At 50.9% G+C, this 57671-nt stretch carries 46 protein-coding genes and 5 pseudogenes (1 of these 51 running past the window's edge); 35 read left to right on the top strand and 16 right to left on the bottom strand.

Annotation, left to right across the window (positions count from 1 at the left end; genetic code table 11):
* Positions 1 to 313 carry the 3' portion of a histidine phosphatase family protein gene (locus AC07NP_RS12165; protein WP_494660628.1) on the top strand. 293 nt of this gene lie to the left of the window's left edge, so only the last 313 of its 606 coding nucleotides appear in the window; the start codon falls outside the window, past its left edge; the stop codon is at positions 311 to 313.
* A gap of 72 nt (positions 314 to 385) precedes the next feature.
* Here the strand turns inward: AC07NP_RS12165 and nudI are convergent, their stop codons facing one another.
* Positions 386 to 811, bottom strand: a complete 426-nt coding sequence (gene nudI, locus AC07NP_RS12160; RefSeq protein ID WP_192614381.1) for a nucleoside triphosphatase NudI — start codon at positions 809 to 811, stop codon at positions 386 to 388.
* Positions 812 to 1084: 273 nt separating this feature from the next.
* On the opposite strand from nudI, the gene AC07NP_RS12155 reads away from it, so the two are divergent.
* Positions 1085 to 1627 (top strand): YfaZ family outer membrane protein, encoded by a 543-nt coding sequence (locus AC07NP_RS12155; protein WP_192612876.1) that lies wholly within the window; start codon positions 1085 to 1087, stop codon positions 1625 to 1627.
* A gap of 128 nt (positions 1628 to 1755) precedes the next feature.
* Positions 1756 to 2952: a nicotinamide mononucleotide deamidase-related protein YfaY gene (locus tag AC07NP_RS12150; RefSeq protein WP_494660627.1), complete on the top strand. Its 1197-nt coding sequence runs from the start codon at positions 1756 to 1758 to the stop codon at positions 2950 to 2952.
* Positions 2953 to 2995: 43 nt separating this feature from the next.
* On the opposite strand, the gene glpC is transcribed toward AC07NP_RS12150, so the two are convergent.
* The 3 genes from glpC to glpA are packed head-to-tail and all read right to left on the bottom strand — an operon-like array spanning position 2996 to position 7060.
* Complete coding sequence (glpC, locus tag AC07NP_RS12145) at positions 2996 to 4186, bottom strand: anaerobic glycerol-3-phosphate dehydrogenase subunit GlpC (protein ID WP_192612870.1); 1191 nt, start codon at positions 4184 to 4186, stop codon at positions 2996 to 2998.
* Positions 4183 to 5442 (bottom strand): glycerol-3-phosphate dehydrogenase subunit GlpB, encoded by a 1260-nt coding sequence (gene glpB / locus AC07NP_RS12140; protein ID WP_494660626.1) that lies wholly within the window; start codon positions 5440 to 5442, stop codon positions 4183 to 4185. The genes glpC and glpB overlap by 4 nt, the downstream gene beginning before the upstream one ends.
* A complete protein-coding gene (gene glpA / locus AC07NP_RS12135) occupies positions 5432 to 7060 on the bottom strand; it encodes an anaerobic glycerol-3-phosphate dehydrogenase subunit A (protein ID WP_494660625.1) in 1629 nt (542 codons plus the stop codon). Before glpA ends, glpB begins: the two co-directional genes overlap by 11 nt.
* A gap of 270 nt (positions 7061 to 7330) precedes the next feature.
* On the opposite strand from glpA, the gene glpT reads away from it, so the two are divergent.
* The 3 genes from glpT to inaA all read left to right on the top strand — a co-directional run bounded on the left by glpT (position 7331) and on the right by inaA (position 10706).
* On the top strand, positions 7331 to 8689 hold the full coding sequence (gene glpT / locus AC07NP_RS12130) for a glycerol-3-phosphate transporter (protein WP_494660624.1): 1359 nt from the start codon (positions 7331 to 7333) through the stop codon (positions 8687 to 8689).
* A 4-nt stretch (positions 8690 to 8693) separates the two neighbouring features.
* Positions 8694 to 9770, top strand: a complete 1077-nt coding sequence (gene glpQ, locus AC07NP_RS12125) for a glycerophosphodiester phosphodiesterase (RefSeq protein ID WP_494660623.1) — start codon at positions 8694 to 8696, stop codon at positions 9768 to 9770.
* Positions 9771 to 10055: 285 nt separating this feature from the next.
* Positions 10056 to 10706 (top strand): lipopolysaccharide kinase InaA, encoded by a 651-nt coding sequence (gene inaA / locus AC07NP_RS12120; protein WP_494660622.1) that lies wholly within the window; start codon positions 10056 to 10058, stop codon positions 10704 to 10706.
* 6 nt (positions 10707 to 10712) lie between these two features.
* On the opposite strand, the gene yfaE is transcribed toward inaA, so the two are convergent.
* The 4 genes from yfaE to ubiG all read right to left on the bottom strand — a co-directional run bounded on the left by yfaE (position 10713) and on the right by ubiG (position 15567).
* The gene (gene yfaE, locus AC07NP_RS12115; RefSeq protein ID WP_162379175.1) at positions 10713 to 10967 is read right to left on the bottom strand and encodes a class I ribonucleotide reductase maintenance protein YfaE; all 255 of its coding nucleotides are present in this window, start codon (positions 10965 to 10967) and stop codon (positions 10713 to 10715) included.
* Positions 10967 to 12097 (bottom strand): class Ia ribonucleoside-diphosphate reductase subunit beta, encoded by a 1131-nt coding sequence (gene nrdB / locus AC07NP_RS12110; protein WP_203360599.1) that lies wholly within the window; start codon positions 12095 to 12097, stop codon positions 10967 to 10969. Before nrdB ends, yfaE begins: the two co-directional genes overlap by 1 nt.
* A 121-nt stretch (positions 12098 to 12218) precedes the next feature.
* Complete coding sequence (gene nrdA / locus AC07NP_RS12105) at positions 12219 to 14504, bottom strand: class 1a ribonucleoside-diphosphate reductase subunit alpha (protein WP_203360600.1); 2286 nt, start codon at positions 14502 to 14504, stop codon at positions 12219 to 12221.
* Between the two features lie 334 nt (positions 14505 to 14838).
* Positions 14839 to 15567: a bifunctional 2-polyprenyl-6-hydroxyphenol methylase/3-demethylubiquinol 3-O-methyltransferase UbiG gene (gene ubiG / locus AC07NP_RS12100; protein ID WP_203360601.1), complete on the bottom strand. Its 729-nt coding sequence runs from the start codon at positions 15565 to 15567 to the stop codon at positions 14839 to 14841.
* 158 nt (positions 15568 to 15725) lie between these two features.
* Here ubiG and gyrA point away from each other — a divergent pair, with 158 nt between their 5' ends.
* Complete coding sequence (gyrA, locus tag AC07NP_RS12095; RefSeq protein WP_203360602.1) at positions 15726 to 18383, top strand: DNA topoisomerase (ATP-hydrolyzing) subunit A; 2658 nt, start codon at positions 15726 to 15728, stop codon at positions 18381 to 18383.
* Between the two features lie 43 nt (positions 18384 to 18426).
* Here gyrA and AC07NP_RS12090 read toward each other — a convergent pair whose 3' ends face one another.
* The 6 genes from AC07NP_RS12090 to atoS form a co-directional block, all read right to left on the bottom strand.
* A complete protein-coding gene (locus tag AC07NP_RS12090; protein WP_494660621.1) occupies positions 18427 to 19611 on the bottom strand; it encodes an acetyl-CoA C-acetyltransferase in 1185 nt (394 codons plus the stop codon).
* A gap of 29 nt (positions 19612 to 19640) precedes the next feature.
* Positions 19641 to 20963: a TIGR00366 family protein gene (locus tag AC07NP_RS12085; RefSeq protein WP_203360604.1), complete on the bottom strand. Its 1323-nt coding sequence runs from the start codon at positions 20961 to 20963 to the stop codon at positions 19641 to 19643.
* Positions 20960 to 21610, bottom strand: coding sequence for a 3-oxoacid CoA-transferase subunit B (locus tag AC07NP_RS12080; protein WP_192612858.1), 651 nt, complete (start codon positions 21608 to 21610; stop codon positions 20960 to 20962). Before AC07NP_RS12080 ends, AC07NP_RS12085 begins: the two co-directional genes overlap by 4 nt.
* Positions 21611 to 21612: 2 nt before the next feature.
* Entirely contained in the window at positions 21613 to 22272 is a 660-nt protein-coding gene (gene atoD, locus AC07NP_RS12075; RefSeq protein WP_494660620.1) for an acetate CoA-transferase subunit alpha, read from the bottom strand.
* Between the two features lie 197 nt (positions 22273 to 22469).
* Positions 22470 to 23855 carry an acetoacetate metabolism transcriptional regulator AtoC gene (gene atoC / locus AC07NP_RS12070; protein WP_494660619.1) on the bottom strand — a complete coding sequence of 462 codons (1386 nt, stop codon included), beginning with the start codon at positions 23853 to 23855 and terminating at the stop codon, positions 22470 to 22472.
* Entirely contained in the window at positions 23852 to 25690 is a 1839-nt protein-coding gene (atoS, locus tag AC07NP_RS12065; protein WP_494660618.1) for a two-component system sensor histidine kinase AtoS, read from the bottom strand. Before atoS ends, atoC begins: the two co-directional genes overlap by 4 nt.
* Positions 25691 to 25858: 168 nt before the next feature.
* Here atoS and rcsC point away from each other — a divergent pair, with 168 nt between their 5' ends.
* Positions 25859 to 28705, top strand: a complete 2847-nt coding sequence (gene rcsC / locus AC07NP_RS12060; RefSeq protein WP_494660617.1) for a two-component system sensor histidine kinase RcsC — start codon at positions 25859 to 25861, stop codon at positions 28703 to 28705.
* Positions 28706 to 28810: 105 nt separating this feature from the next.
* Here the strand turns inward: rcsC and rcsB are convergent, their stop codons facing one another.
* Both rcsB and rcsD read right to left on the bottom strand, forming a co-directional pair.
* On the bottom strand, positions 28811 to 29461 hold the full coding sequence (gene rcsB, locus AC07NP_RS12055; RefSeq protein ID WP_203360610.1) for a response regulator transcription factor RcsB: 651 nt from the start codon (positions 29459 to 29461) through the stop codon (positions 28811 to 28813).
* A gap of 16 nt (positions 29462 to 29477) precedes the next feature.
* The gene (gene rcsD, locus AC07NP_RS12050; protein WP_494660616.1) at positions 29478 to 32147 is read right to left on the bottom strand and encodes a phosphotransferase RcsD; all 2670 of its coding nucleotides are present in this window, start codon (positions 32145 to 32147) and stop codon (positions 29478 to 29480) included.
* Between the two features lie 743 nt (positions 32148 to 32890).
* Here rcsD and AC07NP_RS12045 point away from each other — a divergent pair.
* From AC07NP_RS12045 to AC07NP_RS11915, 27 genes and pseudogenes are all read left to right on the top strand, one after another.
* Positions 32891 to 33985: a porin OmpC gene (locus AC07NP_RS12045; protein ID WP_494660615.1), complete on the top strand. Its 1095-nt coding sequence runs from the start codon at positions 32891 to 32893 to the stop codon at positions 33983 to 33985.
* Positions 33986 to 34100: 115 nt separating this feature from the next.
* Complete coding sequence (gene apbE, locus AC07NP_RS12040; protein ID WP_494660614.1) at positions 34101 to 35153, top strand: FAD:protein FMN transferase ApbE; 1053 nt, start codon at positions 34101 to 34103, stop codon at positions 35151 to 35153.
* A gap of 73 nt (positions 35154 to 35226) precedes the next feature.
* Complete coding sequence (gene ada, locus AC07NP_RS12035) at positions 35227 to 36291, top strand: bifunctional DNA-binding transcriptional regulator/O6-methylguanine-DNA methyltransferase Ada (protein WP_494660667.1); 1065 nt, start codon at positions 35227 to 35229, stop codon at positions 36289 to 36291.
* Entirely contained in the window at positions 36291 to 36947 is a 657-nt protein-coding gene (gene alkB / locus AC07NP_RS12030) for a DNA oxidative demethylase AlkB (protein WP_494660666.1), read from the top strand. The genes ada and alkB overlap by 1 nt, the downstream gene beginning before the upstream one ends.
* A 69-nt stretch (positions 36948 to 37016) precedes the next feature.
* Positions 37017 to 38660, top strand: a complete 1644-nt coding sequence (locus AC07NP_RS12025) for a multidrug ABC transporter permease/ATP-binding protein (RefSeq protein WP_494660613.1) — start codon at positions 37017 to 37019, stop codon at positions 38658 to 38660.
* A 180-nt stretch (positions 38661 to 38840) separates the two neighbouring features.
* Positions 38841 to 40277 carry a magnesium transporter gene (mgtE, locus tag AC07NP_RS12020; protein WP_203360615.1) on the top strand — a complete coding sequence of 479 codons (1437 nt, stop codon included), beginning with the start codon at positions 38841 to 38843 and terminating at the stop codon, positions 40275 to 40277.
* Positions 40278 to 40431: 154 nt separating this feature from the next.
* A complete protein-coding gene (gene mqo / locus AC07NP_RS12015) occupies positions 40432 to 42087 on the top strand; it encodes a malate dehydrogenase (quinone) (protein ID WP_494660665.1) in 1656 nt (551 codons plus the stop codon).
* An 832-nt stretch (positions 42088 to 42919) separates the two neighbouring features.
* The gene (locus AC07NP_RS12010) at positions 42920 to 46912 is read left to right on the top strand and encodes an RHS repeat-associated core domain-containing protein (RefSeq protein ID WP_494660612.1); all 3993 of its coding nucleotides are present in this window, start codon (positions 42920 to 42922) and stop codon (positions 46910 to 46912) included.
* 17 nt (positions 46913 to 46929) lie between these two features.
* The gene (locus AC07NP_RS12005) at positions 46930 to 47316 is read left to right on the top strand and encodes a DUF6258 family protein (protein ID WP_494660611.1); all 387 of its coding nucleotides are present in this window, start codon (positions 46930 to 46932) and stop codon (positions 47314 to 47316) included.
* Between the two features lie 141 nt (positions 47317 to 47457).
* Positions 47458 to 48576: an RHS repeat-associated core domain-containing protein gene (locus tag AC07NP_RS12000; protein ID WP_494660610.1), complete on the top strand. Its 1119-nt coding sequence runs from the start codon at positions 47458 to 47460 to the stop codon at positions 48574 to 48576.
* A 97-nt stretch (positions 48577 to 48673) separates the two neighbouring features.
* Positions 48674 to 49117 (top strand): YbbD-related protein, encoded by a 444-nt coding sequence (locus AC07NP_RS11995; RefSeq protein WP_494660609.1) that lies wholly within the window; start codon positions 48674 to 48676, stop codon positions 49115 to 49117.
* Between the two features lie 293 nt (positions 49118 to 49410).
* On the top strand, positions 49411 to 49794 hold the full coding sequence (locus AC07NP_RS11990) for a DUF6258 family protein (RefSeq protein ID WP_494660608.1): 384 nt from the start codon (positions 49411 to 49413) through the stop codon (positions 49792 to 49794).
* Between the two features lie 5 nt (positions 49795 to 49799).
* Positions 49800 to 50759: an RHS repeat-associated core domain-containing protein gene (locus tag AC07NP_RS11985; protein WP_494660607.1), complete on the top strand. Its 960-nt coding sequence runs from the start codon at positions 49800 to 49802 to the stop codon at positions 50757 to 50759.
* Positions 50756 to 51208 carry a hypothetical protein gene (locus tag AC07NP_RS11980; RefSeq protein ID WP_494660606.1) on the top strand — a complete coding sequence of 151 codons (453 nt, stop codon included), beginning with the start codon at positions 50756 to 50758 and terminating at the stop codon, positions 51206 to 51208. Before AC07NP_RS11985 ends, AC07NP_RS11980 begins: the two co-directional genes overlap by 4 nt.
* Before the next feature lie 22 nt (positions 51209 to 51230).
* Positions 51231 to 51626: pseudogene (locus tag AC07NP_RS11975) on the top strand (RHS repeat-associated core domain-containing protein); the annotation flags it as partial.
* A 247-nt stretch (positions 51627 to 51873) separates the two neighbouring features.
* Complete coding sequence (locus AC07NP_RS11970; protein WP_494660605.1) at positions 51874 to 52047, top strand: hypothetical protein; 174 nt, start codon at positions 51874 to 51876, stop codon at positions 52045 to 52047.
* Positions 52044 to 52517, top strand: a complete 474-nt coding sequence (locus tag AC07NP_RS11965; RefSeq protein ID WP_494660604.1) for a hypothetical protein — start codon at positions 52044 to 52046, stop codon at positions 52515 to 52517. The genes AC07NP_RS11970 and AC07NP_RS11965 overlap by 4 nt, the downstream gene beginning before the upstream one ends.
* 111 nt (positions 52518 to 52628) lie before the next feature.
* Positions 52629 to 52943, top strand: a pseudogene (locus tag AC07NP_RS11960) (RHS repeat-associated core domain-containing protein); the annotation flags it as partial.
* A gap of 401 nt (positions 52944 to 53344) precedes the next feature.
* A complete protein-coding gene (locus tag AC07NP_RS11955; protein WP_494660603.1) occupies positions 53345 to 53815 on the top strand; it encodes a hypothetical protein in 471 nt (156 codons plus the stop codon).
* 34 nt (positions 53816 to 53849) lie between these two features.
* Positions 53850 to 54358 (top strand): annotated as a pseudogene (locus tag AC07NP_RS11950) (RHS repeat-associated core domain-containing protein); the annotation flags it as partial.
* 394 nt (positions 54359 to 54752) lie between these two features.
* On the top strand, positions 54753 to 55145 hold the full coding sequence (locus AC07NP_RS11945) for a hypothetical protein (RefSeq protein ID WP_494660602.1): 393 nt from the start codon (positions 54753 to 54755) through the stop codon (positions 55143 to 55145).
* A gap of 116 nt (positions 55146 to 55261) precedes the next feature.
* Positions 55262 to 55366 (top strand): annotated as a pseudogene (locus AC07NP_RS11940) (RHS repeat-associated core domain-containing protein); the annotation flags it as partial.
* A 3-nt stretch (positions 55367 to 55369) separates the two neighbouring features.
* Positions 55370 to 55834, top strand: a complete 465-nt coding sequence (locus AC07NP_RS11935; protein WP_494660664.1) for a DUF8616 domain-containing protein — start codon at positions 55370 to 55372, stop codon at positions 55832 to 55834.
* Between the two features lie 2 nt (positions 55835 to 55836).
* Complete coding sequence (locus AC07NP_RS11930; RefSeq protein ID WP_494660601.1) at positions 55837 to 56406, top strand: SEL1-like repeat protein; 570 nt, start codon at positions 55837 to 55839, stop codon at positions 56404 to 56406.
* 108 nt (positions 56407 to 56514) lie between these two features.
* Positions 56515 to 56706: a DUF4329 domain-containing protein gene (locus tag AC07NP_RS11925; protein ID WP_494660600.1), complete on the top strand. Its 192-nt coding sequence runs from the start codon at positions 56515 to 56517 to the stop codon at positions 56704 to 56706.
* Between the two features lie 183 nt (positions 56707 to 56889).
* The gene (locus tag AC07NP_RS11920; RefSeq protein WP_494660599.1) at positions 56890 to 57198 is read left to right on the top strand and encodes a hypothetical protein; all 309 of its coding nucleotides are present in this window, start codon (positions 56890 to 56892) and stop codon (positions 57196 to 57198) included.
* A 45-nt stretch (positions 57199 to 57243) separates the two neighbouring features.
* Positions 57244 to 57671, top strand: a pseudogene (locus AC07NP_RS11915) (RHS repeat-associated core domain-containing protein); the annotation flags it as partial.

Here is a 57671-nt window from a genome sequence, read left to right as displayed (position 1 = left end):
TATTGCAGATTACGATCTCTATTCCAGCGATGCCGTACGTACAATCCAGTCTGCGACCTGGTTTTCCGCTGACAAGAAGGTCACTGTCGATAAAAATATGCAAAAATGTGGGCACAGTATTTATGGTTCAATTGAAGCATTACAGGAGAAGTCAAAAAATAAAAATGTGGTGATATTTACGCACAATCATTGTTTATCTTATATTGCGAAGGATAAACGCGGCGTCAAATTTGAACCTGACTATCTGGATGCGCTGGTGATGCATTCTGAGAATGGAAAGTTAATCCTGGATGGTGAACTCGTTTCCAGATAAGTAGACTGTATGAGGTTATTATGACAGCGTGGGGAATGTCGCCATAATAACCTTTAAATATGTCTGGTCTAATTACAACAGACCTTTTAACGATAACGTCTTACGGGTGGCGACATTGAGGTCGTAGCCTGCAAGGTCTTCCGGTTTTACCCACGCCCAGTCCTGGAACTCTTCATTAATCTGCACATCACGATTCGCTGAAATGCAGTCAAAAATAAGATAAATCATATAGATTTCTTCCTGACGACCATCCGCATACGTCTTGGTTCGAATATCATCGCTGAACGTCCACGGGGTAATATCGGTCAGGATTAGCTTCTCGCCAAGTTCTTCCCTGACTTCCCGGCGCAGCGCTTCTTCGATCCGTTCGCCTGGTTCAACGCCGCCGCCGGATAGCGCCCACTGACCGGGAAATACACCACGGTCGTCGGCCATTTTGCATAATAGATAACAGCCATCATTCTGAATTAACGGGCAAACAATAGTCCTTTGACGCATCGATATATTCCTTGCAGGAGAGGGAGAAGGGCAGATAAAGAATACGGGACCCGGTGCACCTGTGGAAGAAGTTATTTAGCCATAAAGCGAGCCTCAACACGATTATTGTTTCTGGCAATTTAAAGTTTGTAACCATTTAGAAACGTTATGAGTAGTATTTGGTTACAATATGCCATCGGATCGCTTTTTTAGATCATTGATTCCTGAAGCACTGGCAGTACAATCCTGCGGTTTTGGGTTCTTCAATTTATTTGCTTGCTGGAAAGGGAAAAAATGAAAAAAAGCGTGTTATTCGGTCTTGCTGGGATACTGTTTGTTTCTGCGTCGGCGAATGCAATCAGTATTAGCGGCCAGGCTGGCGAAGAGTACACTAACCTCGCTGTTGGTATCGGTACTGAATCTTCCGGACTGGCGTTGAGCGGTAACTGGATGCATAGCGACGACGACGGCGATACGGCGGGCCTTGGCCTTGGTGTGAACATCCCGTTGGGCCCGTTTATGGCAACAGTTGGTGGGAAAGGTCTTTGGACCAACCCGCAAGATAACGATGAAGGCTATGCTGCTGCGGTAGGCGGTGGTTTACAGTGGAAGATCGGCCAAAACTTTAACCTGTTTGGCGAGTATTACTACTCTCCGGACTCGCTCTCCAGCGGAATTGAGAGCTATGAAGAGGCAAATGCAGGGGCGCGTTTAAACATTCTGCGTCCGCTGAGCATCGAGGCTGGATACCGTTATTTGACCCTCACAGGTAAAGACGGCGCTCCTGATAACACGATTGCTGATGGCCCGTATGTAGGTGTGAGTGCCAGCTTCTGATCCTGATGGCGCGACGCCCGTCGCGCCTGCTTTATCCTGTTCACCCGTTCCCTCCTCTTTGTTTCTTACCCCCTCTCTGTACGCTTTGCGTTATATACTCCTCATACTTCAAGTTGCAGGAGAACACGATGTTAAACGTGGAGATGTTATCCACCGGGGATGAAGTGTTGCACGGACAAATCGTGGACACCAATGCCGCCTGGCTGGCTGATTTTTTCTTTAACCAGGGAGTGCCGTTATCACGCCGAAATACGGTGGGTGACAACCTTGACGATCTGGTGGCGGTATTACGTGAACGTAGCGAACATGCCGATGTGCTGATCGTCAACGGCGGTCTGGGGCCTACCAGCGATGACCTGAGTGCGCTGGCCGCGGCGACGGCAAAAGGTGAAGGGCTTGTGCTTCATGAGGCATGGCTTGCCGAAATGGAGCGATTCTTCCGCGATCGCGGGCGAGTCATGGCTCCCGCCAACCGCAAGCAAGCTGAACTGCCTGCCAGCGCCGAGTTTATCAATAACCCGGTGGGGACGGCGTGCGGATTCGCCCTGAAGCTCAATCGTTGTCTGATGTTTTTTACGCCGGGCGTCCCGTCTGAATTTAAAGTGATGGTCGAACATGAAATTCTGCCGCGTTTGCGTGAGCGTTTTTCACTGTCTGAACCTCCGCTTTGTCTGCGTTTGACTACGTTCGGGCGCTCGGAAAGCGACCTTGCACAGAGTCTTGATGCGTTGGCGCTGCCGCCAGGGGTCACGATGGGGTATCGATCATCGATGCCGATCATTGAGCTGAAACTCACCGGGCCAGACACGCAGCGAGAAGCGATGCAGGCGATATGGCCGCAGGTCAAACATGTCGCCGGGCAAAGCATGATTTTTGAAGGCACCGAAGGATTACCTGCGCAAATTGCCCATTGCTTACAAGAGAGTCAACTGAGTCTGACCCTGAGTGAGCAATATACCGGCGGCCTGTTAGCGCTTCAGCTATCACGAGCGGGCGCGCCGTTGCTTGCCAGCGAAGTGGTGCCCTCTCAGGAAGAAACGCTGGATCAGACCGCACACTGGACAACGGAGCGACGCAGCAAGCATTACGCCGGGCTGGCATTAGCCGTTTCAGGGCTCGAAAACGAACACCTCAATTTTGCGCTGGCGACACCGGAAGGCACGTTTGCTTTACGTGTACATCTCAGCGCCAATCGGCACAGTTTGCAGGTGCGTCAGGAGGTCTGCGCCATGATGGCGTTGAACATGTTACGTCGCTGGTTAAACGGGATGGACATCGCCAGTGAACATGGCTGGATTGAGGTGGTTGAATCGCTGACGGTTTAGCTCTGTAATACCCGATGGCGTAGCACCATCGGGTAAAACGCCGTTAACCCAGCGCTTGTGCCAACAGCGTGATCGGATGTTCGCAGCGTTTGCTGGTGGACATCTCGATTTGCCATTTACAGGTTTCGCAGTCGGTGACCACGATATCTGCGCCGCTCTCTTCAATCTGCTGAAACAGCGGGGCGCCGATAGACTGCGATGTCGGGTAGTTTTCCTTTTTAAAACCGTATGTACCGGCAATCCCGCAACACTGGGAATCCAGCACGGTTAACTCCAGACCCGGAATTTTGCGCAGCAACTCCAGCGTGTAGAGCGTCCAGCCCATTTTTTCCATATGGCACGGCGTGTGGTAGACCACTTTGAGCGGTAGTGTTTTCAGCGGCAGGGTTTTCCCTTCATCCAGTTTGCGCCACAGCCAGCGGGTCGCCAGCTCAATGTGCTCACGCAAGCCCGCGTTATCCACGTCCAGCACTTCGGGATACTCATCGCGCAGGGCAAAGGTACAGGTTGAAGAGGTGGCAATTACCGGAATGCCTTTCACACCGATGGCTTCGCGCAGCGACTCAACATTGCTGATCGCCTGTTTGCGCGCTTTGTCGGTAAAACCATTGGCGATCAGCGGCACGCCGCAGCATTTCTCTTTACTTAGCAATTGTACGCCGGTGCCCATCGCATTGAGCACCTTAATCAAATCTTTACCCAGCTGCGGATGGTTGTAGTTAACGAAACAGCCGTGGAAGAAAGCGACCTGATCTTTGTATTGCGATTGTTGCGCCGCCACGCTGCGGTACCAGCGACGGAAAGTGCCAAAAGAGTATTTCGGCAGAGTGCGGCGATGATCGATTTTCAGCGCATAATCAAGCAACTGACGTACGGGCTTCAACGATGTGGCCGTATTCACTACCGGCGCGAACGGCGTGGAGACGCTGCCCATCAGGTCGGTATGGCTCAGAATGAAGTTACGCAGCGATGGACGCGTGGTGTCATATTTCGCGCGTGCGCGCTGGATGATATCGCCAATTTTGACGTCCGACGGGCAGGCCACTTCACAGCGCTTGCAGTTGATACAGTATTTCAGCGCTTCGTCATACAGCGCACCGTCTTTCAGGCGCAGACGCTCACCGTCCGGCCCGGCCTGTTTGGGGCCAGGATAGCTGGGATTGACCCGACTCACTGGGCACGCGGTGGTGCACACCGTGCATTTGATACAACTTTCAAAACGCGTGTCGCTCATTGCTGGCCTCCTGCACGTTCTGCTATTTGATGAGCGGCATGTAATGCACTGACTGCGCATACGCCGCCGCCACAGCCCTGGGCGATAGGGTCGAAACCACTGAGCACTGAACCTACGGCAAACAGGTTCTCTACTGTTTTACCGGCAAGCGATGGACGAAGCGCGCTATCGGTGGTAACGCCAAACTGTTGCCATGGCTGCGGGTCAAAGAAATCACGTTGATACCATTCGGCGCGGGTTGCCGTTTGTTGAACATCCAGCCCGAGAATAGGTTCGCGAATACCCTCGCGACCGGCTACCAGACCACTGCTAAAGAAACTGCCGCTGGCGAGCACCGCAAAGCGAGGGCGCAGTGGAATATCGGCATGGTTGCGGGTCCAGATTTCGCTCACGACGCCATTTTTACAGGTCACTTTTTTCACTTCATCACCCGGCATCCAGATCCCGCCCTGGCGCACGAACTGACGCTGCAGTTGGTTGTGCAGACGCATGCCCAGAACGGAAGGCGGTAGGGTGGGAAGTAGCATCAGCGAACAAGGTAACTGTTCATTAAGCCAGCGCCAGAGTGTATCGTCCACCAGTCCGAAGCAGGCTGGCATAATGATCATCTCGCCGGATTTCGCGACCGGCAGCAACGCTTCATACAAAAGCTGCCACTTTTCTTTGTTATCCAGCAAACGGGCGATGTTCACCGCGCGAAATTCGGTCGGGTTATCGCGCAGAACATCCAGTTCGGGGAGTTCAATTTCTGCGGTTTCGACCTCAAGGCCGAGTTGGCGCAAAGAGGCGGCCGCAAGGTGCGCCTGAAAATCCAGCAGGCCGCTTACCCCCACCACACGAATGCGTTGGGCGGCAAGCGGCCAGACTGGCACTTCCGGTGAACTGAGCCAGGTCGTTCGCAAGGTGCCCAGCGGTGTGACACGCTGATGCGCTTGCAAAACGTCGCCGTGTAAACGGGCGCCGCACGCTTCCAGCAAGTCCTGCGCTTGTTGTGCCAGATTCAGCACATGTTGCGAGCCGATGGTGGAGTAGGGATGAGCTGGTGCTTGCGCCTGCAATAATTCCAGACCCGTTTTGATATCGGTGACGGGCTGACCATCCGGCAACGTGCTCAGGAGATCCAACGAACCGGAGGAAAAATGCAGCGCGCTTTGACCACGGGTGACGATAGCGCAGCGTAATCCGCTTTTTTGCAGTTGCAGGCCGCACAGTAATCCGGCGAGGCCACCGCCCATAATGACCGTATCAAATTTCATTCTGCTGCTCCTTCTCCAGGCCGCATAATCCCTGATATACCCAGCGGGTGAATTCACTCTCGCGCAGTGCGTCACCCCAGGCAATAGGTTGTACCCCTTTCCAGCGTTCGTTGAGGAATTCAGAAAGCTGGGTGATAGATTGCGCGGCGGTGGTGACATTAAAACGTTGTAGCAGACCGGCGGCACGACAGGCGCACAGTTCGCCCTGACAGGTTCCCATCCCGACACGGGTACGACGACGTAAATCCAGCAGGCTGTTCACCGTTAAATTTTCGACTGCGTACTGAACCTCACCGGCAGTGACCGCTTCGCATTCACAGACCAGACTGCGATGCTGACGCCCTTCGCTGAGCCATGCTGGCGTACGATCGCCATGGCGATAGATGGCAGAACCGCGCAACGGTGCGGGCAGGGAAATGATGCGGCGTAGCGTATTTTCAGTGGGTTCCTGCGAGCCAGGCAGCGCGGTTTGCGCCGTGACGCAGGGACGGCTGTTGCCCAGTTTGCGGCAAACGGCGTCGGTTGCCCATTCCGCCATCAGGCGGTAGGTCATCAGCTTCCCGCCGGTAATAGTGATAAAGCCGTCCAGACCATCACGTTCGGCGTGGTCAAACAGCACGATGCCACGGCTGACGTTACGTCCGCTCGGATCATCGTCACTGGCGACCAGCGGGCGCACACCGGAGTATGCGCGTAGAATGCGCGTTTTCGCCATTACTGGTGCCAGCTTCTCACCTTCGCGCAGCAGGATATCAACCTCTTCGGCGGTCACGCGGTTGCTGTCAATCTCGTTGTAATCGATATGTGTCGAGGTCGTACCGATGAGTGAAATGGTATCGCCGGGGACCAGAATATCGGCATCGGACGGTTTACGGCAGCGGTTGATCACATGCTGGTTAATACGGTGATCCATGATCAGCAGCGAGCCTTTCGCCGGGAACATGCGGATACTGAGGTCGGCATACTCGGCGATGCGCTGACCCCAAATTCCGGCGGCGTTCACCACGACCGGCGCGTGCAGAGACTGGGTTTCGCCTGTCAGATGGTTGCGCACGTTGACGCCACACACCGTTGCCCCTTCGCGAATTAACCCGGTCACTTCGTGCGCCGTCAAAATAGTTGCGCCATGCTCTTTCGCGTCCAGCATGTTGGCGGCGGTCAAACGGAAAGGATCAACCGTGCCATCCGGCACTTTTACGGCACCGATCAGCGCGGGGTTTACCGCAGGTTCAATGATTCGCGCCTGTTGGGGATCAATCGCCTCAGCGCGGATCCCAGCCTCTTCACAGGCGCGAATAAAGGTGGCCTGAAAGGATAATTCATCTTCTGGCAGAGTAATGAAAAGGCCATCAGTCGGCTCTACGCAATGGCGGGCGATCCTTTTCAGGATCTGATTTTCGCTAATACACTCGCGCGCGGATTCGGCATCCGTCACCGCGTAACGCGCGCCGCTGTGCAGCAACCCGTGGTTACGGCCTGTTGCGCCAGTCGCGATGTCATGGCGTTCTACTAAGATGACGCGCAATCCGCGCAGCGCACAGTCACGGGCGATCCCTGCACCCGTGGCCCCTCCGCCAATGATAATCACGTCACCTGATTGCGAGTCGCGCGTTTTCATTGTTTTTCCTCATTGTTCGTTTTTTTATCATTTAGCCACATAAAAATCATGGTTTGTTTGATTTCGCGCATAATCGCGCATTATTCGAAAATGAAACGTGATTTCGTGCGCCTTTTTGAACATTTGTCATAATTCCGTAACAATATGTGCTGTAATTCACATTAACGACATGTATCTTTCCTTAACATCGCGGCCACACTGGGAGCAGAGGGGCTGTTTGAACGAACTGCGGTGTCTATCTCAAACTAAATACGGCCACGGAGGCTACATATGTTAAGTATTTTTAAACCCGCGTCGCACAGTGCGCGTTTGCCAGCGGCGGAGATCGACCCGACGTATCGTCGATTGCGCTGGCAAATATTTTTGGGGATTTTCTTTGGCTACGCTGCGTACTATCTGGTACGTAAAAACTTTGCTCTGGCGATGCCGTATCTGGTCGAGCAGGGCTTTTCCCGTGGCGATCTTGGTTTTGCCTTGTCCGGGATCTCTATCGCTTATGGTTTTTCAAAGTTCATCATGGGGTCAGTTTCTGACCGTTCGAATCCACGCGTGTTCCTGCCTGCGGGCCTGATACTGGCGGCAGCAGTCATGTTGTTCATGGGCTTTGTACCGTGGGCAACGTCCAGTATCGCCATTATGTTCGTTCTGTTGTTCCTCTGCGGCTGGTTCCAGGGGATGGGATGGCCGCCGTGTGGCCGCACGATGGTGCACTGGTGGTCACAGAAAGAGCGTGGCGGTATTGTTTCTGTCTGGAACTGCGCGCATAACGTGGGCGGCGGTATTCCACCGCTGCTGTTCCTGCTGGGTATGGCCTGGTTTAACGACTGGAAAGCGGCGCTTTACATGCCGGCGTTCGGTGCGATTGTTATCGCGCTCTTTGCCTTTGCCATGATGCGCGATACCCCGCAATCCTGTGGCTTACCGCCTATCGAAGAGTACAAAAACGACTACCCGGACGATTACAACGAAAATGCAGAAGAAGAGCTGACGGCGAAGCAAATCTTTATGCAGTACGTGTTGCCGAACAAACTGTTGTGGTACATCGCGATTGCTAACGTGTTTGTCTATCTGCTGCGCTACGGCATCCTCGACTGGTCGCCGACCTATCTGAAGGAAGTGAAACATTTCGCGCTGGATAAATCCTCCTGGGCTTACTTCCTTTATGAATATGCCGGTATTCCGGGCACGCTGCTGTGCGGCTGGATGTCGGATAAAGTCTTCCGTGGTAACCGTGGGGCAACCGGCGTGTTCTTTATGACGCTGGTGACTATCGCCACTATCGTCTACTGGATGAACCCGGCGGGTAATCCAGGTGTGGATATGGCATGTATGATCGTTATCGGCTTCCTTATCTATGGCCCGGTCATGCTGATTGGTTTGCACGCTCTGGAACTGGCACCGAAAAAAGCGGCAGGTACAGCGGCGGGCTTTACCGGCTTGTTCGGTTATCTGGGTGGCTCCGTGGCGGCGAGCGCCATTGTGGGTTACACCGTTGACTTCTTCGGCTGGGACGGCGGCTTCATGGTGATGATCGGCGGCAGCGTGCTGGCGGTGATTCTGCTCGTTGTTGTGATGATTGGCGAAAAACGTCATCACGAAGAGCTGACGCTGAAACGCAGCGGGAGTTAATCAAATGAAAACGACGCTAAAGAACCTGAGCATGGCGCTGATGATGGCCGGAATGGTGATGGGAAGCAGCGCTGTTGCAGCCGACAACAGCGACAAAATTGTGATCGCGCATCGCGGCGCCAGTGGCTATCTGCCTGAGCATACGTTGCCAGCCAAAGCGATGGCGTATGCGCAAGGCGCAGATTATCTGGAACAAGATCTGGTGATGACCAAGGACGACCATTTAGTCGTCCTCCATGACCATTATCTTGACCGGGTCACCGATGTTGCCGAACGCTTTCCAGACCGTGCGCGTAAAGACGGTCGTTACTACGCCATCGACTTCACGCTGGATGAAATTAAGTCGCTGAAATTTACCGAAGGCTTCGACATTGAAAACGGTAAGAAAGTGCAGACTTATCCAGGGCGTTTCCCGATGGGGAAATCTGATTTCCGTGTTCATACCTTTGAAGAAGAGATCGAGTTTGTTCAGGGATTGAATCACTCGACCGGTAAGAACATCGGTATTTATCCGGAAATGAAAGCACCGTGGTTCCATCACCAGGAAGGGAAGGACATCGCGGCGAAGACGCTGGAAGTACTGAAAAAGTACGGTTACACCGGTAAAAAGGATAACGTCTATTTGCAGTGTTTTGATGTGGCGGAACTGAAACGCATCAAACATGAGCTGGAACCGAAAATGGGGATGGATCTCAACCTGGTTCAGCTGATTGCGTACACTGACTGGAACGAAACACAGCAGAAACAGGCGGATGGCAGTTGGGTGAATTACAGCTACGACTGGATGTTTAAGCCAGGTGCGATGAAGCAAATCGCGGAATATGCTGATGGCATCGGCCCAGACTACCATATGCTGGTTGATGAAAAGTCTAAGAAAGGGAATATCCGGCTGACAGGCATGGTACAGGACGCTCATCAGAATAAGATGGTAGTGCATCCTTTTACCGTTCGTGCTGACCAGCTTCCGGACTATGCGACTGACGTAAACCAGCTTTACGACATTCTGTATAACCAGGCCGGTGTTGACGGGTTGTTCACCGACTTCCCGGATAAAGCGGTCATGTTCCTGAATAAAAAATAACGGCTCGCGCGGATAGCGCATCGAAACTGCACCCCAAAGGTGGAAAGTCCACTGAGTAAGGTGCAGTTTTTTTTACTCAAAGGTTGCTAATGAATTCTCTGAGTTAGTCGGAAATAAATCATCATTTGAAGTGTGTTTTGATTATGAATGAAATGAATTATGGCGACACATTGGTGTTTTACGCAGAAATCCACCATTCAGCACGAATATCTTAAGATTTACTTAACTTAAACATTTATATTATCGCCTGAAATATTATCGGGTCAGAATAACGGGCGGTAGGGTATGACATTGTCAGCAACACACAACGAATTTGAGCGCTGGTGGGCAACAGAAGGCGATTGGGTCGAAGAACCTAACTACCGTCGTAATGGAATGAGTGGTGTGCAGTGCGTGGAGCGTAACGGCAAGAAAGTTTATGTTAAACGCATGACCCAACACCTGTTCCACTCTGTCCGTTATCCTTTCGGTCGCCCGACCATTGTTCGTGAAATCGCGGTAATCAAAAAGTTGAAAAGCGCGGGCGTTATCGTGCCTGAGATAATCTTTGGCGAAGCGACAAAAGTAGAGGGTGAATGGCGTGCACTGCTGGTCACAGAAGACATGGCGGGCTTTATCAGTATCGCTGACTGGTATCATCAACATGCCGAGACGCCATTTCCTGATGATGTGCGTGAAGCCATGCTGAAAGCCGTTGCTGTCGCCTTTAAAAAGATGCACAGCGTGAATCGCCAGCACGGGTGCTGCTACGTTCGTCATATCTACGTGAAAACTGACGGTACGGTTGAGGCCGGTTTCCTGGATCTTGAGAAAAGCCGTCGTCGTTTACGTCGCCATAAAGCGGCTAATCATGATTTTTCACAGCTGGAAAAGTATCTTGATCCGATCCCGAAAGCGGATTGGGAACACGTGAAAGCGCATTACTACACGCTGTAACGCACACTACATTTCAAGTTCGATATCTCCTCTTGCCTTGCAACAGCAGGGCAAGATTTCCCCTGGTTGAACAAAGGCCAGAGGCTCTGCAATCCAGTCAACCTGACCTGCGACCAGTCGAATTCGGCAGGAACCGCAATAACCTTCCCGGCACTGATACTCTACGTTGACGTTATGCGATTCGAGCGCGGTGAGCAGGGAAGGATGTTCATCCTGGCACAGCAATTGTGTGCCAGTGATGCGAAGAGTAACGCGTCCCATCAGAGCTGGAAGTTGCTCAGGTCGTCGGTGTCGACTTCGGAGTCGATCTGCCCGACCAGGTAAGAGCTGACTTCGACTTCCTGCGGCGCAACCTGCACGTTATCAGAGACCAGCCAGGTGTTGATCCAGGGGATCGGGTTTGAACGCGTTTTAAAGGGCAGATCCAGCCCAACCGCCTGCATACGAATATTGGTGATGTACTCGACGTACTGGCACAGAATATCTTTATTCAGACCAATCATTGAGCCGTCGCGGAACAGATAATCGGCCCACTCTTTTTCCTGCTGTGCGGCCAGCACAAACAGGTCATAGCACTCTTGCTGGCACTCTTGAGCAATTTCCGCCATTTCCGGATCGTCGACACCGCTACGTAGCAGATTAAGCATATGCTGTGTTCCGGTCAGATGCAGCGCTTCATCACGGGCGATCAGGCGAATGATTTTGGCGTTACCTTCCATCAATTTGCGTTCTGCAAAGGCAAAAGAGCAGGCAAAGCTGACATAGAAACGGATGGCTTCCAGGGCGTTAACACTCATCAGACACAGGTACAGCTGTTTTTTCAACGCGCGCAGATTGACGGTCACGGTTTTGCCGTTCACGTTGTGGGTGCCTTCGCCCAGCAGATGCCAGTAGCTGGTCATTTCAATCAATTCGTCGTAGTAATGCGAAATACCTTCCGCACGTTTCTGAATCTGCTCGTTAGTGACGATGTCATCAAAAACAACGGCCGGCTCGTTAACGATATTACGAATAATATGGGTGTACGAACGAGAGTGGATCGTCTCGGAGAAGGCCCATGTTTCTACCCAGGTTTCCAGCTCAGGAATGGAGATGAGCGGCAGGAGCGCCACGTTTGGGCTGCGTCCCTGGATAGAATCCAGCAATGTCTGATACTTCAGGTTGCTGATAAAAATATGTTTTTCGTGATCGGGCAAGGAGTGGTAGTCGATACGATCGCGAGAAACGTCAACTTCTTCCGGACGCCAGAAAAACGAGAGCTGCTTTTCGATCAGCTTTTCGAAGATGTCATATTTTTGCTGATCGTAGCGTGCCACGTTGACCGGCTGACCGAAAAACATCGGCTCTTTGAGCTGGTCGTTTTTCGTCTGTGAAAATGTGGTATATGCCATTGAAGTGAGTCCTGTAGGAGTGTAATGCCGGGTAGCGCTTCGCTTACCCGGCCTACAACGCCTCGAAATGTTTTGTAGGCCGGATAAGGCGTATACGCTTTATCCGGCAAAAGGCAACAAATTAAATCTTACATGCGCCGCTTTCGCAGCCGTCATCCTGAATAGAAGGCGCCAGATCGTCCTGCGCATCTTCTGCACCGTCACGCGTGTTGTGATAGTACAGCGTTTTCACGCCAAATTTATAGGCGGTAAGCAGGTCTTTCAACAACTGTTGCATCGGCACTTTGCCAGACGGGAAACGCGTCGGGTCGTAGTTGGTATTGGCTGAAATCGCCTGATCGATAAATTTCTGCATGATGCCGACCAGTTGCAGGTAACCGTCGTTATTCGGCATTTCCCACAGCAGCTCATACGCGTCTTTCAGCGATTCATAATCAGGGACTACCTGGCGCAGAACGCCATCCTTCGAGGCCTTGATACTGACATGACCGCGCGGCGGCTCAATGCCGTTGGTGGCATTGGAGATCTGCGAAGAGGTCTCGGACGGCATCAAAGCTGAAAGCGTGGAGTTACGCAGACCGTGCGTCTTGACGGATTCGCGCAGGGCTTCCCAGTCAAGGTGCAGCGGTTCATTGACGACCGCATCGAGATCTTTCTTATAGGTGTCGATCGGCAGGATGCCTTGCGCGTAGGTGGTTTCGTTAAACCACGGGCAGGCGCCTTGCTCTTTCGCCAGTTCATTAGAGGCTTTCAGCAGGTAATACTGAATGGCTTCAAACGTTTTGTGCGTCAGGTTATTGGCGCTGCCGTCAGAGTAACGTTTTCCGTTTTTAGCCAGCCAGTAAGCGTAGTTGATCACGCCAATACCGAGGGTACGACGGCCCATCGCACCGCGTTTGGCGGCCGGGATCGGGTAGTCCTGATAGTCCAGCAGCGCATCCAGCGCACGGACGGCCAGCACGGCAAGCTCTTCCAGTTCATCCAGGCTATTGATTGCACCCAGATTGAATGCGGAAAGGGTACACAGCGCAATTTCGCCGTTCTCATCGTTGACGTCAGTCAGCGGCTTGGTCGGCAGTGCGATTTCCAGACACAGGTTAGACTGGCGTACCGGCGCAACCTGAGGATCAAACGGGCTGTGGGTGTTGCAGTGGTCGACGTTCTGAATATAGATACGGCCTGTAGAAGCACGCTCCTGCATCATCAGTGAGAACAACTCAACAGCCTTAACACGTTGCTTACGGATGCTGTCGTCTTTTTCGTATCGGGTGTACAGGCGCTCAAATTCATCCTGATCGGCAAAGAAAGCATCGTACAGACCCGGGACGTCAGACGGGCTGAACAGGGTAATGTCTTCGCCTTTCAGCAGACGGGTATACATCAGTTTGTTGATTTGTACGCCGTAGTCCATGTGGCGCACGCGGTTGCCTTCAACGCCACGGTTGTTTTTCAGCACCAGCAGGCTTTCGACTTCCAGATGCCACATCGGGTAGAACAGCGTTGCCGCACCGCCGCGCACGCCGCCCTGAGAGCAGGATTTCACCGCCGTCTGGAAGTGTTTGTAGAACGGGATACAACCGGTGTGGAAGGCTTCACCGCCGCGAATCGGGCTACCCAGCGCACGGATGCGACCGGCGTTGATACCGATACCGGCACGCTGGGAAACGTATTTCACAATCGCGCTGGAGGTGGCATTGATGGAATCCAGGCTGTCGCCGCACTCGATCAGCACACAGGAGCTGAACTGACGCGTCGGGGTACGCACGCCAGACATGATCGGCGTTGGCAGAGAAATCTTGAACGTGGAGACCGCGTCGTAAAAACGTTTGACGTATTCGAGACGGGTTTCACGCGGATAGTTAGAGAACAGGCAAGCCGCAACCAGAATATAGAGGAACTGCGCGCTTTCGTAGATTTCACCGGTGACGCGGTTTTGTACCAGGTATTTACCTTCTAACTGCTTCACTGCGGCGTAGGAGAAGGTCATATCGCGGTCATGCACGATAAACGAATCCATCTGCTTGAACTCTTCTTCCGTGTAGTCTTCCAGCAGATGATTGTCGTATTTACCCATCTCAACCATTTTAGTGACATGATCGAACAGTTTGGGCGGTTCAAACTCACCATACGCTTTCTTACGCAGATGGAAGATCGCCAGACGCGCAGCCAGATACTGATAATCCGGAGCGTCGCGCGAGATCAGATCCGCAGCAGCTTTGATGATCGTTTCGTGAATATCGGAGGTCTTAATACCGTCGTAAAATTGAATGTGGGAGCGCAGTTCAACCTGAGAAATCGATACGTTATTCAGTCCTTCTGCCGCCCAATCCAGAACTCGGTGGATTTTGTCGAGATTGATGCGCTCTGTACTACCATCACGCTTTGTCACCAGCAGACTCTGATTCATGTTTTACCTGTCCGTGAAAGAAAAAATATCCCCTGGCTTATCCACTTGTGACTAACTCTGTGGATAAATACTATATATAGGGGTTGGGTGTTAAATGAAACGCTATATGGTGAGTATTCTAGTAGGGATTCTTTTCAGTACAAGAGTTGATTTTGAGGTTAAATTGAGGTTGCAAAAGGGTAAGAAACGCTAAGTGCGCGTCTTATAAGGCCTGGAGGCCATGTCAAGATTTCGCGAAAAAAAATGAAAATTTGATCGAGTGCTGATTTCTTCGGCTAAGAAAAAGATTGCGCCTTATGACGCAGCGCAATCTTTATAAGAATAGTTGATGACGTTAGTCGTTTTTGGCCGTTGTATGCAACATGTAGTTAACATCAACGCCTGGGCCTAACTTGAACGAATTGGTGATCGGATTGTAATGCAACCCGGTCATGTGACGTTCTTTGAGTTCCGTCTGATCAACCCAGCTTAACAGTTCAGCCGGTTTAATAAATTTTTTCACATCGTGCGTACCTTTGGGCACCATGCGCAAAATATACTCAGCGCCCACAACGGCCATTAACCAGGATTTCCCGTTGCGATTCAGCGTGGAGAAAAAGACCTCGCCGCCGGGTTTCACTAACTGCGCGCACGCCCTGACGACCGATTGCGGATCAGGAACATGCTCCAGCATTTCCATACAGGTCACGACATCGTACTGATGCGCATGTTTCGCCGCATGTTCCTCGACGGTTTCCTGCACGTATTCCACCTGGATGCCGCTTTCCAGCGCATGCAATTTTGCCACCTGTAGCGGCTCAAAGCCCATATCGAGACCAGTGACCGTTGCGCCCTCACGCGCCATGCTCTCTGCCAGAATGCCCCCGCCACAACCGACATCGAGCACCTTTTTACCAAACAGGCCGCCTGAGCGCTCGGTAATGTAGCCCAGACGCAAAGGGTTAATGCGGTGCAGAGGCTTAAATTCTCCCTCAAGATCCCACCAGCGCGACGCGACTGCTTCAAACTTGGCAATTTCTTCATGGTCAACGTTGTGGGTTACCGGGGGTTTTTCGGCATTCATGGGTGCTTCTACTCCTTATTTGGCAAGACAGATGAGTATATCAGCCTGACGGGACGAATAAAGCCTCTCGAGGAGGCAATCCGTTTACCTGTATTAGCGTGGTTGTGTTATAATTTGCGACCTTTGAATCCGGGAAACAGTAGAGGGATAGCGGTTAGATGAGCGACCTTGCGAGAGAAATTACACCGGTCAACATTGAGGAAGAGCTGAAGAGCTCCTATCTGGATTATGCGATGTCGGTCATTGTTGGCCGTGCGCTTCCGGATGTCCGAGATGGCCTGAAGCCGGTACACCGTCGCGTTCTTTACGCCATGAACGTATTGGGCAATGACTGGAACAAAGCCTACAAAAAATCTGCCCGTGTCGTTGGTGACGTAATCGGTAAATACCACCCTCATGGTGATACTGCCGTTTATGACACTATTGTTCGTATGGCGCAGCCATTCTCCTTGCGTTACATGCTGGTTGACGGCCAGGGTAACTTCGGTTCTGTCGATGGCGATTCCGCCGCAGCGATGCGTTATACGGAAATCCGTATGTCGAAAATCGCCCACGAGATAATGGCAGACCTGGAAAAAGAGACGGTGGATTTCGTCGATAACTACGACGGCACCGAAAGAATTCCAGATGTTATGCCGACCAAAATTCCTAACCTGCTGGTGAACGGTTCGTCCGGTATCGCCGTTGGTATGGCGACCAACATCCCGCCACATAACCTGACGGAAGTGATCAACGGCTGCCTGGCGTATATCGACGACGAAGACATCTCGGTCGAAGGCCTGATGGAACATATTCCTGGCCCGGACTTCCCGACAGCGGCGATCATCAATGGCCGTCGCGGCATTGAAGAAGCCTATCGTACCGGTCGCGGTAAAGTGTACATTCGCGCGCGCGCAGAAGTGGAAGCTGACGCGAAAACCGGTCGCGAAACCATCATCGTTCATGAAATCCCTTACCAGGTGAACAAAGCGCGCCTGATCGAAAAGATTGCTGAACTGGTGAAAGAAAAACGCGTTGAAGGTATCAGCGCGCTGCGTGACGAGTCTGATAAAGACGGTATGCGCATCGTGATTGAAATCAAACGCGATGCGGTCGGGGAAGTGGTACTGAATAACCTCTATTCCCAGACGCAGTTGCAGGTCTCCTTCGGTATCAACATGGTTGCCTTGCACCATGGCCAGCCGAAGATCATGAACCTGAAAGACATTATTTCTGCGTTCGTGCGTCACCGCCGTGAAGTGGTGACTCGCCGTACTATTTTTGAACTGCGTAAAGCCCGCGATCGTGCGCATATCCTCGAAGCACTGGCGATTGCGCTGGCGAACATTGACCCGATCATTGAGCTTATCCGTCGTGCGCCAACGCCTGCGGAAGCAAAAGCGGCATTGATCGCGCGCTCCTGGGATCTGGGCAACGTGGCTGCCATGCTGGAACGTGCGGGTGATGACGCGGCACGTCCTGAATGGCTGGAGCCAGAGTTCGGCGTGCGTGACGGTCAATACTATCTGACCGAACAGCAGGCACAGGCGATCCTGGATCTGCGTTTGCAGAAACTGACCGGCCTTGAGCACGAAAAACTGCTCGATGAGTACAAAGAGCTGCTGGAGCAGATCGCGGAACTGTTGCACATTCTGGGCAGCGCCGACCGTCTGATGGAAGTGATTCGCGAAGAGATGGAATTGATTCGCGAGCAGTTTGGCGATAAGCGTCGTACTGAAATCACTGCCAACAGCGCGGACATTAACCTTGAAGATCTGATCAACCAGGAAGATGTGGTTGTGACGCTGTCTCACCAGGGTTATGTGAAGTATCAGCCGCTTTCTGAGTACGAAGCGCAGCGTCGTGGCGGGAAAGGTAAATCTGCCGCACGTATTAAAGAAGAAGACTTTATTGACCGACTGCTGGTGGCGAATACGCACGATCATATTCTGTGCTTCTCCAGCCGTGGCCGCGTCTACTCCATGAAAGTCTATCAGTTGCCGGAAGCAAGCCGTGGCGCCCGTGGCCGTCCGATCGTCAACCTGCTGCCGCTTGAGCAGGATGAACGTATTACCGCGATTCTGCCGGTGACTGAGTTTGAAGAAGGCGTGAAAGTCTTCATGGCGACCGCCAACGGTACGGTGAAGAAAACCGTTCTGACCGAGTTCAATCGTCTGCGTACCGCCGGTAAAGTGGCGATCAAACTGGTCGAAGGCGATGAACTGATTGGCGTGGATCTGACCAGCGGTGATGATGAAGTCATGCTGTTCTCTGCCGAAGGTAAAGTGGTTCGCTTTAAGGAAGCCTCGGTTCGTGCGATGGGTTGCAACACCACCGGTGTTCGAGGTATTCGCTTAGGCGGGAGCGACAAAGTGGTTTCGCTGATCATCCCACGTGGTGAAGGCGCAATCCTGACGGCAACACAAAACGGTTACGGTAAACGTACGGCGGTAGAAGAGTACCCAACCAAGTCGCGTGCGACGAAAGGGGTTATCTCTATCAAAGTCACCGAACGTAACGGTTCTGTTGTCGGCGCGGTGCAGGTCGACGATGCGGATCAGATTATGATGATCACCGATGCCGGTACGCTGGTGCGTACTCGCGTGTCGGAAATCAGCATTGTGGGTCGTAACACCCAGGGCGTTATCCTCATCCGTACTGCGGAAGATGAAAACGTGGTGGGTCTGCAGCGTGTTGCTGAGCCTGTCGATGATGAAGAACTGGATTCTATCGACGGTAGCGCCGCAGAAGGGGACGAAGACATCGCCCCGGAAGTGGAAAGCGATGATGACGTCGCAGACGATGCCGACGACTCCGCGGAAGACGCTGACGAGTAATCACCTTGATATGCAAAGGGCCGGAATTCCGGCCCTTTTTCGTTTAGTTCATCCGTTCAACAATCATCGCAATTCCCTGACCGCCACCCACACACAATGTCGCCAGCCCCAGTGTTTTATCGTGCGCCTCCAGGCTGTGAAGCAGCGTGACCAGAATACGCGCGCCGCTGGTCCCGATAGGATGCCCAAGCGCGATAGCACCGCCGTTGATATTCACTTTCTGAGGATCAAAGCCAAGGACTTTACCCACTGCAAGGAACTGCGCGGCAAATGCCTCATTGGCTTCGATGAGATCGATATCAGAAAGCTGGAGCCCGCTCTGTAGCAGCGCTTTTTGGGTGGCAGGAACCGGCCCCATCCCCATCAATGCGGGGGCGACGCCGCCGCTGGCCCAGGCTTTAATACGCGCAAGCGGTTTCAGCCCAGCTGCCAGGGCGGCAGATTCGTCCATCACCACCAGAGCCGCTGCGCCATCGTTGATCCCTGAGGCGTTACCGGCGGTCACGGTACCTTGTTTGTCAAAAGCGGGACGCAACGCGGCGAGGCCTTCCGCCGTGGTTTCGGCTTTCGGAAATTCATCACGGTCAAAAACCAGGGTTTTCTTGCGCGAGGTGATGGTGACGGGGACGATCTCTTTCTGAAACGCGCCGCTTTCCATCGCCGCTACGGCTTTACGCTGGGAGTGGAGCGCCAGTTCATCCTGCATCTCGCGGCTGATATCGTATTCCCGGGCGATGTTTTCCGCAGTGATCCCCATATGGTAACCGTGGATGGCGCAGAGCAGGCCATCATGCAGAATGGAGTCGGATAATTGTCCGTCGCCGAGGCGATAGCCCCAACGGGCTTTTGCATCCAGCAGATAGGGCGCCTGGCTCATGTTCTCCATGCCGCCCGCGATGATGGCCTGCGCTTGCCCTGTCGCAATCGCCTGTGCGGCCAGCGCGACGCTTTTCAGGCCAGAGCCGCACAGTTTGTTGACGGTAAAACCGCAAACCGTATCGGCAAGACCGCTTTTTAACAACGCCTGGCGCGCCGGGTTTTGTCCCAGACCCGCCTGAAGCACATTGCCCATGATCACTTCATCAACCCGTTGAGGATCGAGTTGCGCACGTTCAAGCGCAGCTTTGATCGCCGTTACCCCAAGGTCGATAGCGCTGGTGGCTGCCAGCGCGCCGTTAAAGTTGCCAATGGCGGTACGTGCCGCACTGACGATGACACTGTTTTTCATCTTCTGTTCCTTACTGTGAAAGGTTGTCGTCAGAACACGCTCAGGCCAATGACGAATATGATCCCGGAAAAGAGCAGGGCCGTGATGCAGTAACCCATGATGTCGCGCACCCCAAGCCCGGCGATGGCCAGCGCAGGTAGCGCCCAGAACGGCTGCGCCATGTTCATCCACTGCTCGCCGTAGGCAATCGCCATTACCGACTTGCCAAGATCGGCGCCCAGCGCCTCTGCAGCCGGAAGCACGAAGGGGCCCTGGATGACCCAGTGTCCGCCGCCCGACGGCACGGCAAAGTTAATCAGCGCAGAGCTGAAGAAGGTCATGAGGGGGAAGGTGTCTTTGTTGGCGACGTTGATGAAGAACTCGGTAATAAGCCCCCCGAGGCCGGAGTGTTCCATCATCAGCTGAATTCCCGCGTAGAAAGGGAACTGAACCAGAATACCTGCGGTACTGCGGGCGGCTGCGCTGACGGCACGCATATAGGCCATGGGGGTTTTGTGGAGCAACAATCCGGCAATCAGGAACATCAGATTGACGGTGTTAATCGTGATATTGAACCCTTTCTCTGCAAAGTCGAACGCCAGGTAAGCAATACCCAACGCGCCGATGATCAGCGTCAGAATGCGGCTCTCTTCCAGTTTCTCAGACGGCGGGGCATCAGCCGGTAATGTTTTCTGAAAATCAGTGTCGTCCAGCAATAATTTGGGATCAACGGAGACGACATCAGACGGTTTTGGCACCATCAAACGGGTAATGAACGGCATCACCACGATAAGACTCAGCGTAATGAAGATATTGAATCCGGTGAAAATGGTGTCCCCGACCGGAATTAACCCGGCAATATGTTCGACCGGGTTGCCTGGCGTCGCGGCGAGCAGCGGCATCGAGCCGGAGAGGCCGCCGCCCCAAGTGATAAAGCCGATATAGGCGCAGGCAATGAGTAGAGGATAGTCGGAGCCGGGTACCCGGCGGGCGACTTCGCGGGCAAACATCGCCCCCACCACCAGACCAAAACCCCAGTTGATGACGGATGCGACCGCGCCAAAGAACGTCACCAGCATCACCCCTTGTGCCGGGGTTTTGGCGACCGACGCGGCGGTACGCAGCAGGCTTTTAACCGGCCCGGAACTGGCCAGCGCATGTCCGGTGACAATGATTAACGCCATCTGCATCCCGAATGCCAGCAGATTCCAGAAACCATCACCCCAAAATTTCACCATCTTGATGGGGGTTTGTGGCGTTAACCAGAGCGCAATCCCAAACGTCAGCAGCGTCAGCATCATGGCAAAGATCAGCGGATCGGGGAGCCAGCGGCTGACAAAGCGCGTCATAAAGCGTGAGATACGACCAATCATGCATCACCTCGTTGGATTATCAGGTTGGCTGCAACGTCAAAATGCGCGTCGGTTTTCGCGCGAAGCGTGGCGATATCACATTCTTCAGCGATTTCGGTAAGCCACATTTTGCCGTCGATGAAACGGAATACGGCGAGCTCAGTGACCAGCATATGTACCGCGTGCTGGGCGGTTAGCGGCATGGTGCAGTAACGCAGAATTTTGGCTGAACCGTCTTTCGCGCAGTGCTCCATGGCAATGATCACTTTGCGCGCGCCAGTGACCAGGTCCATCGCGCCCCCCATACCGGGCACCAGTTTGCCGGGAACGACCCAGTTGGCGAGGTTGGCCTTCTCATCCACCTGCAATCCGCCGAGGACGCAGGCATCAACATGGCCACCGCGAATCAGTGCAAACGACATTGCGCTATCAAACATCGCGGCGCCGGGTAATATGCCGCACGGTTGCCCGCCAGCATTCACTAAATCGGGATGTGCAGTGGTGACGGGACCCAGCCCAAGAAAACCGTTCTCTGATTGCAGCGTGATATGGATATCGGCGGGAAGATAATTGGCGACCAGTGTCGGCAGGCCAATCCCTAAGTTAACGACGTCACCGTCACGAAGTTCTTGCGCCACGCGGCGCGCAATACGCTGTTTAGCATCCATGATTAGCTCTCCTGTGGAATAACGATATGGTCGATAACCGCGCCTGGGGTGACAATCTGGTCCGGCAACAGGCAGCCTGTTTCAACCAGCTCGTCAGGTTCCACCAGCGTGATATCGGCGGCGAGGGCAATCAGGGGGTTAAAATTGCGGGCGCTGAGTTGATAGGTGAGGTTGCCGAGGGGGTCGGCACGGTGGGCGCGGATCAGCGCCAGATCGGCACGCAGTGGACGCTCAAGCAGCCACTTTTTTCCGTCGAGCGTCATGGTCTGTTTACCGTCCTCCACCACAGTGCCGACGCCCGTCGGGGTCAGAAAACCGCCGAGACCCGCGCCGCCACAGCGGATTTGTTCTATCAGGGTTCCTTGTGGAACCAGCTGTACCTCCATTTCTCCGGCAATCATTCGCCGACCGGTTTCGGGGTTGGTGCCAATATGCGAGGCGATAACTTTACTCACCCGGCCATTGACGATAAGCGGGCCAATACCGGTATCGATAAAGGCAGTATCGTTGGCGATTAGCGTGAGATCCCTGACGCCGGAATCAAGGAGGGCCTCGATCAGACGGGGCGGGGTGCCAACGCCGATAAAACCGCCAACCATGATGGTCATGCCGTCACGAAAAAAATCGGGTGCGTCCTGTAAGGTAATCAGTTTTGTTTTCATTATGTTTCCCTTTTGCATACTCCATGTTGGGTACGCATAGGGAATAGCAAGCGGAATGCCAGAAGCGAGGAATAGCAAAAATATAAGTTAAGACATTAATTATGAAGGTTTATTTTTGAGTGGGTGGGTATGTGAGACGAGGAGGAATAGGCAGAATTTTGCGCACTGTGCAAAATTCTGCATAGCAGATTCCGGTATCAATTATCAGCCGGGTCAATACCATACTCCTGCAGTTTGTACATCAGGGCGCGTCTGCTGATCCCCAGCATAAGGGCGGTGCGCGTACGGTTTCCCTGTTGTTGTTCAAGCACCTCAACGATAATGCGTTTTTCTTCGCGCTTGATCTCTTCTTTCAGATTGCGCTCTCCCGGTTGGGGCGTTTTGACTTCGCTGGCAGGGCTCACCGGCAGGCGAAACTGAGCGGGTAAATCCTCAGCAAAAATAACCGCGCCAGTATTCATGACAACAGCACGCTCAATCACATTCGATAACTCACGGATATTGCCTGGCCACGGCCATGCGGTGAGTATCGACATTGCCGTAGGGTCGATCTCTATAATATCGCGTTGATTTTCTGAGCTAAATTTTTGTAAAAAGTGGTTGGCGAGTAAGGGGATATCTTCCCGGCGCTCTTTTAAGGGAGGTAGCATCAGATGGATCACATTTAACCGATAAAACAGATCTTCGCGGAAAGCGCCTTCTTTTACCATGGCGTGGAGATCGCGATTGGTGGCGGCAATAATGCGGATATCGACCTGAATGGTCTGGTGCCCGCCAATGCGTTCAAACTCTCGTTCCTGCAAAATACGCAGCAGCTTGGCCTGGAGAACGAGCGGCATTTCACCGATTTCATCAAGCAATAACGTTCCCTGATGAGCACGTTCAAACAGCCCCTGGCGTAATGTTTGCGCGCCGGTAAATGCCCCTTTTTCATGGCCAAACAGTTCGCTTTCCAGTAACGATTCCGGCAGTGCTGCGCAGTTGATTTTGATAAACGGGCCATTCGCCCGGCGGGAGTTATAGTGGAGTGCGCGGGCAATCAGTTCTTTCCCCGTTCCACTCTCCCCGCTGATCAGTACGCTGGCCTGGGAGAGGGCAATTTTGGCCGTATCTTTACAGATATCCATCATGACAGGGCTGTTGGTCAGGATATGTCCCCACTGCCAACTGCTACTCAGCGCTTTGTGGAGACTGCGGATCTCTTGCTTCATGGCCTGGAGTTGTAACGCTCGCTGAATAACTAAAGTGAGCTCGTCCAGATCGAAGGGTTTGATGACATAATCAAATGCGCCGCTGCGGAGCGCCTCGACGGCTGTCTCTACTTCAGCGTAGGCCGTCATCAAAATGATGGGGATTCGGGGCTGCTGGGCTCTCATGATTTTCAGCGCTTCGATACCGCTCATTTCCGGCATACGGATGTCCATCAACACCACGTCCGGCTCTGTTTCTTCAAAGCAGTGCAGTGCGGCCTTACCGTTGCTGGCACAGAGTGTTTCATGCCCTTGCAGCGAAAAGGCGGTGGTCAGCATACGGCGAACATTGTCTTCGTCGTCAACGATGAGAATACGGTAGGTGGAATTCATTCCGGGACGGTTCCCTGCGGGTTAATCGGTAAAATCAGCGTGAAAATTGCCCCACAGCCAGGCATGCTGGCAACGCGGATATCGCCCTGATGCGCATTGATGATGCGCTGGCTTAGCGCCAGTCCAAGACCGGTTCCTGAGGCTTTCGTCGTAAAAAAGGGATCAAAAATCTTTTTCTGCATGGCGATATCAATACCACAGCCATTGTCTTCAACCGTCACCGCCTGTTGTGACGCCGTGTATTGCCAGGTACGAATACGAATTTCCCCTCGGGCGCTGATCGCCTGCACCGCATTAATTAATACGTTCAGAATCACCTGTCTGAGCAATTCACGATCTGCGACTATCGGAGACAGTTGGTTATCTAAGTCCACGTGGAATGAAATCCGTGCCTGGACGCCAGCGGTTTGTACCAGGATAAGCGTCTCCTCGACCAGTGCATTGAGCTGGATTTGTTGCCACTGGCTCTGTCGGGGTCGGGATAAATCTAGCAGCTGTTGGATGACTTTATTGATGGAGTCGATTTCATTCAGCACCACGGAGAGGTATTCCTGGTGGAGCGGCTCAGTTGTCTGCTGGCGGATGATTTGCACATAGCCACGAATAGCCGTTAGCGGGTTGCGCACTTCATGCGCCACGCCCGCCATCAGTTCTCCGAGGGTGGCGAGTCTTTCCGTTTGCGCCTGCCGACGCTGTTTCTCTTTGCGGGCCGTTAAGTCGGAGAATATGACCAGGGCGCCGATTAACTCGCCCCAGGCATTATGAATTCGGCTGGTGGTGACGCGGATCTCAATGGTGCGATCGCGGGCAGGGAAACTGATCTCCTGGGCCAGATGCTCCGTTCCGTGCGCCAGGGTGTCGAGTACCGGGCTGTAAAATTGCGAGTGCGTAAACAGGCTGGCATAAGATTTACCCACCAATTCCTGTTGCGTATAGCCGGTGATTTGTTCTGCGGCGGGATTGATCGTGATGACATCGCCTTGTCGGTCGATAGCGATAACGCCATCGGCGGCGTTTTCAATGATCAGATCATTAAGGGTTTTGGTCTCCCGCAAGGTTTGCGCCAGGGCGTTGACACTCTGGCTGATTTGCCCCAGTTCACCGGGCAGAGAGGGGAGACGCATATGGCTATTTTGCGCAAGAAGCGACAGGCCATCGGTAATTACACCGATGTTAGCGCTGAGCCGCCGTGAAAAAAAGATGATCAGCAACAGGCTACCGATCAGGCCTGCGGCCAACACCGTGATGATCCTGACGTCCATTTTCCACGCTTGTTGGCGAATGTCTTCGGTCAGTTCGTTGGCCCAGATATAGCCGAGAACATTACCCTGCCGCTCAATGGGGATCATGGAGTTAAGAATATCGCCCCGTACCTGCTTTCCTGAGTACACCAGCGCAGAATGGCTACTCATGACGTCACGGCCTGGGTGATCGGGGGATATTGTGATGCCGACATTATGTTGATAAAGCGCAGCGGGCGCATAGGTGATAACGGCGTCTAACGCCTGGTTGTAATACCCAGCGCCAATTCCGGGAAACGCGGCAGTAATACGTTCTGTGATGGGGCCTAACTCAGCATTAAGCGCGCGAATGCGTTCCTCTCGCGGCAGGTCACTGTAGAGATTAAAACGATCGCCTAATGCATCGTCAAGAAGGCTTAAGACGGCCGACAGTTTTTTCTCTTTTTCGGACAATACTGCTGAACGGCCTTCAGTTTCTACGATATAACCAATAGAAACAGTGGGTATAATGACCATCAATATGGCCACCAGGATCATCTGGTTTCGCAAGCGTCGTGGGTATAAGCGGCGAATTACCCATTGTAGATAGCGCATGCTGAATTCCATGTTGTGTTTTTCAGGCAAACGCCGATTATCGGTGATTAGGGCGTAAGTTTCTCAGCGGTGCATCATATTCCCGTCATGAGAGATCATTGCGACGTCGGTCATTTACCGCTACCTTAATCACACTCTATTTACATTCTGAGGCGGAGCTTCGCCCTTTTGAAATACCTTGCTTCCTTCCGCACCACCCTGAAAGTGTCGCGCTACCTGTTCAGGGCGTTGGCGTTATTAATCTGGCTTTTGATTGCGTTTGCTTCGGTGTTTTACATCGTGAATGCGCTGCATCAGCGAGAGTCCGAAATTCGTCAGGAGTTTAACCTCAGTTCCGATCAAGCCCAGCGCTACATTCAGCGTACCTCAGACGTGATGAAAGAGCTGAAGTACATTGCTGAAAATCGCCTCACGGCGGAAAACGGCGTGATGTCTTCGCGGGCGCGGGACGAAAAGGCCGAAGTGCCCACTTTCGAACCACTTTTCGCTGACTCCGACTGCGCGGCCATGAGCAATATGTGGCGGGGTTCGCTGGAGTCGCTGTCCTGGTTTATGCGCTACTGGCGCGACAATTTCTCCGCTGCTTACGACCTGAATCGCGTATTTCTGATCGGTAGCGATAACCTCTGTATGGCGAATTTTGGTCTGCGCGATATGCCTGTTGAGCGTGATGCGGCGTTGAAAGCGCTGCACGAGCGTATCGTTAAGTACCGTAACGCGCCCCAGGAAGAGAGCGGGAATAACCTCTTTTGGATAGGTCAGGGACCGCGGCCGGGCATCGGTTATTTTTATGCGCTGACCCCAGTCTATCTGGCAAATCGTCTGCAGGGGCTGCTCGGCGTTGAACAGTCTATTCGCATGGAAAACTTTTTCACGCCAGGCAGTCTCCCCATGGGGGTAACGATTCTGGATGAGAATGGCCATGCCTTAATTTCACTGACCGGTCCGGATGGCAATATCAAAGCGGAACCCCGCTGGATGCAGGAGCGCTCCTGGTTTGGCTACACGCCAGGTTTTCGCGAGCTGGTGCTGAAGAAAAATTTGCCGCCGTCGTCCCTGAGTATTGTCTACTCGGTGCCTGTCGATCTGGTGCTCGAACGCATCCGTATGCTGATCCTTAACGCAATTATACTGAATGTGCTGGTCGGCGCAGCCTTGTTTACGCTGGCGCGCATGTATGAACGGCGGATTTTCATTCCAGCAGAAAGTGACGCCCAGCGACTGGAAGAACATGAACAGTTCAACCGCAAAATTGTTGCCTCCGCGCCCGTGGGGATCTGTATTTTGCGCACCATCGACGGCATCAATATCCTCAGTAATGAACTTGCGCATACTTACCTTAATATGCTCACCCATGAGGATCGCCAGAGGCTGACGCAAATCATCTGCGGGCAGCAGGTCAACTTTGTGGACGTGTTGACCAGCAATAACACGAACCTGCAAATTAGCTTTGTGCATTCACGCTATCGCAATGAAAACGTGGCGATTTGCGTGCTGGTGGATGTGAGTGCCCGCGTGAAGATGGAAGAATCGTTGCAGGAGATGGCGCAGGCGGCTGAACAGGCCAGCCAGTCTAAATCGATGTTCCTCGCCACGGTCAGCCATGAACTGCGCACACCGTTATACGGAATTATCGGTAACCTCGATCTGCTGCAAACCAAAGAGCTGCCGAAAGGGGTGGATCGCCTGGTGACGGCGATGAACAACTCCTCCAGCCTGCTGCTAAAAATCATTAGTGACATTCTCGATTTCTCAAAAATCGAGTCTGAGCAACTGAAGATTGAGCCACGCGAGTTTTCCCCCCGGGAAGTGATGAGCCATATTACGGCAAACTATTTGCCGCTGGTGGTGCGTAAACAGCTAGGACTGTATTGCTTTATCGAACCGGATGTTCCGGTCACGCTGAATGGCGATCCGATGCGTCTGCAGCAGGTGATTTCCAACCTGCTCAGCAATGCCATTAAATTCACCGATACGGGCTGCATTGTGCTGCATGTGCAGTGTAACGGCGACTATCTCAGCATTCGGGTGCGCGACACGGGAGTGGGGATTCCGGCGAAAGAAGTGGTGCGCTTGTTCGATCCCTTCTTCCAGGTGGGAACCGGGGTGCAGCGGAATTTCCAGGGAACTGGCCTGGGGCTGGCTATCTGCGAAAAACTGATCAGCATGATGGACGGCGATATCTCCGTGGATTCTGAACCCGGCATGGGAAGCCAGTTTACGCTGCGTATTCCTCTGTATGGCGCGCAATTCCCGGTGCGAAAAGCCGTGGACGGCCTTGCACAAACCCGCTGCTGGCTGGCGGTGCGTAACGCCTCGTTGGCCCATTTTGTAGAATCCAGTCTGGCGCGTAACGGCGTGCAGGTGCTCCGTTATGACGGTCAGGAACCCGCGCCAGATGACGTGTTGATAACCGATGATGCGCTGGAGCAGCCGTGGCAGGGACGTGCCGCAGTGATCTTCTGCCGTCGCCATATCGGGATCCCGGTGGAAAGAGCGGCGGGCGAGTGGGTGCATAGCGTTGCGTCGCCGCACGAATTACCGGGTTTACTGGCGCGTATTTACAGTATTGAGCTGGACAGTGAAAACGCCTCAACGGCGCTGACGGCACCGGAGAAAGTGGGCGATGCCAATGACGATATGATGATTCTGGTGGTGGACGATCATCCTATCAACCGCCGTCTGCTGGCCGATCAGTTAGGATCGCTTGGATATCAGTGCAAAACGGCAAATGACGGTGTTGATGCCCTGAATGTACTGAGTAAAAACGCTATCGATATTGTGCTTAGCGACGTCAATATGCCGAATATGGATGGCTATCGCCTGACACAGCGTATTCGTCAGTTAGGGCTGACGCTGCCGGTGGTTGGCGTAACGGCCAACGCGCTGGCGGAAGAGAAGCAACGTTGTCTGGAGTCGGGTATGGATAGCTGCCTGTCGAAACCGGTCACCCTGGATGTATTGCAACAGACGCTGGCGCTCTATGCTGAGCGGGTCAGAAAAATGCGGACATAAAAATGCCGGAGGGCGGTTTCGCCTTCTCCGGCTTTTGGGTCTGATATTATCAACATCTAAGCCTGACAGGCATCGCGCCATCAGGCTCGTGACGCTCAATAATTATCAATCTTTGTCGTTTGGACTCAGCGTTACCGAAGAGAGGTAGTTCAGCAGCGCGATATCGTTCTCCACGCCCAGCTTCATCATCGCCGATTTCTTCTGGCTACTGATGGTCTTGATGCTGCGGTTTAGCTTCTTGGCAATCTCCGTCACCAGGAAACCTTCGGCGAACAGACGCAGGACTTCACTCTCTTTCGGTGACAAACGTTTGTCACCGTAACCGCTCGCGCTGATTTTTTCCAGCAGGCGAGAAACGCTTTCCGGGGTGAATTTTTTGCCCTTTTGCAGCGCGGCCAGCGCTTTTGGCAAGTCGGTAGGGGCGCCTTGTTTCAGGACGATGCCCTCAATATCGAGATCCAGCACGGCGCTCAGGATCGCCGGGTTGTTGTTCATGGTCAGAACAATGATCGACAGGCTCGGGAAATGGCGCTTGATATATTTGATCAAGGTGATCCCGTCACCGTATTTATCTCCCGGCATTGAGAGGTCGGTGATTAAAACATGCGCATCCAGTTTAGGGAGATTGTTGATCAGTGCTGTGGAGTCTTCAAATTCGCCGACAACATTCACCCACTCGATTTGTTCAAGTGATTTGCGAATACCGAACAGTACAATCGGATGGTCATCGGCAATAATTACGTTCATATTGTTCATGTATTGGGCTACCTTGCTACAGCAAGCTTTTGACGTAAGCGTCAATGTCGCTGATGTATTTTTCTATACCTGGAGCATCTTTCTCACGAATAAGATGTTCCAGCGTTTCACATAACTGCTTGCCGGGTACCAGATTAAGCATGGCAAACACCCCTTTCAGGCGGTGGGCCGTTTGGGCCAGCGCAGCAAAATCGCTGGTTTCCGCCTCAGTATACAACCTCTTAACATCATCCGGTACTGTGTCTACAAATAGCGCGTAATAACCGCTGGCATGAAGTTCGGCGTTTTCATCTCCTCCCAGAGGGGACTCAGGAATGTCTTCCTGCGCCAGTTGCTCTTCGATAAGTTGTAAGACAGCTTCCTGCATAGCATTGCTCATATTAAAGTTGACGCGCAGTTGGCCAGGGCCGATTTTTCGCACGCCTGACTCATCATCGCTTAAAAGCAAGCCCGAGGCAGTAAGATTAGACGGATTATCCGTTAAAAAGAGATCATATTCTTGACTTACCAGCCGTTCGTCCGGAGTGAGGCAAGTCGCGCCCCAGTTTTCCAGTTGGCGAACCACAATGTTGCGCACGTCGTTAGAGGTGACATCAACCATCACACAAACGTCATCAAGCAGGCGCTCTTCGACTTCAGCATGCTGGTCGTGCGGCGTCATTTTAACATGGACGGTATAGCGCGTACCGAGCGTTTCCCGCGTTTTGATATTCAAATGACCGCCGAGTTTGCGGGCTAACTGATCGCACAACCAGAAGGTGAGCGGGTTCGCTTTGCCGTAACGGTCGCCCTGCGTTTCATTAATATACGGGAAATGCAGATTATCTATTTCATTCGGTGCCACACCTTCACCGGTATCCAGAATGCGGAAGGTCAGACGTTCTTCTGCGGACTCGTCCTGATCAACTTCAAGGGTGATTTTACCGATCTGAGTCGTGGTGACGGCGTACTGGATGAGCAGCAGCAAGATCCGGCGTAGAGCGTCGCGATCGCCACGGCGCTCGTCGCTGGCGCTAAGGTGGTTATTGATCAACAGTTGCAGGCCTTTGCGCTTAATTACCGGCAGGACTTCCGGCACGACTTCGTCGATCAGCGCCTGAACAGAGAACAGTGTCGATTCACTCTTCCAGCTATCATTCTCCAGAATGTTCGCGAGTTGAATTTCATCCACCATACGTACCAGCACATCAGCCTGATTAGCCAGTTTTTGGCTGTCAGGGGTATTCAATGCGGCGGCGTTAACCGCCAGCATCCGTACCGGCTCTTTCAATGCCGCGCCGATATTCTGCATAAATGCGGCACGACCCTGCTGGTTTTTCTCATACAACCGCTGTGCTTGCTTAAGCTTCTTATTGACCAGCACCTCACGATCCTGATCGCGGATGATAAAGATCTGGGTGCGCGGCGCAATCTGGCTACGAAACAGGCGAATTTCATACAGCTCATTATTGATAGTGGCCTGAATGATCCCCTGATGCTGTTCCGCCATGCTGGTGATGTTCTGCAAATTTAAGTGTGGCAGCAGATGATCGGCAATTTTATTGCTGATCACTGTCCGATTGGCTTCCTGGTCATGAACCAACAGACCGAGAGGCAGCAGGGAGACAATCTCTTCATTTATTGCACGCAGAATACGCAGTTCATTATTTGCCGCGGTATTGGGCGCAACCTCCGTCGAGCGACCTGGCTGGTGGCGGAAGGTGGTGTAACCAAACAACGCCAGCGCGAGCAGACCAATATTGAGCAGCAACGGCAGCAGGATATTTTGCAGCGTATCAAGCAGCAGCGTCCCGAAAGGCACCAGCCAGACCAGACGCATATCGGTTGAGTTCAGGGCTGATGAAATTTCAATTTTAGCGCTGTTAAAACTGATGCTGACGCTGTCTGGCGACTCTTTTTCATTATTATGTACGGTCGTTGGCGTGGCGTCAGGCTCAAGACGAAAGCTGTCCAGCGGCATGCCAGGTGGGATCAGATCGTTAATCGGCAGATCGAATGCGACCACGGTCGCCAGATGTCCGGGTTGGTTAAAGGTGGTGCGTAACGTGAAGTAATGCCCGTTTTGCCATGTCAGATGACGCAGAGAAGAGAAACTTTCTCTTTCATCAAGCGCGTTCGCTTGTTGCAGCATTTCCGCGCGTCGTGAGTCGACGATATTACCAATAGTCGACTCTTTAAAGCCGGACGCAAGATCTTTAAGCGGCAATGTGGAGATGAGGATTAAGCTGTTGTCCTGTCCGTTCAGGTAATACATGGACCACGGTACGGTCTCGGCACCCCACAACGTATCCAGATAGGTTGAAATACGCTGGGTCATTTCCAGCGTTGAACTGTCATGGGAGCCAAAAATGAGGGCCTCGGTCTTACGACGCGGTTTCTCCAGATAGTAGACATCTTGTTTCAGCCGCGTTTCTTGCAGACCTTCCCCTGTTGAAGGGTTAGCGGTTGCGGCGATGTTGTCATAAATTTGCCACGTTACGTAGCGCCAGGTATCGACCCGCTTATGCAGCGCGTGGGTGATATCGACAATCTGATAGCTCTTATCTTTCAACCAGGCATTCACGGCGCTTTGCACCATAACACCCATCGTCACCAGCAACACAATGATCAGTAATAAGAAGAAACGGGTAATGCTTCCCGGCAGAAGGGAGAATCGGGTAGAAACCGTTGTGTCAGTCTGACGCATTCGTGTTTATGACCTGTTAACAAGGCGAAAGGAGATAGGGCAGTATAAAGGGTAATGTGTGAATTTCCAGACTCTCGCCTCTTACCGACACTGCATTTCCGTCTGCCTGAGGGATAAGCATTGCTACTGTATAAATGTGTACATCGCATGAAATGGGGTACAGATATTTAGGAAAATACTGAAAAATGCAGCATTAAATAACAAGATAATATTTTTGACATTAATTCTGAGCGTGCGTGGAAGAAAACGCTGAATTTCCGTGACTCTTTTTTACGTCGTAGCACAATGTGAAAGGGAACAGTGTAAAGAAGGGTAAAAAAAAACCGAATGCAGTGCATTCGGCTGAAATAGGGGTAAACAGACATTCAGAAATGAATGACGGTAATAAATAAAGTTAATGATGATAGCGTCTTTATTTTAGTGATCGGCGAGTTTTTTGTTTTGTCATTCAGTGCTATGAATTATATGTGCGTAACATTCTGTTTTTAAGGTGAAAATTAATGCATCTTGTTAATTCGTGCTTATTTTTTGCATTTTCCGATTTAAAAAAAGTTCCACGAAATTAACATTTGGAAACATCTATGCCGATAAATGAAACATTTTAAAAGTTTTAGTATCATATTCGTGTTGGATTATTCTGTCATTTTGAGGAGAATGAAGTTGCCGACTGGTTAATGAGGGTTAACCAGTATGCAGTGGCAATAAAAAAAGCAAATAAAGGCATATAACAGAGGGTTTACAAAATGAAAGTTAAAGTACTGTCCCTCCTGGTACCGGCTCTGCTGGTAGCGGGTACCGCAAATGCGGCCGAAATTTATAACAAAGACGGCAACAAATTAGATCTGTACGGTAAAGTCGACGGTCTGCACTATTTCTCCGATGACGACAGCGTTGATGGCGATCAGACCTACATGCGTCTTGGCTTCAAAGGCGAAACCCAGGTAAATGACCAACTGACCGGTTACGGCCAGTGGGAATACCAGATTCAGGGTAACACGTCTGAAAACCAAAATGATTCCTGGACCCGTCTGGCGTTTGCCGGTCTGAAATTCGGTGATGCCGGTTCATTCGACTACGGTCGTAACTACGGTGTGGTTTACGACGTGACCTCCTGGACCGACGTTCTGCCGGAATTCGGCGGCGACACCTACGGTTCTGACAACTTCATGCAACAGCGTGGTAACGGCTTCGCGACCTACCGTAACTCTGACTTCTTCGGTATGGTTGATGGTCTGAACTTCGCCATTCAGTATCAGGGTAAAAACGGTAGCCCAAGCGGTGAAGACCAGACGAACAACGGTCGCGATGCTCTGAGACAGAACGACGAAGGTGTTGGCGGTTCTATCACTTATGATATCGGTGAAGGCTTCGGTATCGGTGCTGCGGTTTCTGGTTCTAACCGTACCTTTGATCAGAACAACTCTGGTTTTATCGGTACCGGCGATCGTGCTGAAACCTACACCGGTGGTCTGAAATATGACGCCAACAACGTTTACCTGGCTGCACAATACACCCAGACTTACAACGCGACTCGCACTGGCGATCTGGGTTGGGCTAACAAAGCACAGAACTTCGAAGTGGTTGCACAGTACCAGTTCGACTTCGGTCTGCGTCCGTCCGTTGCCTACCTGCAGTCCAAAGGTAAAGACCTGGGCCGTGGCTACGGCGATCAGGACATCGTGAAATATGTTGATGTTGGCGCGACTTACTACTTCAACAAAAACATGTCCACCTATGTTGATTACAAAATCAACCTGCTGGATGACAACCGCTTTACCAACGATGCCGGTATCAGCACCGATGACATCGTCGCTCTGGGCCTGGTTTACCAGTTCTAATTGTCGGTTTTGTCACCTAAAGGGCCTGCGGGTCCTTTTTTAATGCCTTTATTCCGGCGTACAAATAACTGTTTTTGGTGTACTCTTGCGCCCGTTCGCATGAGGATAATCACGTATGGAAATGACTTCTTTTCGGGCGGTCCTGTTGGCTGCCACGCTCTTTTTTATGGGATGCGATAACGCCCCACAGCCAGTTAAGCCAGTTCCCGAAGCGCAGGTGCTGGAAGGTAAAACGATGGGAACCTTCTGGCGCGTCAGTGTTGTGGGCGTCGATGCCAAACGCCTCCAGGATCTACAGGTCCGGATTCAGACTCAGCTTGATGCTGACGATCAACTGCTCTCCACCTATAAAAATGATTCCGCATTAATGCGCTTTAACCAGTCGCAAAGTCTCTCGCCCTGGCCCGTCAGTGAAGCGATGGCCGATATAGTCACCTCCGCGTTGCGTATTGGCGCAAAAACGGACGGGGCGATGGACATTACCGTCGGTCCGCTGGTCAATCTGTGGGGTTTTGGCCCGGATCAACAGCCGGTGAAGATCCCCACTCAGGAACAGATTGATGTCGCAAAAGCCAAAACCGGCCTGGCGCATCTGACGGTTATTGAGCAGGCACGGCAACAGTATCTGCAAAAAGATATCGCGGACTTGTACGTCGATCTCTCCACCGTTGGTGAGGGATATGCAGCGGATCACCTGGCGTATCTGATGGAACAGGAAGGTCTCTCCCGCTATCTGGTTTCGGTTGGCGGCGCGCTGAGCAGTCGTGGCATGAATGCCGAAGGGCATCCGTGGCGGGTGGCTATCCAGAAACCGACAGACCAGGAAAATGCGGTGCAGGCGATTGTCGATATCAACGGGCATGGCATCAGCACGTCCGGCAGCTATCGCAACTATTATGAGCTGGACGGTAAACGCGTCTCTCATGTTATTGATCCGCAAACCGGACGTCCTATTGAGCACAACCTGGTGTCGGTGACGGTGATAGCCCCGACGGCGCTGGAAGCCGATGGCTGGGATACAGGACTGATGGTGCTCGGCACCGAAAAAGCGAAAGAGGTGGTTCGCCGTGAAGGGCTGGCCGTTTATATGATCGTCAAAGAAGGCGACGGCTTTAAGACCTGGATGTCTCCGCAGTTCCAGGGCTTTCTCATCAGCGAGAAAAATTAAAAAGCAAGATTGCGGGTTTTCGTTCGATGGTTTGTGGACACACTAAGCACTATGCTTACCGAAGGAGTCCATGATGAAAAATGTCTTACGAGTAAACGATGATCAACGCTGGCAGTCGGTAGTGGAACGCGATCCCAATGCCGACGGCCAGTTTGTCTTTGCGGTGACGACGACGGGGATCTTCTGTCGACCCTCCTGTCGGGCGAAGCATGCCCTGCGTAAAAACGTCCGTTTTTTCGGGGATGCCACTGAAGCGCTGAGCGCAGGATTCCGTCCCTGCAAACGTTGTCAGCCTGACAAAGAAAACGCCCATCAACAGCGGCTGGATAAAATCACCCGCGCGTGCCATTTGCTGGAACAGGATACACCCATCACATTAGAGGCTCTGGCGCAGGACGTTGCCATGAGTCCGTTTCATTTACATCGTTTGTTTAAAGCAACGACGGGAATGACCCCGAAAGCGTGGCAGCAGTCGTATCGTGCCCGCCGTTTGCGCGACGCGCTGGTAAAAGGGGAGACGGTAACGCAGGCACTCCTTAACGCCGGCTATCCTGATAGCAGCAGTTACTACCGTAAAGCCGATGAAACGCTAGGTATGACGGCGAAGCAGTTTCGCAAAGGGGGCGACAAGGTGACCGTTCGCTTTACCATAGCGGACTGTATGCTGGGGCGCTGCCTGGTGGCGGAAAGTGAACGCGGGATCTGTGCGATCCTGTTAGGTGACGACGATGCCGGGCTTATCGCCGGATTGCATGAAATGTTTCCCGCCGCACGGGATGAACCTGCGGATGCGGATTTTCAGCAACGGGTACAGCAGGTGATTACCAGCATCAATGCCCGCAACACGCCGCTGGCTTTACCGCTGGACATCCAGGGGACCGCATTTCAGCAACAGGTCTGGCAGGCATTACGCGCCATTCCCTGCGGTGAAACGGTCAGTTATCAGCAGGTCGCCAACGCCATTGGAAAACCGAAAGCGGTGCGTGCCGTTGCCAGCGCCTGTGGGGCAAATAAACTGGCGATAGTGATCCCCTGTCATCGTGTGGTGCGGGGCGATGGCTCGCTTTCCGGCTATCGCTGGGGCGTGGCGCGTAAGGCGCAATTGCTCAAGCGCGAGACGCAACGTGAGGAGTCATGATGCTGGACCTGTTTGTGGACGCTGAGCCCTGGCAAGAGCCACTGGCGCCAGGCGCGGTTATCCTGCGTCGTTTTGCTTTCAGCGCGTCGCAGAGACTGCTGCAGGATATTTTGGCGATTGCCAGTCAGTCACCGTTTCGCCATATGGTCACACCCGGCGGGTACACCATGTCAGTGGCGATGACCAACTGCGGCCCGCTGGGCTGGACCACCGATCAGCACGGTTATCTGTACTCGCCCGTCGACCCGTTGACGGGTGAGCGCTGGCCACCCTTGCCTGAATCTTTCGCCAGCCTGTGCCAACAGGCCGCAACGGCGGCAGGCTACCCCGACTTTATGCCAGACGCTTGTCTTATCAACCGTTATGCGCCAGGGGCGAAGTTGTCGCTGCATCAGGATAAAGATGAGCCTGACCTGCGCGCCCCCATTGTCTCGGTTTCGCTTGGGTTGCCCGCTGTCTTCCAGTTTGGTGGCTTGCACCGCAATGACCCGTTAAAACGGCTTTTACTTGAGCATGGCGATGTTGTGGTCTGGGGCGGAGAATCCCGGTTGTTTTATCATGGTATACAACCGCTTAAATCGGGTTTTCATCCGTTAACCGCCGACTGTCGCTACAATCTAACATTCCGGCAGGCGGGTAAAAGGGAATTAAAATAAGAATTATTATTGCTGTCGGCGTTGAGATGTTTAAACTGCGGGCTGTCATTACTTGTCCGGGTTGTCTGCATGGAACTTCTTCTTCTTGTCTGGCGGCAGTATCGCTGGCCATTTATCAGCGTCATGGCGCTCAGCCTCGCCAGTGCGGCGCTGGGTATTGGGTTGATTGCCTTTATCAATCAACGTTTGATCGAAACGGCCGACGCCTCGCTGATGGTATTACCGGAATTTCTCGGATTGCTGGTGTTGCTGATGGCGGTGACGCTTGGATCACAACTGGCGCTGACGACGTTGGGACACCATTTTGTCTACCGTCTGCGCAGCGAGTTTATCAAACGTATTCTGGATACTCGTGTTGAACGTATCGAACAACTGGGCAGCGCTTCGTTACTCGCCGGTTTAACCAGCGACATCCGCAACATCACCATTGCGTTTGTGCGCCTGCCTGAACTGGTGCAGGGCATCATCCTGACCCTCGGGTCTGCGGCCTATCTCGCCATGCTCTCAACCAAAATGTTGTTGGTCACTGCAATCTGGGTGGCGGTAACCATCTGGGGCGGATTCGTGCTGGTGGCGCGTGTTTACCGGCATATGGCGACGCTGCGCGAAACGGAAGACAAACTGTATAACGACTATCAGACCGTGCTGGAAGGGCGTAAAGAACTGACCCTGAACCGTGAGCGCGCGGAACATATTTTTAATCAGTTGTATGTGCCGGATGCCAAAGAGTACCGTCATCACATTATTCGCGCTGACACCTTCCATCTCAGTGCCGTCAACTGGTCGAATATCATGATGTTGGGGGCGATTGGGCTGGTCTTTTGGATGGCAAATAGCCTCGGTTGGGCAGACACTAACGTGGCCGCAACCTACTCTCTGACGCTGCTTTTCCTGCGCACGCCGCTGTTATCTGCGGTGGGGGCGCTCCCGACCTTGCTCACCGCTCAGGTGGCGTTCAATAAGCTCAATAAATTTTCTCTGGCGCCGTTTAAAGCCGAGTTCCCACGCCCCAACGCATTTCCGAACTGGAAAACGCTGGAGTTGCGTAATGTCATGTTCCACTACCAGGACAATGCGTTTTCGGTGGGGCCAGTCAATCTGACTATTCATCGGGGGGAGTTGCTGTTCCTGATTGGCGGTAACGGGAGCGGAAAATCAACGCTGGCGATGTTGTTGACCGGGTTATACCAGCCGCAATCCGGCGAAATTCTGCTGGATGGCGAAGCGGTCCCGGTGGATAAACCTGAAGACTATCGTAAGCTCTTTTCCGCCGTATTTACCGATGTCTGGCTGTTTGATCAGTTGCTGGGGCCGGAAGGAAAACCCGCCGATCCCGCGCTGGTGCAGAAGTGGCTTGAGCACCTGAAAATGGCGCACAAACTTGAGTTAAGCGATGGGCGTATTCTGAACCTGAAGCTGTCAAAAGGGCAGAAAAAACGCGTGGCGCTGCTGCTGGCGCTGGCGGAAGAGCGTGACATCATCCTGCTGGATGAGTGGGCCGCCGATCAGGATCCGCATTTCCGCCGCGAATTCTACCAGGTGCTGCTGCCGCTAATGCAGGAAATGGGAAAAACCATTTTTGCCATCAGCCACGATGATCACTACTTTATTCACGCCGACCGTCTGCTCGAAATGCGCAATGGACAGCTTAGCGAGCTGGTGGGTGATGAGCGTGATGCCGCGTCACGCGATGCGGTAGCGCGTACCGCCTGACCACCAAGGCCGGATGAGGCGTAGCCTCATCCGGCCTAATTGCCCGATAGCGCTACGCGTATCGGGCCGTCTATCCCCTGTATAACGCCGCTTTTTTATCCAACCACGTTGACCGTTTATTGTTATTTACATTTTTGGGGGCCATCCTTACTGGCATTCCATAATCTGGATTTATAACTAATGACCGTAACAACGAAAAATACCGCCAGGCAACGTGATGAAGAGCGTGCCCGCCTCATCTGGTTGCTGACCACTGATAAAGCCGTTATTTCCACCCTGTTAGGCAAACTCACCCTGGCTGAGCAATATGACGTCGGTACGTTATCCGACGATATTGCTGAGGTAGGGGCGTTGGTCGCTCACCTGCCGCCTGCCGATCTCGCCGATACCCTGGAGGCGTTGCCTTCCGAAGAGCGTCACGCGCTGTGGCGACTGGTTGAAAGTGAAAAACGCGGCAAAGTGTTGATTGAAGCCTCAGAAAACGTCTGGGACGATTTGATTGACGAAATGACCGACCGCGCGCTGCTGGATGCGTTGCAGTATCTCGACATCGATGAACAGATTTATCTGGTGCAGCATTTGCCGCGTAATCTCACCGGGCGGCTGCTGGCGACCTTGCCGCCGGAAGAACGCGCCCGCGTTCGCCAGGTCATGCACTACGAGAAAAATCGCGTTGGCGCGATCATGGAATTCGAAGTCATTACGGTGCGCCCGGACGTGACCTTAGAAGTGGTGCAGCGCTATTTACGCCGTTTGGGAAAAATGCCGGAAAACACCGATAAACTCTTTGTTATCAATCGGAAAAAAACGCTTGTCGGCGAGCTGACGTTAACCTGTATTTTGCTCAATGATGCGCAGAAAAAGGTGAGTGAGGTCATGGATGATGACCCCATGACCTTCGCCCCGGAAGACAAAGCCGAGAACGCGGCGCGTACCTTCGAGCGTGACAACCTGGTCAGCGCCGCGGTGGTGGATACGTCCGGTAAGTTAATGGGCCGCTTAACCATCGATGAAATTGTCGATGTGGTGTATGAAGAAACGGATACCGACCTGCGGCGCATGGGGGGATTAAGCGCGGAGGAAGACGTCTTTGCCCCGGTCACGAAAGCGGTGAAAACCCGCTGGGCGTGGCTGGCGATCAATCTGTGTACTGCGTTTATCGCCTCCCGCGTGATTGATGGTTTTGAACACACCATTTCGCAACTGGTCGCGCTGGCCTCTCTGATGCCGATTGTCGCCGGGATCGGGGGGAATACCGGGAATCAGACCATCACGATGATCGTGCGGGCGCTGGCGTTGCAGCATATTCAGCCGGGGAATTTAACCTTCCTGATCCTGCGCGAGATGGGCGTCGCGTTGATCAATGGGCTGGTCTGGGGCGGGATCATGGGGGGCGTGACCTGGTGGCTGTATGACGATATGGCGCTGGGGGCGGTGATGACCTTAGCCATGGTGCTCAATCTGCTGGTCGCCGCGTTGATGGGGGTCATCATACCCATGACGATGCTGAAGTTTGGCCGCGATCCGGCGGTGGGTTCCAGCGTGATGATCACGGCGCTAACGGACACTGGTGGCTTCTTCATTTTTCTGGGACTGGCGACGATTTTCCTCCTTTAGGTTGATAAACATTCAAATATTCAACAATAACTTTAAAATTTTAATGTAATTTATAAACAATATTTAAATTTTATGACTTAAATGTTAACGTTAATGCCGATTGATTTTCACCTGCGAAAAGCAAAAGCGATACTCAAAGTAAGGCATTAACATGATGAAAAAAGCGACGGCCATGCTCTTCACCCTGGCCGTGGGGCTGAATGTTGTCTCTGTGGCAGCACAAGCGAAAGCGGCCGAAGAGCAAGAAACGGATGTACTGTTAATTGGCGGCGGTATTATGAGCGCCACCCTTGGAACGTATCTACAGGAGCTGGAGCCGGAATGGTCCATGACCATGGTCGAGCGACTGGATGGCGTTGCGCAGGAGAGTTCAAACGGCTGGAACAACGCCGGGACAGGGCACTCCGCACTCATGGAGCTGAACTACACGCCGAAGAAAGCCGATGGATCCATCAGCATTGAAAAAGCCGTCGACATCAACGAATCCTTCCAGATTTCTCGCCAGTTCTGGGCGCATCAGGTCAACAGCGGCGTACTCCACGATCCGCGTTCCTTTATCACGACCGTTCCGCACATGAGCTTCGTCTGGGGCGACGAGAACGTGAACTTCCTGCGCGCCCGCTATGCGGCGCTCCAGCAGAGCACCTTGTTCCGCGGTATGCGTTACTCCGAAGATCACGCGCAGATCAAAGAGTGGGCACCGCTGGTGATGGAAGGGCGCGACCCGAAACAGAAAGTGGCCGCCACGCGTACTGAAATCGGTACTGACGTGAACTACGGTGAAATTACCCGTCAGATGATCGCCTCTTTACAGAAAAAACCAAACTTTGCGCTGCAAGTGAACACGGAAGTTCGTGGCTTTAAGCGTAACGCGGATAACTCCTGGACTGTGACCGTTGCCGATTTGAAAAACGGTGAAGCAGAGCACGACATCAAAGCGAAGTTTGTCTTTATCGGCGCGGGTGGTGCGGCGCTGAAACTGATGCAGGAGTCCGGTATTCCGGAAGCCGATGGCTATGCCGGATTCCCGGTGGGCGGTCAGTTCCTCGTCTCGGATAACCCGGATGTGGTGAATCGCCACCTGGCGAAAGTGTACGGTCAGGCTTCTGTCGGCGCGCCGCCGATGTCCGTACCTCATATCGATACCCGTGTTCTGGACGGCAAACGTGTCGTGCTGTTTGGGCCATTTGCGACCTTCTCGACCAAATTCCTGAAAAACGGTTCGCTGTGGGATCTGATGAGTTCAACCACAACATCGAACTTTATGCCGATGGTTAACGTGGGGCTGGACAACTTTGATTTGGTGAAATACTTGATGAGCCAGGTCATGCTGAGCGATGACGACCGTTTTGAGGCGCTGAAAGAGTACTATCCGCAAGCGAAGAAAGAAGACTGGCGTCTGTGGCAGGCGGGTCAGCGTGTGCAGATCATCAAGCGTGATGCAGACAAAGGCGGCGTATTGCGTCTGGGCACCGAAGTGGTAAGCGACAAAGACGGCACCATTGCGGCGCTGCTGGGCGCGTCACCGGGTGCATCAACAGCGGCACCGATCATGCTGCATCTGATGGAAAAAGTGTTTAAAGATAAAGTCGCCAGTCCGCAATGGCAGGCGAAACTGAAAACGATTGTGCCGTCATACGGAACAAAACTGAACGGTAACGTTGAGGCGACGGAACAAGAGTTGCAGTACACCAGCGAAGTGCTGGGTCTGAAATATGACAAGCCGCAGGTGGCGGACGCTGCGCCACAACCGCAACTGAAACCTCAGGCTCAGCCAGAGCGTAAAGAGGTCGCGGATATCGCGCTGTAAAATAAAAAAAACTGCCTCGGCATAACACCGTTCACTTAATATGTTTTGAGTGAACGGGATGCTGGATTTTTGAGATCCGAACGGTCCTATCTTTGGGCCGTTTTCTCTTTTCCGGCAGGATGAACTTTTTTGCTTTCTTTCGCGGGCTTCATTCGCCCGTATCCGAATGGGGACTGTTGCTGTAAACAGCCACGGGAGTGCTTCGCTGCTAACAAGCGGAGACAACTTTTCTCTGATCTTCTGAAGGTCGTTTTTCTCCACACCCAGGCGATTTTGCAGCGGTTTGGTTCTATTCTGGGCTGAAGCGCAGGACTCAATAATACTATGCACTATGCTACTCAGCAGGGACTCACCGAAAGCAATCCGGTTCGGCGTCCGATGAGCTCTGACACAAAAACTGATGTGTGCGATATGCGCTTGTGGTCGGAATATTTCAATACGTGCTGCGAGGGGGATATAGCAACCTATATTTATATGCGGCAGCTTAAGGCGGCCTGAACCAGTAACAGTGAGGCTCAGTAATAAACTGATACAACGATGGATTAAAATCAACAGGCAGTTTTACCGGAAGTCGGCACTGAATATAATAATTATGCAGATTAAATATAATTACGTCATGAATACTGAAGGAGTATTTATTTTATCCCAAAATATATTGAGCGCCACACAGTTAATTTTTATTAAATATTCCTCTTATTAACCTGCCCCATTGATATTCGTCAAAAAAGTAAACTCTAAAGGAGAGTATCCGTTTTATACAGGAACAGTATTTATCATTCTGACCAGCGCAGTCAGTTATGGACAGATGCGCCACAATAAAAGGATATCAGCAATGAGTGGAAAACCCGCGAGCCGGATAAGCGACGGCGTGGCGAATGGTCAGATTGTGCAGGGGTCGCTGACCGTTCTGATAGGCAGCCAGGGCGGCATCGCCTGCTCTGTATGCCCGGGTGGTGTCACTGAAGGCGACCCGGTTAACCCCGTCCTTGGTGCCAAAGTATTACCCAATGAAGTGGATGTCGCGTTGCCCGGTCCGGTGCCCTTCGTTATCAGCCGCAGCTACTCCAGTTATCAGACCCCGACGCCTGCACCTGTTGGCTTGTTCGGCCCCGGCTGGAGCCAGGCGGCAGAAGTCAGCCTGCTGGTGAAGGCGGACACACTGATACTCAACGACGATAAAGGCCGCAGCATCACCTTCGACCCGCTCAGCGCAGGCGAACTGACTTACAGCCGCAGTGAGAAATTATGGATAGTTCGCGGCGGGAGAGGGGAGCTGGAAGGCGGGCAGTCGGACGTACTGCAGCCGCTGTGGCAGACGCTCCCGGAAGAGGCACGGCATCACCCTGAGCTGTACTTTGTGACCAGCGATTCACTGGGACCCTGGTGGATATTCAGCCATGAGGGTGCGGTGCAGCCGGGCCGTCAGCTGCTGCAGATGCAGCGCGACCGCTTCGGGCGCAGCATGGTGCTGGAACGGGCGCAGGAAGGGGAGTTTACGGGCCGCATCACTGGCGTCACCGACGGCAGCGGACGGCGTTACCGGCTTGAACTGATACAGGCGGTTGCCGCCACGGAACAGGACAGCGGCGTCCGGCTGACGGCCGTGTGGCTGGCGCGTGATGGCGGCTACGATGTGCCGGAGCTGCCGCTGGCGCGTTACGGCTACAGCGCACACGGCGAACTGGTCAGCGTATATGACCGCAGCGGTCTGGAGGTGCGTGCCTTTGCTTATCATCCGGGCTGTCCGGGGCGGATGAGCGGCCAGCGACATACCGGCCGTCCGGTGACGGCGTATGAGTACGACGATGCAGGTCGGGCGGTACGACAGATAACTGAAGACGGCCACGGGCTGGACTATCACTTTGACTACCAGCCGGACAAAACCATTGTCACCTACAGCGACGGCAGACAACGGACGTATCACACCAAAGGTGAAGGCGGCTTAAAGCGGGTGGTCAGAATTGACCACCCGGACGGCAGCAGCGAGCAGAAAAAGTACGATGCCAGCGGGCGGTTGACTACCAGTACTGATCCGCTGGGCAGAAAGACCGCGTATGCGCTGGATGTGGTCAGCGGTGACGTCAGCAGCATCAAAGGGCCGGACGGGAAAGAAGTCCGTTTCGACTATAACCGTCAGGGCCAGCTTATCGCCACGCTGTACCCGGACGGCACCACCACCCGCAGCGACTATGACGCACTGGGCCGGATAACCGCACAAATGGCGGCAGATGGCAGCATCACCCGCTACCACTATGCCGGTGTCGCAAGCGACCTGCCGGTGGAAATCGAAGATGCCAGCGGCGGCAGGAAACAGCTGCAGTGGGACCGCCACGGGCAGCTTGTTTGTTATACCGACTGTAGCGGTTATAAAACCACATATACTTACGAGCCGTGGGGGAATCTGACCGAAACCCGCGGCGAGGAAGGCAGCCACCTCACACACGAATATGACGCACGCGGCAACCGGGTCAGCAGCACCGACGCTGAAGGACGGACCACCCGTTACCAGTACAACAGAGCGGGCGACCTTACCGGGGTGATTCTTCCGGATGGTAGTGAACAACTTCTGACCCGTGACAAACGCGGTCATCTCACCGAATCCCGCCAGGGTGCACGGGTGCGGGAATACCATTACGACCTGGCGGGGCGGCTCACTGGCCTGACTAACGAGAACCGGCGTCCGTACAAGTTCAGCTATGACGCAATGGACCGGCTGACGGAGGAGGTGGCGTTTGACGGCAGAACACAGCGTTATCGCTACGATATGGCAGGACAGCTGATACTGCGTCAGGACGGGGACATCACCCACCATTATCAGTACGACGACGCGGGACAACTTATCCAGTTACACAGCACTGGTGCGAAGGGTGACACCCGGACACAGCATTACCGGTACACAGATGCGGGTCAGACGGCTGAAGTCCGGGACGACACCGGCGGTGTCAGCTGGCGCTATGACGCAGGCGGGCGCATCGCCGAAGAAGTGCAGACCGCATATAACGTCGACGGGGAGGCCATCTGGCAGCATAAAAGCCGTCACCGTTACGATACGCTGGGCAACGAGCAACAGACACAGTACGGCGCGCTGCCGCAGACCGGCTGGCAGCGGTACGGCAGCGGGCATCTTATCGGTGTCGGCCTGGGCGGTCATGTGATGGTGGAGCTGACGCGGGACAAACGCCACCGGGAAGCGGAGCGGGTATTCGGGCCTTACCGGGAGCAGCGGCGCTACACGACAGCGGGCCAGCTGGCAGAAACAGTGACCGGCAGTGAGTCGCAGGACTACCGGTACGACATCCGGGGTCAGCTCACCAATATTGGTGAAGAACGCCGGTACGGTTACGACGACAACGGGCGCTTAATCAGCGCGGTGCAGCCGGGGCTTAACGCGGACTACCGCTACGACCCGGCGGGTAACCGGGTGGACGGGGAAGGACGCCAGCAGTTCGACAACCGCCCGGCAAAAGACAGCCAGTGGCAGTATGAGTACGATGTGTGGGGCAACCTGATTAAAAAGAGCAATGAGCGGGAGAAGCATCTTTACCACTACGACCTGCGGCACCGGTTAACGGGCTATGAGAAACAGACTCCGTCGGGAGCCATCACCCGTGCGACCTACCGCTACGACCCGTTCGGCAGGCGCATCAGCAAAACAGTAAAACGCAATAACCAGAGCGACACCACGCGCTACGGCTGGGATGGGGACAGGCTGGTGCAGACGGAGAAAAACGGCCAGAAAATGTACACTCTCTACGAACCCGGCAGCTTTACACCGCTGCTGAGGGTGGAAAGCGAGGGCGGAGACGAAGCGTATACCCCTCTGGCACAGAAGTTACAGCAGCACAGCCAGATACCGTTTACCGCGCAGGAGTATGAAGACATGGAGCGTCTGGAGGACGAACTGAGGACCGGAAACCTGTCGGAACGTAGCCGCAACTGGCTGGAATTTGCGAATATCCCTGCATACCTGATGGCGGCACAGCTTGACCCTCTGCCGGTGGCGAATATCCGAAAAATTTATCTTTATCAGTGTGACCACCGTGGCGCGGCGGTGGCGCTGATAAACCGGGAGGGGCAGACAGAGTGGAAAGCAGAGTCGGACCCGTGGGGAGAAATCCTGTCGGAGGAGAACCCGCACAATATTGAACAACCGCTGAGGCTGCCGGGTCAGTGGTATGATGATGAGTCGGGACTACACTATAACCGGCACCGGTATTATGATCCGGCGCAGGGGAGATATATTACGCAGGATCCGATTGGGTTGGCGGGTGGGATGAATTTCTATCAGTACCCACTGAACCCATTGCTGAGTATTGACCCGCTGGGTCTGGCTGCTAATCAGCAATGCCCGATAGACCCTGTTACCGGGCAGCCTGTAGGACGATTTATTTCAGATTCACGGGGAAATATTATGATGGAGCCGGTTGGTGGCTCAACGGGCCCATACCCGGCTTCGAACCTTAATAGCCCAGATACGCATACATTTTATGAAAATGGGTCAAATGCGTACAGGTTGAATCCTCAGGGGCATGCTAACGTACCTGAACCGCATGCACACGCGCATCTGCCTGGCACTGGACCATATACTAAAGGACAAGGAGCTTCACTCGGCGTTGAAGGTAATGTTGTGAATCGGAATAGCAGCGCAGCGCATTTTAGCATTAAAGGTCTAGCTGGCATTAGTGCGCTGGAACCGTTATTGCATATGTTCACACTAAGATCGTGTCGTACGGGTTCGTTTTCACAATGCTATTGTGCATTATCAGCTGAATACGAAATGGATTCGGACTCAGCTGATAATATGTGTTCTGGACAAATGTATTAAATTTAAAGGTGAATGTTATGATAGATCGTATTTATTTAGGTGACAGGGCTGTGAAAGGGATTGAAATCGATAGCTGGAAACGAATTGTCAGAATAAAAATTGATGTTATATCAAGATTAAAAAAAGGTGAGGTAGGCTGGGGGTATTATGATAAAGAGGATATTGAGGATGGATATTTGGTTTTTTCAGATGTAATAGATTTTCAAATGCTTCCTTTGGGAGTAATTCCGGATGATTACATATTAAGTTTTTCTACGCGAGAAAATGAAAATGGACATTTCATTTCAATTATGTGCGCAGGTGCGAGCACTTCTGGTGCACTCGGTAATACATGTGAATGCGAAATTAAGATTGAACATGATAATTCTTGGCTTGAGAATAGCTTAAAAGAAAAAATTGACTGAAGCCAGTACAGCCACACCCTGAGCTGGAGCGATGGCCGCGACACCACCCGGGCAGAATACCTGTATGACGCCCTTGGCAGACGCATCGGCAAGCGCACCGTTGTGCTTAACTCGCAGGGCCATCCCCGTGAAGAGCCCCGAATGACCTGGTATGGCTGGGAGGGTGATAACCTGGTGCTGACCGAGCGTGACGGGCAGCGTATCCATACCGTTTATCTGCCCGGAAGCTTCGTGCCGTTGCTGCGTATCGAAGGGGATATTCCGGAGCCAGTGCAGACGCTGGCCGACACCCTGACACAGGACTCTGGTATCACCTTCACCCCGGAGGTGACGCAACAACTGCATCAACTGGAGCAGGAGCTACGCGACGGTGAACTGAGTCCGCACAGTCAGCAATGGCTGGCCGTCTCACAACTGACGCCAGAACGCCTGCTGCCGCTGCTGAAACCGTTGCCGGAGCCGACAACGCCGACGGTTCATCTGTACCACTGTGACCATCTGGGCACCCCGATTGCCATGATAAACACGCAGGGCGGCACTGACTGGCGGGCGGAATTTGACCCGTGGGGCAACCAGGTGGACGGCAGTAATCCGCAGCGCCTGTACCAGCCCATCCGTATGCAGGGCCAGCATTATGACGAAGAGTCGGGGATGCATTATAACCGCTACCGTTATTACGACCCGGCACTGGGGCGCTATATCAGTCAGGACCCGATAGGGTTGAAAGGAGGGATGAATCTGTATAACTATCCGTTGAACCCTGTATCAAAAATAGATCCGCAAGGGTTGGATGTAAGCGAAGCATTAGGGCCATTTGTTAATTCTCCGGGGATGCAGTCTGCTGTATCTGATGCAATGTTTAGCGAACCTTGGTATATGAATGCAGACACTTACGAAATTTTAAATACAGGACTTAATGATATGGAAAGATTAAAACTTAAAGATTCAGATCAGTTTTTCCATTGCATGGCATTTTGTCGTGTGTCGAAATCAAGAAAAGCAAGTATTAATATAGGAGCTTTTCTTGGAGGTATAAAAGAAGGAAGAGATTTTTTATTAAACAAAGTAGGCATGTACGGCAGAAAAAAACTTTCGGATGAGGATATGATAGCTGATAATCTAGCCGATTTGGCTGTAAATCATCATGGGATAACATGTGCAGCAGAAACGAGTTGTTCGGATCGATGCTCGACTTACTTGAACCCAGAGCATAAAAAAACCAAGAAAATTTTACAACAAGAAGGTTACATTGATTATTAATCTAAAAAAAATGTTCAAGATGAGAAAATTTATTTTTCTCATCTTGATTTTTATAGTGCTATTGCTGATTTTTTTTGCGAATAATAATCGAGTTGGAATGACCAAGTATGATCTTTACTCTGAAATCACTAAAAGTGATGGTATTCATACATGGTTACCTGATTTCTTTCCAAAATCTGCTAGAAATATTGCTTTCAAAGCAAACGTTGAAGATGATTATTTTTTAATTACATTTTCTCTGAATGAAAATGATGCTCTAGATTTTGAAAAACAGTTTTTTATTTCCACATCGGAAAGAGGTGATGAATATATAAAAGAAGAAGAACCACATACAATAAAGCGCTGGTGTAAGTCAGGAAGAGTGCCTGAGCAAGGAAGCGAACAAAGTCTATATTTTACAGCTAAGTTAAGCGGTAGTGATTATGTCTATCTCATCACTGGATTTCCATATAAGAAACATAGTCCATATTTTGAACAGACACCTATGTTACTAAATATATATTGCGATCTATCAAAGCAAAGAACTTCACAACTGCAATAGCAAGTGGAGGATGGTCAAAGCGAAGCGCGACATGAAACGCCACGGATTTAACAGATACCTCAGAGTCATTTAAGATGACTTAAATGGAACAGTAGTGCCGCACACTTTAGTATTAAAGGACTTTATGGACTTAGTGTTATACAACCATTACTGCATATGTTCACCCTGAGATCATGCAAAAGTGGGACATTCACACAATGCTACTGTGCTCTATCCAATGAAGGCCAAATGGATTCAGATTCAGCAGATAACATGTGTTCAGGTGAAGTGTATTAACTTAAAAGGTAATAATCATGATTGATAGACTACATTTAAGCGAGAGAGGAATCACTGGGCTTGAAATAGACAGTAGAAATTTAATTGTCAGAGTTAAAATAGATTCAATATCTAGATTACCTGTGGGCAGCAATGAATGGTCATATTATGATGAAGAAGATCTGGATAATGGATATCTTGTTTTTTCTGATGTGTTTTTCCTTGAAGTCTCCCCAGCAGGAATCATCCCTGGGGATTACATAATTGAATATGAATTAGTTGAAAAGCATACAAGCTGGGAGTTTACAATCATAACCGTCGGCCAACCAAATAGAGTATACAAAGGCGATAAGGAGAGCACTATAAAAATAAAATTTCACGATTGCTGGCTGGAGAACAAAAATAAAGAAAGAGTACCGTAATATATGTGAAACCACCGCATGGTGAACGATGCCCCGACGGAAGCGTGGCGCGAGATGGCGAACTGAGTCCGCACAGTCAGCAATGGCTGGCTGTCTCACAACTGACGCCAGAACACCTGCTGCCGCTGCTGAAACCGCTGCCGGAGCCGACAACGCCGACGGTTCATCTGTACTACTGTGACCATCTGGGCACCCCGATAGCCCTGATAAATACTCAGGGCGGCATCGACTGGCGGGCCGAATTTGACCCGTGGGGCAACCAGGTGGACGGCAGCAATCCGCAGCGGCTGTATCAGCCTATCCGCATGCAGGGTCAACACTATGACGACGAGTCGGGCATGCATTATAACCGCTACCGTTATTATGACCCGGCACTGGGGCGCTATATCAGTCAGGATCCGATTGGGTTGCGGGGTGGGTGGAATGTATATAATTATCCTTTGAATCCAATCACAATGTCTGACCCATTAGGGTTGGTATTTAGGGTTGAGGGAGATAGGGAAAGTTTTGACTCAGCAATTAAGTATCTAAAACAAGATGCAGAGATGAATAAGATAATTACCGCATTGGAGAATGATAGTAAGCATACTGTGGTTGTTAGTTGCAATAGTGAGCACGATAATTCGTTTAATAGGTTGACAATGAGAATTCATTGGGATCCAAAATCTGCTATTTTTTGTGACAGTAATGCAGGGTTGAATGGGAAATTTGATTTTAAAAATGGTACTCAAGTACCCGCATTCGGATTAGGTCACGAAATATCCCATGCGCATGCCTTCATAACAGAAGGGTATAAGGATTTTGTTAGCCGTACTCGCACCCCTGATCCAGATTACGATGATTCTGAAGAGAAGCGAGTAATAACTGGCGTTGAAACACATGCTGCAAAATCGTTAAAACAATGTGTTAGGAAAAACCATCGAGGTTTTAGCTATCATGTACAGGGACCGTTGGAGTATTTATGAGAATTTTTTTTATTTCATTTCTGCTTTGTTGTTTTGGAAATGTGTGTGCGGATGATGTCGATGTTATATGCAATACAAAAAATATAAATAAAATGGAGGTGATATATTACCCGACATTCATTTTAAATAACATTGCAACAACAAAGGAACAGTTAAAACTTCGATATATATATAAATTTGAAATAAATAACATACAAGATACCCCTTATCAAGAAGAGATAATGCGAATTCTCCGCATTGACTACTCCGAGAAAAAGAAAGATAGTGATATACGCTGGGGGGTAAACATCAGTTCTGAAGGCGGCGGGAGGTGTAGTCTGTATTTCGATGCTTTCGGAAAATGCGGAAAAATAAATGATGTTGATGTGTGCTTCAAAAATAATAAAATAATAGATTGGGTTAAAAATAACATACCAATATTTATGCAATATGATAATGATGTTCAGTGATTGGTATGCCAAAGGTACACTGCAACAGTGGCTGGCAGGCTGCGGCCTGACGGTAGAGCAGATGGTCAGGCAGATGGACCCGGTGTATACCCCGGAGCGAAAAATCCACCTGTATCACTGTGACCACCGCGGCCTGCCGCTGGCGCTTATCGATGAAAACGGCAGCATGCCGTGGAGTGCGGAATACGACGAATGGGGAAATCAGCTGAATGAGAATAACCCGCATAATCTGACGCAGCTTATTCGTCTGCCGGGGCAGCAGTATGATGAAGAGTCCGGGCTGTACTATAACCGCCATCGTTACTATGATCCGTTACAGGGGCGGTATATTACTCAGGATCCGATTGGGTTAAGAGGTGGGATTAATCTATATAGTTACCCTCAAGATCCAATGCGTAATATAGATCTTCTTGGATTAAATCCAATAATTATAGCCGGCCTATGGGGGGCGTTTAATTTTCTTTCCACAGCTACAATTGCTCAACAATCGTCACAAACCAAAACAGACCAGTATGGACGGCGTGTTGATCCAGATTCAGAAAAATTAACAGAGGAACATAAAGCTGGAGTAAATCCTGGAGGAAATTGTACTCCTCAGGATTTAAATGATTTACAAAATGAAAAAAAACAAAATGTGCAATCAATCTAGGGCCTGTAGTCCTCAAATGCCGAAAGAAGAACTTTTGAGGAGATTTGAAATAAATATGACATGTGGTTCTATAAGGAAGCAAATAAACAAGCAGTGTTTTTCTGGAGGTGATGAGATTCACATGAAAGAAGAAAGTGAGGCTTATGGCGTTGGGGCTGTATGCAGTCGTTATGCAGGATTAAAAAAATGAATTTTGATAATCATGATGAAATCCTGGAGGATTTAATTAATGCTTTTCCTAAGTTACCAGTGGTGAATATTCCAATCGAAGTTCATGACGCTTTTGAGGGACGTGTGGTATATGATTTTTTTCATGGAAAAACTTGGGCTGATTTGGCCATGGAGATCAATTTTTCTGAATGTAATGAAGCCTTGGAGAAAGGGGTTTTATATCTTGGTTTAAGTGAATTTAAATATTACATGCCCTTTTATGTTTATGGGGCGCTACTAAACGATGGTTGGGCTTTTGAATATTCTTTCTTTTTACATTATTTGACTCCTGGTGTTATGGACGACACTTCATTTATTTCATTTATTGATGGCTTTGATGATGTCCAACAAAAAATATTATATGAATTTGTTTACTATAAGGCTAAATCAAAATTTGATTTACTTGCAATAGATGCTTTTGAATCGTATTGGATTTTACACCAAGAATAATGCGACGTTCTGTTAAGTGTGCACAGCCAGCAATGGCTGGCGGTCTCACAACTGACACCAGAACGCCTGCTGCCGCTGCTGAAACCGTTGCCGGAGCCGACAACACCGACGGTTCACCTGTACCACTGTGACCATCTGGGCACCCCGATAGCGCTAGTAAATGCCCTGGACGGCATCGACTGGCGGGCCGAGTTTGACCCGTGGGGCAACCAGGTGGACGGCAGTAATCCGCAGCGGCTGTATCAGCCTATCCGTATGCAGGGCCAGCATTATGACGACGAGTCAGGCATGCATTATAACCGTCACCGTTATTACGACACGTCACTGGGCCGCTATATCAGCCAGGATCCGATAGGACTGGCGGGGGGATGGAATCTCTACAATTATCCGTTGAACCCGGTTACAGATACAGATCCTTTGGGGTTAATAGAAGTTCTTCCAGGCCCGATACTTTTCCCAGTCCCATGGTCAAATAGCCCTGCACAGAAGGAGGCCAATGATAATGCTGCAAAAGCATTAACAAAATGGTTGAATGAAGTATTTAGTGATAGTGAGGAAGAAGAATGCCCTCCATGCAATCCACCTGCGGGAGAAAAATATAATATTGATATTCATTATCAGGCTCATACAGGAAGAGGTTTAAATGATGGTTCTCATGGATGTGAAATTCTAACTGGAAACCCAACGCATTGGCATTATGATGTAAATAATCAGAATCCGAAAACATGTAGATGTTACCCCCAGGAACATGTTTTTGGCGGATGTGGTACACCTTAGTGTCTACTGGCACATGATCTTGAACCTTAATTTTATTTGGGAGTTTTATTATGGGTATTAACTTGGTCAATGATTGTCAATTTCATGATAATTTAATTCATGGGGTTTCATTTGCTTCAGATGTTGGTGATTTTAGTTCTGACATTCATTTCGACATTGATCACATACTGGAATGGCTATGCTGTTCTAAAAACATAGACGAATCAATGTTCTCGGTTTCAAGGGCATTACTTAAGTTTCATGATGTAAGTGATTTAATACTTGATTTGTCATGGGGCGAAACCCAATACAGTAAGTTTACTGGTTTCAGATCGGGTGTATTTATCCTGGATGTTAAAAAAGAGAAGGTGGAATCACTACTCGCGAAGGATGATGGAAGTTATTATAAATGGCAAGTATTAACAAATAATAAAAATAGTATCATTCAATTTGGTGCATCATCAATGTCATTAGAGTTAATTGGCACGCCCAAGATAGTAAATAGGCAATATTTAATAAACAGTGAACGAAGAGTTGAATAATTCAATCCACGACAACATTATAACTGCCACCATGGTTGCGGAGAAACTGCAGCAGGACGCAGGGCTGGTGCTGATGCCGGAACTGGTGACGCTGCTGGATAACCTGGAGCGGGAGCTGCGCAGCGGCCAGCTCAGTGACCAGAACCGCCAGTGGCTGACGCAGTGCGGGCTGACCGTGGAGCAGATGGAAAACCAGCTGGAGCCGGACACACCCCGAAGAGAAAAATCCATCTTTACCACTGTGACCACCGGGGACTGCCGCTGGCGCTGATTGACGAAGCAGGAGCGATAGCCTGGCAGGCAGAATACGATGAATGGGGAAATCAGCTGAATGAGAATAACCCGCATAATCTGACGCAGCTTATTCGACTGCCAGGCCAGCAGTACGATGAGGAGTCCGGGCTGTACTATAACCGTCATCGTTACTATGATCCGTTACTCGGGCGGTATATTACACAGGATCCGATAGGGCTGGCGGGGGGATGGAATGCGTATCAGTATCCATTGAATCCTGTCGTGAATATAGATCCACTTGGGTTGGTTGTCTTTTATCTGGGGGAACAAGAGTTAGCTACGGCATATAAGTCATTGAAAGTTTCATCACCTTTCGCTAATAAAATGATTAGTACCTTAGAGGCTTCTCCTTATATATATAAAATCACTAACGAAGAAGACAATACTGCTTATTATAAACCAACATCAAGAATCATAAGTGTTGATCCTCATTTTCACCCTAAAGTAAATGTTGATGTTACTTGCAACAGTCGTAAGGTAGAGGAAGCACCTACAGATATTTTATTAGCCCACGAAATAGGTCATGCTTTTTGGAATGTAGGTGATGGCTCTGATGGAATGTTGATGTTAACGCTTGCTGAAAATCCAGTCAGATCAGATTTAGGAATGTGCCCAAGAATTAACCATGAATGGGGTGAGTAAAGTGTTAAAGTATATTTTCTTTAGTTTTGTTTTTTGGTTTCCTTTTGCTAAAGGAACTAATGTTTATTATTTTCCATTTGATCGATGGACTTATGTTGGAATCACTTCTGACACTATAGAAAAATATTGTAATGAAAAATGGAACCTAGGATATCATAGCGATATTGAAAATTTAGAAAATATACTAAAAGGGGAAGGTTCAATAAATAAATTTTCTGCATCGTCCGTTCGACTATTGTTTAATAATAATGATCGACATATATATGTGGATGTAAATGGAATTGTATCCAATGATTTAAAAACAGGAGCAAAAATTGACTTAATGGAATTAAATAAATATAGACAATTGCTGTCTCCGGGAGTAATTAGTCACTGTGATAAAATAAGGAATTGAGAAGTAGATAAAATTCTTATATACCCGTGATCATTGAAGACACTAGATTTATCAGAGCATGGCGGTAGCGTATTGACTATGATGCAGAAGTTTCAGTAACCTACGAATGAAACCAGTTGTATGATTCGTCGATCGAGAAGATTCGCCACCCCGATCCGATAGGCATCAATGGGGGGATAAATCTTTATCAGTATGCGCCGAATCCGTTGAGGTGGATAGATCCGTTGGGGTTGGCAGTGGATTTGAATTATTATTCCCCGTCAGATTCTATATATAAAGGCTCTCTTAATATAAAGGAATTTCCTAACGGTTTTACAGTTGGAGGTCATGGTACGCCTACATCTATGGATGATGATAGAATTAAAAAAGGAAGTCTGTTGACAATAAAACAATTATCTAGCGATATAAGAACGAATCCTAAATATCATAAAGGTATGGCTGTAGTCTTGTTTTCCTGCGAAACAGGAAAGGGTGAAAATTCATTTGCACAGCAACTAGCAAACGAACTTAACACTCCAGTAATTGCTCCTGATAAATTAATATGGATTTGGGATGATGGAAGTTTCAAAATTATGGGGAAAACAGTTAGAATAACAATAGACGCTACGGAAAAAGGGTCGTTTAACATGGAGCCAGACGAGTTGCAACCAGGAAAATTTCATGTTTTTAATCCTGCAGGAAGCAAATAGCAATGAAAGTGTTTACTTTTGTGTTGATTATCATGGTATGTTTTTATAATTTTGCAGTGAGGGCTGATGTGGATAACTCAAAACATTCTGATGAGGCGAAAAAAGTATTGACGGAGCTTTCTGTTGGAAAAGGTGAAGGTGAACCAAAATCAACAGCAAGTGTCTTTTATTTACAGCCAGACGAAGTAAATACTTTATCACATCAGGCAAAGCGAGGCGATGGCGAGGCGAGTTTTAGGTTATTTATGTACTACAAGTTTTCCAATTATGATGAAGAAAAAAGCAGCCAGTGGTTAAAAATAGCAGCTAATAATGGTCATGCGACAGCTCAGTATCGGTTATATGTAGATTTACAAGAACAAGGCGAAACCAAGAAAGCTAATGAATGGTTGCAAAAAATTAAATTAGCTGCCAGTAATAATGATAGTTCAGCAATGTGGTTCTTGGTGAATTGTTATAAGAACCTGGGAAATAAAAAAGAGGCATTGCAATGGGCATATAAACTCAAAGCGAGCAAACAATCGCTTGATGCAGATCGACTCATTGAAGAATTGACGAAAGAACAAAAGTAGCCTTTAAGCAGGTAAAGAGAAAAATGGAGTATAGATCCGCTTGGTTTAGACCTGGTTGACATACCAAAATATACATTTAATAAACAAGATGAAGCCGCACTCTTTGCCATGAAGATGTGTAATTCCGTATCAATTGCAGAGAATAGAGAATATTGTGGGTTAGTTTGTAAAACATCTGATAATAAGTACATGGCAACAGAATCAAAAAAAGGAAGTTTGGCTGGTTTCTCGCCATCAAATAGTTCTTGTCCTTTAGGTTCAACTAGGGTTGGTGATTACCACACACGGTTTTTATTCTGATCTAAAAGGTAATCCGGTCCCCCCTCAGAATGATGCGTATGACTCTTTACATTTTTCATCGAGAAATATTAGTGGGATAAAAGCAGATGGAGTGGGTAACCCTAATTATGTTGGCTATTTGGGAACTCCAAATAATAAATATTATAAATTCACTCCGCAGACAGGTAAAGCAGAGGAGATGAAATGAAGAGGATGATTTTTTATTTATTTGTTTTTTTTGTAACACCATTAAAATGTTTTGGTGAAGAAGTTCTTTTCTTGAGTGAAATACAATCAAAAGCACTAAGTATTGCTTTTGAACATGTTAAAAGCCATGATAATTTCGATTTGTTTAACACTATGATAATTGAAAGTAATGAAGATATTCGAATTGATTTTTATTGTAAATCTGATTCAAGAGACACTCGTGGCGGAGGTGGAAAACAAATCATCTATATTATATCAAAGGCTAATTTTGAAATTAAAAGTATAAATAAAGGCCGTGGTAAATAAAAGATGTTGTAAACGTTTACCGCGCTGGAGTATGCGGATATGGAGCGTCTGGAAGACGACCTGCGGACCGGAAACCTGTCGGAAAGAAGCCATGACTGGCTGGAATTTGCGAACATCCCTGCCCACCTGATGGCGGCACAGCTTGAGCCGCTGCCGGTGGTGAATATCCGTAACATTCACCTGTACCAGTGTGACCACCGGGGAATGCCGGTGGCGCTTATTAACAGTGAAGGCCAGACAGACTGGAAAGCGGAACTGGATCCGTGGGGAGAGATGCTGTTGGAAGAGAACCCGCAGGGCCTTGAGCAATCCCTTAGACTACCGGGCCAGTGGTATGACGTGGAGTCGGGGCTGCACTATAACCGGCACCGGTACTATGATCCAGCGCAGGGAAGATATATTACGCAGGATCCGATTGGAGTAGTGGGGGGATGGAATCTATACTCTTATGTTTATAATGATCCGATTGGTTT

This window comes from Citrobacter sp. GW821-FHT07H02 (assembly GCF_059418505.1).
The sequence above is the reverse complement of the archived record's forward strand: the minus strand, read 5'-3'. Positions and strand labels throughout refer to the sequence as shown.

Coding starts and splice junctions, on each gene's coding strand:
- alkB (WP_494660666.1), top strand. CDS start 36,291: ATGCTGGACCTGTTTGTGGACGCTGAGCCCTGGCAAGAGCCACTGGCG.
- AC07NP_RS12000 (WP_494660610.1), top strand. CDS start 47,458: ATGACCTGGTATGGCTGGGAGGGTGATAACCTGGTGCTGACCGAGCGT.
- AC07NP_RS12045 (WP_494660615.1), top strand. CDS start 32,891: ATGAAAGTTAAAGTACTGTCCCTCCTGGTACCGGCTCTGCTGGTAGCG.
- AC07NP_RS12150 (WP_494660627.1), top strand. CDS start 1,756: ATGTTAAACGTGGAGATGTTATCCACCGGGGATGAAGTGTTGCACGGA.
- atoS (WP_494660618.1), bottom strand. CDS start 25,690: ATGCGCTATCTACAATGGGTAATTCGCCGCTTATACCCACGACGCTTG.
- AC07NP_RS12090 (WP_494660621.1), bottom strand. CDS start 19,611: ATGAAAAACAGTGTCATCGTCAGTGCGGCACGTACCGCCATTGGCAAC.
- yfaE (WP_162379175.1), bottom strand. CDS start 10,967: ATGGGACGCGTTACTCTTCGCATCACTGGCACACAATTGCTGTGCCAG.
- AC07NP_RS12085 (WP_203360604.1), bottom strand. CDS start 20,963: ATGATTGGTCGTATCTCACGCTTTATGACGCGCTTTGTCAGCCGCTGG.
- AC07NP_RS12155 (WP_192612876.1), top strand. CDS start 1,085: ATGAAAAAAAGCGTGTTATTCGGTCTTGCTGGGATACTGTTTGTTTCT.
- atoD (WP_494660620.1), bottom strand. CDS start 22,272: ATGAAAACAAAACTGATTACCTTACAGGACGCACCCGATTTTTTTCGT.
- glpC (WP_192612870.1), bottom strand. CDS start 4,186: ATGAGCGACACGCGTTTTGAAAGTTGTATCAAATGCACGGTGTGCACC.
- AC07NP_RS11995 (WP_494660609.1), top strand. CDS start 48,674: ATGACCAAGTATGATCTTTACTCTGAAATCACTAAAAGTGATGGTATT.
- mqo (WP_494660665.1), top strand. CDS start 40,432: ATGAAAAAAGCGACGGCCATGCTCTTCACCCTGGCCGTGGGGCTGAAT.
- apbE (WP_494660614.1), top strand. CDS start 34,101: ATGGAAATGACTTCTTTTCGGGCGGTCCTGTTGGCTGCCACGCTCTTT.
- ada (WP_494660667.1), top strand. CDS start 35,227: ATGAAAAATGTCTTACGAGTAAACGATGATCAACGCTGGCAGTCGGTA.
- atoC (WP_494660619.1), bottom strand. CDS start 23,855: ATGAATTCCACCTACCGTATTCTCATCGTTGACGACGAAGACAATGTT.
- ubiG (WP_203360601.1), bottom strand. CDS start 15,567: ATGAATGCCGAAAAACCCCCGGTAACCCACAACGTTGACCATGAAGAA.
- AC07NP_RS11965 (WP_494660604.1), top strand. CDS start 52,044: ATGAATTTTGATAATCATGATGAAATCCTGGAGGATTTAATTAATGCT.
- rcsD (WP_494660616.1), bottom strand. CDS start 32,147: ATGCGTCAGACTGACACAACGGTTTCTACCCGATTCTCCCTTCTGCCG.
- mgtE (WP_203360615.1), top strand. CDS start 38,841: ATGACCGTAACAACGAAAAATACCGCCAGGCAACGTGATGAAGAGCGT.
- AC07NP_RS11920 (WP_494660599.1), top strand. CDS start 56,890: ATGAAGAGGATGATTTTTTATTTATTTGTTTTTTTTGTAACACCATTA.
- gyrA (WP_203360602.1), top strand. CDS start 15,726: ATGAGCGACCTTGCGAGAGAAATTACACCGGTCAACATTGAGGAAGAG.
- nudI (WP_192614381.1), bottom strand. CDS start 811: ATGCGTCAAAGGACTATTGTTTGCCCGTTAATTCAGAATGATGGCTGT.
- AC07NP_RS12025 (WP_494660613.1), top strand. CDS start 37,017: ATGGAACTTCTTCTTCTTGTCTGGCGGCAGTATCGCTGGCCATTTATC.
- AC07NP_RS12080 (WP_192612858.1), bottom strand. CDS start 21,610: ATGGATGCTAAACAGCGTATTGCGCGCCGCGTGGCGCAAGAACTTCGT.
- AC07NP_RS12005 (WP_494660611.1), top strand. CDS start 46,930: ATGATAGATCGTATTTATTTAGGTGACAGGGCTGTGAAAGGGATTGAA.
- nrdB (WP_203360599.1), bottom strand. CDS start 12,097: ATGGCATATACCACATTTTCACAGACGAAAAACGACCAGCTCAAAGAG.
- AC07NP_RS11955 (WP_494660603.1), top strand. CDS start 53,345: ATGGGTATTAACTTGGTCAATGATTGTCAATTTCATGATAATTTAATT.
- AC07NP_RS11990 (WP_494660608.1), top strand. CDS start 49,411: ATGATTGATAGACTACATTTAAGCGAGAGAGGAATCACTGGGCTTGAA.
- glpQ (WP_494660623.1), top strand. CDS start 8,694: ATGAAAACGACGCTAAAGAACCTGAGCATGGCGCTGATGATGGCCGGA.
- AC07NP_RS11970 (WP_494660605.1), top strand. CDS start 51,874: ATGCCGAAAGAAGAACTTTTGAGGAGATTTGAAATAAATATGACATGT.
- inaA (WP_494660622.1), top strand. CDS start 10,056: ATGACATTGTCAGCAACACACAACGAATTTGAGCGCTGGTGGGCAACA.
- AC07NP_RS11930 (WP_494660601.1), top strand. CDS start 55,837: ATGAAAGTGTTTACTTTTGTGTTGATTATCATGGTATGTTTTTATAAT.
- AC07NP_RS11980 (WP_494660606.1), top strand. CDS start 50,756: ATGAGAATTTTTTTTATTTCATTTCTGCTTTGTTGTTTTGGAAATGTG.
- glpA (WP_494660625.1), bottom strand. CDS start 7,060: ATGAAAACGCGCGACTCGCAATCAGGTGACGTGATTATCATTGGCGGA.
- rcsB (WP_203360610.1), bottom strand. CDS start 29,461: ATGAACAATATGAACGTAATTATTGCCGATGACCATCCGATTGTACTG.
- AC07NP_RS12010 (WP_494660612.1), top strand. CDS start 42,920: ATGAGTGGAAAACCCGCGAGCCGGATAAGCGACGGCGTGGCGAATGGT.
- glpB (WP_494660626.1), bottom strand. CDS start 5,442: ATGAAATTTGATACGGTCATTATGGGCGGTGGCCTCGCCGGATTACTG.
- glpT (WP_494660624.1), top strand. CDS start 7,331: ATGTTAAGTATTTTTAAACCCGCGTCGCACAGTGCGCGTTTGCCAGCG.
- nrdA (WP_203360600.1), bottom strand. CDS start 14,504: ATGAATCAGAGTCTGCTGGTGACAAAGCGTGATGGTAGTACAGAGCGC.
- AC07NP_RS11925 (WP_494660600.1), top strand. CDS start 56,515: ATGAAGATGTGTAATTCCGTATCAATTGCAGAGAATAGAGAATATTGT.